Origin of the sequence: Ornithinibacillus halophilus, assembly GCF_900129485.1 — a bacterium.
Classification (GTDB): Bacteria; Bacillota; Bacilli; order Bacillales; family Amphibacillaceae; genus Ornithinibacillus; species Ornithinibacillus halophilus.
This window is the reverse complement of record NZ_FQVW01000010.1, coordinates 1-57,671: the sequence shown is the minus strand read 5'-3', so window position 1 is coordinate 57,671 and position 57,671 is coordinate 1. Positions and strand designations below refer to the sequence as shown.

Genomic DNA, 57,671 nt, shown 5'->3' with positions numbered 1-57,671 from the left:
AACTATGGAAAATGAGTTACGTAAAGCAGTAGAACATAAAGACTTTCATTTATTGTACCAGCCTCAAATTGATTTACGCACCAATGAGATGGTTGGTGTCGAGGCGCTAATTCGTTGGGAAAATGAAGAATTAGGATTCATTTCTCCTGGAGAATTTATTCCGATAGCAGAAGAAATAGGGGTAATTGGCCAACTGACCGAATGGGTATTGGAAACTGCCTGTTTAAAAGGGAAAGAGTGGCAACAACAAGGAATACCCCCATTACGAATTGGTGTCAATATTTCTCCTTATATGATTGGAGAAGAACTAGTCTTAATGGTAGAGAAGACATTAGAGAAAACCGGATTAGAAGCCAAGTATGTGGATTTGGAGATTACGGAGAGTTTTATGCAAGACCCAGATTATGCTATCCATATTTTGAAAAAGTTAAAAGAAATCGGTGTACGGTTATCGATTGATGATTTTGGGACAGGATATTCTTCGTTATCTAATTTGAGAAAATTACCGGTTGACTGTTTAAAAATTGATCGGTCCTTTATCCAAGAAATGCTAGAAGATGAGGGAGTCATCGTAAAAACTATACTTGATATGGCTAACCATCTAAAACTGAGTGTCGTCGCAGAAGGAATTGAAACAGAAGATCAGCTGCAATTCTTGAATACACTACATTGCCAGGTAGGCCAAGGTTATTACTTTAGTCGTCCGGTAGCAGAGGTGCCTGTCACTTCCCGGTTTTTGTCGAAAGGATGACAACAACTCCAAATTAAAGTATACTAATAAATAATTGCATATCTATCGTTTTCTAGGGTTCCGCAATTTGTATTGGTCTGGACCGAGAGAAAACACATAGCATTGCTATGGCACGGAGGGATAAAAGCCCGGGAGATTACTATTGAATAGTATCTCCTGGGCTTTTTACTATTAACTTTTGCTTTGATAACAGAATTGGGGAAGGAGTTTACAATGAATAAGTATTGGATTCAAGTTATAATAGCGGCTGTGTTTGAGGTGTTTTGGGTTATTGGTTTGAAGCATGCATATGACTTTTGGACATGGACTGGAACCGTTATTGCAATCATTATTAGCTTCTACGGCTTGATTATGGCAGGAAAAAAACTACCCGTTGGAACGGTTTATGCTGTTTTTGTTGGACTAGGTACTGCAGGTACGGTCATTTCAGAGATATTATTTTTTGATGAACCATTTAAAATAAGTAAAATTCTCCTTATCTTACTTTTATTAGCAGGTGTGATTGGATTGAAGCTGGTCACGGAAGATGATGTACAGGAAGGGGCTGAGTCGTAATGGCATGGTTTTATTTAGTTTTAGCTGGAATATTTGAAATGTGTGGAGTAGCAATGATAAATAAACTTCATAATGATCGCGATTGGAAATCACTAGTTTTATTGACTCTTGCCTTTGGTGCTAGCTTTCTATTTTTATCCCTTGCAATGGAAACACTCCCAATGGCTACAGCTTATGCTATTTGGACAGGAATTGGAGCATCAGGTGGTGCGATATTAGGAATGGTCCTGTACGGGGAATCGCGTGACTGGAAGCGGCTGTTCTTCATCGCGATGGTATTAAGTGCAGCCGTAGGACTCAAATTAGTTTCATAGTACTTGGTAGAGATGGATGATTTGAAAATTGCAATCAGTGGGGAAAAGAATACCCCCATTGATTGCAGTTTTACTTTAGGATGAAACGGATGATAATAAAGACATAATCATCAACAGCAATAGAAACGAAAATATTCCAATTCTTTCTCGACGCAGGATAGAACTAATAAAAAAGATAATAAAGAAGCCTTTATACAAAATTTCAGCATACATATTATCAAAAATAAACGCGATAGGTAGCGCAATTAACCCTAGTACAATGGAAAAAATTTTTAATCGGGAGAGAATATGGGAGGTCCCTAGTTCCCGAATTTGCCAAAATCCTAATAAATCTGTCGTAGTCAGTTTTTGTTGCTGAAATTCTTCGTTTGAATCTAGCTGTACATACACTGGTTGAAGATAAGGAGCATTCTCATGTAATGATTGCTGCCCCCAGTAAAAGGCTTCGTCATTGATGTACATTGCTTCCATGTTATAAAAAACCTTTTCATTTTTCTCTTCTTGAAAGGATGGAATTAATTCCATATCGGCATCCTTCGCGAATACCACTCGTTGTCCCTCTGTATACCCAAAGTATTTCCTCCAATTTAGGGTTCGGATGTCGCTATCGATAAATTTAAAGATGTTTCTTCTAGTTAAGCGCGCCATACTACTATCAACTGGGATCCATCCTTCTCCTTCAATAAAGTATTCATTCCAAACATGTCCATTCATTTTTCCGTTCGCCCAACTGCCGACAACTGTTCTTGCTGGAATCTGTAACGAACGACATAATGATGTAAATAAAAAGGAAAATTCCCCACAATCACCTTCCATTGTCTTTAAAAAAGGATAGACACCCCGACTTTGTGGTGGATAGACGTATTTAAAATTACTAACAATATAATGAAAAATCGCTCGTGCCTTTTCTACCGTACGTTGTTCAGTCTTCACTATATCTAATGCAAGTTCTCTTATTTCCTTGTTAACTGGTGATAACGTAGTATCCCTAAGATAATACTTCCTTTTCTCTTCAGATAAGGACAATTCCTTGTCTGCTTTATATTCTTGAGCATCATAATTCACATGTAATGTTTGACCTTCTTCTAATTCGAAATAAGCCATTTTTTCATCACTCAACAGCGTGTGAACTTGTTTAGGTTCAATGACATCACTTCTATAGTCCATCGTAGAAGAGGGTAAAATCATCCATAAATTCATTTTTTCACAAATCGTATTATGGTATTTGTAATCTACATTTACGGTTCTATTCACTTATGTTACCCCCTGTTTTTATCTAACTGTATCTCACAATCGTCAACGGAACATTGATTAATTGGAACGATACTTCTTCTACTAGCTATGAAGTTATAAATTTTATCCCCTAGACCTACAATAATTCCTATAAAAAGAAAAGGAGAAAGGAACCATAGTAGAGGAGTCTTTTGAGATATTTGATAAAAACTGTGTACCCCACTGTAAAGGTTATTTTTTTGAATATCAATAGCAATCATTTCTTTCTCTGCTTCATTTGGACTGATACCAATACCCTGTAATACTCCTTGGTCTCTAAAAGATAGAAAATAGACTTTATTAGAAATATCAATTTTCTCTATTCTACTTTTTACTTTTTGACAAAGTGGGCACCATCCATCATATAAAACAACTATGTTAGTCGTTTTTGGAATTAAGTCAGATTGAGGAATAGCAGAAGGTGCAATTTTTTCCTTTTGAAATTTTGCATTGAAGTAATGATATACTCTTCTGTAATCATTATTACTTATTAGAATAGCATCAATTATAATCATAGTTAATGAAAATGGTATAAGCCCCATTACAAAAGCAATCCCTAAATGCATAGGAACTACGCATGCTAATGCAATATATTTGGTTACTCTATTTAAGAGCATAAAAGGAAAGGCTAATTGCATTAGTATTGTAAAATAGGTGATAAAGACAATTAGGAAATCGGATGAATTAACAATGGTGGTTACCCATGGAAGATTAAATTCTTTAACTTGTAAGATATAGTAAATTGCCGTTCCATTTTGCCATACTTCCCCCATTACTTTATAAAGGGACGAATTTAAATATAAGATACAAAGTTGCAAGATAATAGCAAGGACACCAAAGTTATGAATAATATTCACATAAAAATTATCACTATATCTCTTAACTTTGCCCTGGCTTAAATATTTATCTACAGAAAAATAGGCATTTGTTTTTACGAATATTAGGTAAATTAATACGATAATCATAATATTGTCTCCACCATCTAATATGGTCGGATTTTCTTGATGTATGGAAAAAAGAAATATAAAGTTTAGTACGCTAACGATTCTAGTTTTATATCCTAAAGTAAACATAATTGCAATAAGTATACCTAGATGGAATATAATCTCAAAAAATAGATTTGAATTACCAAATTGATATAGGGAGAAGCTTTTAAATAATTGAGAGTACTCCGTATTTGCTAGACTATTGTACCCCCATAACAGGTGACGGTAGCTATAATTAATTGCATATAAATAGAGAATTAATATACCGAAACCTATTCTTAGAATACTAGCACCTATTGTTGCTTTTTTGGTAGAAAATTTATGTATTAAGCTATTCAATTACGACTCCCTCCTCTTAACTCATTAACAGGTTCCCAGTCAAAAGTAAAATATGTTTCTTCTCGTTCATAATTAGAATTTTTACGCTCTGTAAAAGGAACAGGTTGTTCTCTAGAAATTCTTACTCTAATCGACTCTACATTCTCATTTGTATTTTCACTCATTACATAATACCAACCTAAGTTATATAATTTCTGAATTCCATCTTTTTGATATTCAGATAAATCCTTTTCCTCGTTTAGATTTTCCTCGTTTTCGCTTATACCATTACTCAATTTCTTCTGTTCAACTCGGTTAGCCAATTCATCTACATGGGTAGCTTGTAAGTATGCTCCTGACCCTAAACGAACTAACCGATTATATGGAGAAAAACGATTCTTATGGTTGTAATCGTATAGTTGAGATGAAATGTCTACCCAACTTGATTCATTTCCTTGCTCATCTTTAGCTTGGACATAAATATAAACTGTACTGGATAGAGGATCCGGTGCAAATAATTGCCAGTTTTGAAGGAATAAAGGTGTCATATATGTATTAATTGCCGCACTTAAGTTATTTTTAACCGGATTAAATGGTAGAACGTAAATTGCAGTCATAAGAAAATGAAACGTAAAAATTACTGAAATTAGTATGAAAAATAACTTCTTTGTTTTCAAATGAATCGTGTCCTTTCCTATAATCTATATTGGCCTCAATAATTAAATTGAGGCCAATAGTTTTATAGTTTAATTATTTAGATCAAATACAACTTCAGCATCTTCAGGAACTACTTCTTCTGTTGAAAAAGTTCCAGTAATTCTGTTGTACAAGTCAGCACCAGCAGCACCAGTGAATCCAACACCAAATGCACCACCAGCCCATTTAGCTGCTTTTACACCAGCTTGTGCAACTCTCGCCGCGTTTGCAATTGCTACTAATGCTGGTATGTATTCAGGTTTAACAACTTCAGATTCGTCAGCATGTTTAAAGTCGACTCTCTGAACAGGTTGCTCAGTTGTTGCTAAAACTGATGTAGATGAAATTCCAGCAAAAATAGCCGCAACTGCAATGAATAGAATTAATACCTTTTTCTTCAAGAGGGCTCACTCCTTTCTATTAAAATAGTTTCACTGTTGCAATATTGTCAATGTTGTAAAGTAATCGTAACACTTCTTGAAGACTCTTTGTATTGGGAAAGTTAGCTGGAATTCAGCTGGTTAGTCTACTAAAATTCAATGATAATTCTTATTTGGGGAAACTTTCCACATAATCTGCGACGAATCGACAAGAAACAAGATATTTATCTTCATTTAGTAAAAAATCTATTATATTTGGTTGGTAGTATTTTCTAATAATACTAGTACCGGGATATGTAAGGTTATAAGTGAATACTAAAGTGATCTTTTCAGTGTCATTTACAATTCTATTAATTTTAATAGTTTGTAGCGATTTAGGATAAGGTATTGGAGTTTAGGTGCTTACTAGGAATCTCTATTTTTGAAGTAGATGGAGGAAATGTCATAAATTCCATTTTTGTGAATACAAAAATATGCTTGAGGAATACTAGACTCTGATTATTAAATTTAGCTAAGAAAGGAGAGTAAAGAATGGCTAAGAAACGAAAGAAGAAAAATCAGAGTCAACAGCCACAAGCATCAGAATTAACGAATAACGCAGCTGACACAGAATTTGGAGTAGAATTTACTCAGAGCAAAAAAGCAAGAAAACGAGCTGCAAGAGAAAAAAAGAAGCAACAGAATAAGTGAATCTAAGGGACAGTTCACTTCTCCATACTACATAGAAGAAGATGATGAACTGTCCCTTACAGTCCCCTAAAAAGTAAAAAACTGTTGTAATTGTCAGTAATTAGAAACTTTATGGCAATTCGATGCTGATCTTGTAGCAAGACACCGTTTCCCAGCTGTTAATCCTCTTAGTTCAACATCATCTGTTCTTGAGGGAGCCCACCTAGACCAAGAGCATTTTATCATTCAACAAAAAGCCCTAAAAATACTTCGTCGCTACCGAGAACTCCGATCATTAGTAAATGTTAGAGGAATTGAAAGAATCCCAAAACCAGAATTACAAACCTATAAAAGAGGCGAAAGACTCGAGGCATATTTAACACAGCCTTTTTCTGTAGCTGAACCGTTTACCCAAAAATCAGGGCAATCAGTAAGCCTTCAAGACACATTAATAGACGTGCAAAAAATTTTGAACGGAGCAGTCGACGAGAATGAGGTAACAGAAATAGAGAATATTGGGAAACTAGCAAACTAGTAATTCAATATTACCTCTGTAACGCAGGATCCACTTCAATGGTGGATCCTCTTTCCGTTATATTAACAAATATACCTAATTTTCATATGTTCACGGTTCCTGATTCCGTTATTCTCCAATTTAACCTATATTTCTAGCCTATTTGCTTAAATAACGGAACCAGGGACCGACTCCAACCGTTTCATCTATTTTTTAGGGCAAATAACGGAACTACGATTCATCTAATACCCCGACCTCTCTTTAGCGTAACTTTAATTTAGACCATTCCTCCTCAGGTATATCCCTATGCTTATACTCAGTAACACTTATCTCGTCTCCTTTGATTCTGAAGGTTATTGTTTCTTCACCATATGGAGGATTGTGTGCCCCTTCAAACGTTTGGACCTGTACCGTCACGTAAAACACATTGTCCGTCTCCACTTTTTTGATTGCTGTAATCTTTTCTAGCCCCCTGTACCAAAGTTTCGGTTCGTAGTGTTCTTCAATTGCTTTACTAATTGGGTCTACTAATTGTTCAATCAAGATTTCTTTCAAATGTGTTTTTGATACAGGTATTCTGTCTATTTTCTTTCTTTTAATATCAATAATCTCCCACATACCAGTTGGTTTTTTCGTTACATGATAAAGAACATTTGTCCCATCCTTTTTCCAAAGATGCACGTAACCTTTCTTGTCTTTTGTGTAAAAACGTGGCTCATCTAACCACTCCTGCTTGCGCTCAAGAATATGGAAAAACAACTGAGAACGTGGTGTTATTTTTCCACCTGGTTGATTAAATGTACCAATTGTATGTAATTCATAACCGGACAAGTCGATATCAAAATCTTGAGCAACGGCTTGATTTTCTTCTCCATGTACTGTAATAGGAAATAAAAAATAAAAACTTATTAGGATAACGGTTACCCACTTTTTCATAACGATCACCTCGGATTTATCATTCCATTATGATGTTGCTTCTATCCACGAAATAAGTCCAGTATATGTATGACCCTTTACGAGACGGGAGCATTAGGAGGAACATTTTCTATAGCACTAAGCTTTTCTTATTTGAAAATTAAATAATAGACTTTGAAACTTTTAAAGATTGCATTCGTATAGTTAACTACACATTAAAGGAGGATGCTATGAATAGTTTATCAGTTACTGGCAATGAACGAATACGAACCATTGATATTATTAGAGGCTTTGCGTTGTTTGGGATATTTTTAGTGAATATGCCATCATTCCATTCCCCTGAGTTTATGAAAGTCATTCATGGATTCAAGATGGAATATACTGGATTGGATTATTGGGTTGATGCTTTCTTCACCGTATTTGTTGATATGAAGTTCTTTACGATGTTTTCCTTTTTATTTGGTCTAGGGTTTTATATCTTCATAAGCCGTGCAAAGCAAAAAGGAATTGGTGCAAATGGTTTATTCGTTAGAAGAGCATTGGCATTACTATTATTTGGGGTGATCCATTTAATTTCTCTTTGGTTTGGGGACATTCTCCATACATATGCACTTGCAGGGTTATTTTTACTATTTTTCTATCAAAGGAAAATTAAAACGATGCTAATATGGGCCATCAGTTTTATCGTTGTGTATAATGCCTTTATTGGTCTAATGCTATTAATACCGAGTGAAATTTTAACGGAAATAGAAGCTTCATCTCCATCTATAGCAGGGATTATTTCAGAGTACGTATCCGTCTATCAACAAGCTGGGTATGGGGAATGGCTTACATACCGACTTGGAACAGAATTACCACTCATCTTACTGAACCTTGTTCCTGCAATGATTCCCATCTTTGCTATGTTTCTCATTGGGTTAGCTGCAGGGAAAGCTGGTATTTTCCAAAATATAACCGAGCATTTAGCGCTATTTAAAAAAGTTCGCTTAATTACATTTTTAATTAGTCTACCATTTGTAGTTCTATTAGCATTATTTGTTTTAGATATTTTAAACTGGGGTGTAAAACAAACATATGTTACGGAAGTATTAACGAGTGTAAGTAGCATCCCATTATGTTTGTTTTATATTTCAGCCTTGACTGTTTTTCTTCATAATGGAAAATGGCAAAGAATGTTGCGTCCACTTGCCTATACTGGTCAAATGGCACTAACAAACTATTTAATGCAAACTGTCATTTCTCTAACAATATTTGTAGGGTTTGGATATTACGGAGAGGTTAGTTTAGCGATGGGGACTCTCATTTGCGTTGTCATTTTTGCAGGTCAAATAGTTTTTAGTACACTGTGGATGAAACGTTTTCGTTTTGGACCTTTTGAATGGATTTGGAGAACGCTCACTTATTTAAAGATTCAGCCCATGAAGAAACAAGAGATTGCTAATTCGGACACGTTGCATCAATCATTATAGTTGTATCTAAGAAAAAGGGTTCATTCTCAACATCAATTGAGAGAATGGACCCTTATTATTATCTGCTATTCATTTGGTAAAGTTAAGTAGAAAGCGAAATGTCTGATTTACAAAGAATTTACATATTTTTACTTTATTTGTCATTATTATGACCGTATTCCCCATAGTTAATTAGTAAAATAGTGTTATAGATTGACTAGGGGGATAATGATGCTAAGAAAGAAATCTAAAAAAATTTATGATGTAAGTTCTCACAAGGTCGTGTTAGCTGTAAATTTTGATAAAGACTTGAGTAAACAGCTTGAGTTAATGAATTTTTCAAAAGAACATTTACAAGTATCTATTGAATTAAAACTATTGAATTAAAACCTTTAATCGAGAAGAACTCAGAAAAAATTGTTAATAACTTCTATGATCGGATCTTACAGGAATCTTCCCTAAAAGAAATCATTGAAAAGAATAGTTCTTTGGAAAGATTGTCAAAAACTTTGAGAAGACATCTAATTGAGATGTTTGAAGGAACAATTGACGAAGAATATGTAAGGAAACGATTATTCATCGCTAGAAGACACGTGAAAATTAAACTTCCCTCCAAATGGTACATTAATTCCTTCCAAAGTATTCAAACCGATATTAACCATCTTTTATTTAATGAAATTGAGGATAACAAGTTTTTAATGAAAGCCATTGATACAGTTACAAAGATTATTAGTTTAGAAATTCAATTAGTAATACAAGCTTTTGAAGAAGAAACCAAAAGAGTGGAAAAGGAAAAGGAACAGGAAATTCGTAATGAAATCAAATCCCATATTGGGGATACAGCGAATGATTTAGCAGCGATAACACAAGAGACAACAGCTTCCATCGAAGAAATAAGGTCACAAACGGAAGTGATTTCCTCTGAATCTAAAGTAGGAACGAAAAGTATGTTGGAGACGGAGGAATTAGCTGATGAAGGAAGTAAACAGTTAGAGCAGTTACGAATGATGTTGGATACAGTGAAGCAGAGCTGTTTCAGCATTTCACAGAACATGAATGTATTAACGTCATACTCTAGTGAAATCAGAGAAGTGATAACGATTGTACAGACGATTGCAGAACAGACGAACTTACTTGCATTAAATGCTGCCATTGAAGCAGCGAGAGCAGGAGAATCAGGAAAAGGCTTTGCAGTTGTTGCAGATGAGGTTCGAAAACTAGCAAATGAAACGAAGAAGTCAGTAGAAAATATTTCAAGTATTATCGGAAATACCAATGATCAAGTCTTGAAAAATGCCGAAGAGGTTAAAAATACGACTGATTTAATTGAAAAAAGTGAACAAGATTTAAGCAGCATGGAAACAAGCTTTGATGAAATTCTAAATTCTTTAAAGCAAACAAAAGAAACGATGATCGATATAGAGAGTGGCTTAGAAAACATTTTCACTAGTGTAGAAGCCATTACAGAAACAGCTTCTAATGTTTCAGATTCTGCAGTGACACTAAATTCAAGAATGCAGCACTATTAATAGTTGTTCATGATTAAATGGTAACCAAAATTTCGGTTGCCGTTTTTTTTGAATATTATGTTAGTATTGTAGTAAGGGCTTGATAAATCGAGGTGATTTATTGATGAATAAAAAAATACTAACGATTGTCCTTGTCTTAGGAATAATAACACCTATATTTTTATTTAATATAGGTGAAGAAGACAAGCTAGTTATTAGTAATGATTTATTAGATACCTCTAAAATCGATTACATTGAGGTTGTTGGAATAGGACAGGCTCAAACAATTAATATTAGTGATCCAGATTCTATTGAGAAAATAATGAACTTCTTACACCAATTAAATGGACTTGTAATAGAACAAAAAACACCTGCAGATGATTCTATATTGGGGTTGCATCTTGTTCAAAAAGGACATTATCCAAGTTCAATTATTCGTATTAATCAAGATAAAATCTTCTTTCAAGGGCAAGGAAGGGACGTATCTGAAGAAATCGTTGATAATTTAATTGAAATAGTTAAAAGCACATTATAGTACGGAGAATAGTTAGATTCATAATTTTACTCTTACATTTTGTATCTCACCCATCCATAGGCAGATGAATAGGATGAGATTAAAAGAATGTAGGAGTGATTTTTCAATGCCAATTGTAGACGGGAAATCGTTTATTTATACCGTGAAACCTGGTGATACATTATTTAATATAGCTTCCAACATTGGTGGAACTGTTCCACTATTAGTAGAAGCAAATGCGGTATATCCTCCCATAATGGATCTGTATCAAATTTTTCCTGGTCAAGTATTAGTTGTAACGACACCTGGGAAAAAACAAGTAAATCATATTGTTGATATTGGAGAAGCACTATATCAAATTGCTGAGCGTTATTCAACGACCGTTGAGAAGATTTTGGAACTGAATCCACAGATTGAGAATCCAAACGTCATTTTTTACAATCAGGTGCTTCAAATTCCAGCCCAGATTTACTCGGTTGAACCAGGTGATGCTTTTTTCCAAATTGCCGAGCGCTTTGGGGTATCAACCTCAACATTACTTATGGCAAATCAGAACCGCCCCGGCTTATCACCGGATGTTGTTTATCCTGGGTATCAAATCATTATTCCTAATACAAAATAAAAATGGGCAGTCTGAGGGCTGCCCATTATGCTACATTACGTATACGTTTTTTAGAAGGTTCTTGAATAGTTCTAGTTGGTAAACTCCATCCGTATCGGTGTGAAATTCCTCGTAGGGTTAAAGTTATAGCAAACAGTAGATAGAAGTGATATGACTCTGTTAACCAGCCCATTCCTATAATAAAACCAGCAAAAAGTGCCCATAACAAATAAACATCTTGACGCAAGACGATAGGCTTTTTTTGAGCCAATACATCGCGAATAATTCCTCCACCTGCTCCAGTGATGGCAGCAGAAAACATAACGGCAAAGAGGGGTAAGTCGACAGAATGGGCATACATTGCCCCTTGAACGGCAAATGCCGATAGACCGATCGAGTCAAAAATACTCCATTTTTGTAATACATATACTGAATGACTAGGTAATAAAAAGACAATACTTATGGTGATAATAGCAATGATAAATAGTGTTGTTTGTTGCCATAGTTCAATAATTGGTATACCAGTAAAAAGATTTCGAATTGCTCCTCCACCGAATGCGGTAATTAAGCCTAAAACATAGGCACCAACAATATCGTATTTTACTTCCAAGGCCACAATTGCTCCACTCACTGCAAAGGCAATAGTTCCAATCATATTTAATACATCCCAAACCATATACGTCCCCCCCTAATAACTAAGTAAATGTCTCTGTCCTTGTACCTGAGAGTTTTACCTATAAGTAGAAGGTGTACCCCTTGGGTGGATGAAGCGCTCTCCAGAGAAGCGTCCTGCTGTAGTCTTTTTACCTGAGAGATTCATCGGTTACGATTTGCCCCTTCGGTGACGTGAAGTACGTTCTCTCCCACAGCAGTCTTCCGCTAGTATTAGTGTATTCCGTTATCATAATTCGTTTCTTAATTCATTTTACATGTATCAATTATATAGGAGAAGTTTGCACTGTCAATAAAAAAATAATTATTTTTTATCCTGAATGAACTCATTTTTGAAGGTGTTAAAAATAGGGCCTAACGAGCAGTAATACCTTAAACGAGAAGATTTAGAGAAGAGGGTAAGTGGGGGCTGAAAAAAGACCCCCACTAATTAAAGTTTAACTTTATTCTTCATCCCCCGTTTCGCTCTCAAGATCCTCTAAGTCATCTGGAATGATAAGTGTACCAATATCTTCTTGCGTTTCTTGGTCGATCGTATAAATTGTTACCTTATAATCATCTGGGTCAACACCATTAAAAATTTGGTAGTAACCTCCATAGATTCCAAGGCCAAATAAGGCAAAGCCATCTAAACTGTTTTCATATGCTTCCTTTTCCACTTCGACGGTAAACTCTGTAAAGGAATTGTTGGCACTAACTTCTTTTATAGAAGGATAGTCCTCACTTGTCTCCATTTCATCAAGAGCTACATTTATTTCGTCTTTCACCGAATCCAATACTTCTCGGTGAGTTGCTTTTGACATTTTATAGGTAAGTGAGCCATCATCATTTTGGGTGACTTCCTTAACCCCTTTTTCCTTTGCATTAGCAATTACCTCATCAATATCATCACCTTCAAACATGGAAGGTGGTAAAGTTACTTCTACATTTAAGAGGTTTTTGTCTACTTCAAGCTGGCTCTCCTTCTCACTTTTATTACTTTCTTCCAAGTCAGATTGTGTATCGTTACTTTGACATGCTACAAGTAATATTAATATTAGAATGGATAGAAGTTTTTTCATTATTTATCCTCCAGTATATAAAAATGTGTCGTCGCTAGTACTTTTCCCAATACTAAGATAGGAATGCTCGTAATATATTGGTATTTCGTTCATGAATTTAGGCTTGAATATTTCCACTAAAATCCGATAAAACTAAACATACTTTGAACATTGGAGGGAAGTACATGGTAAAAGATTCACATGCACCAAAGAAAAAGAATAATAAAGCTAAAAGACCAGATGAACAAAGACGAAATAAAGGTAGGTCTTCAGCACGAAATACGGATAATTAAAAAAGAGGTCAGCCTCCATTATGATAGGAGGCTGACCTTTTAAGCTAGTGCCACATGTTTTTCTTTTGGTTTTTTATGCAAGGTTTGTTTTATTTTTTTCGATAACATTGGAAGAACCCAACGGTCTAATCCAAGTCTTCCAGCGTTTCTACCAGCAATGACTATAAACACTGTAACGACTGCCATTTGTGCGTCCAACATACCTGATCCACTGAATAAGAAAGATAAATTCATCGTTACTCCCATTAAAGCAGCAAAGTTTGTGAAGATCCCTGTGATTAGGGCAATACCAACCAACAATTCCCCCCACATTACCATGAAGGAGAATAACTCTTGATTAGGAAGAGCAACTGCTTTTAGAAAAGCAGCCCACCAACCTGGAACTGCTGAATTTTCTGATGCCATTTGGATAAATCCACCAGCATCAAAGCCTCCACTTTTTATTTTGGCATAACCTGCCGTAACCCATCGATAACCGATATATATTCTTAATAGTGCCAGTAGACCAGCAACTATTTTATTAGAACGAATAAAATTCATAAACATAATGTTCCAACTCCTTATATGTAGTTTAATGCTCAATGTTTCACATGATGATAAACAACATTGACACAGTAGAAATTATAGCATGATAAATACTAATATAATGTGTAATGTTCATTCGTTCACAAATCAGTAAAGACTTTTTGACATAATTATGAATGTATGGTGCCTTTCACTTCCCGAAAATTGTCGAATCGACAAAAGTCGGGGAGTGACAGGCACCTTTTTCTGCTATACTAAAGAAAATATTGGGAATCCTAGTGAATAGTAATGAATTGGAGGGGCCACAAAAGATGCCGGGAACAAAACGAGTAAACATTAAACAGGGTATTCGAGTGAAAGTAGTACAGAAGCAGCATCAGCGTTCAGGAGAGTTAACGGAAGGCGTTGTTTCAAAGATATTGACTAATTCCAGTAGTCATCCGCATGGTATTAAGGTCATGTTGGAAGATGGTACAGTAGGTAGGGTAAAGGAAATTTTGAAATGAAAATTAGAATCTAACATTGAGACTACGGTCTTGTTTTCAGTAGTAGGAAAGGGTGTATTTACATGGCAAAGCATAAAGGAATTAAGAGGCATGAATCACTAAAACCATTATCTCGTCACCATATGGTTGGGTTGCACGTAGCTTTAAAGTTAAAACGTGCTGGAACAGAGGAAAGTCGATTAACGTTAGAAGAGATTAAAAGGGATGTTGATGACTTTTGGAATCCTAATGGACAAGAACATTTTAGAGAAGAAGAGGAAATTTTATTACCAGCATATGCTGAGTATGCGTCTATCGAACAACCTGAAGTAATCGAAATGCTTCTGGAACACGTCAAGATTCGCTCACAAATCAAACAAATATTAGATGCAGAAGAATTCAATACAAGTAAAATGCAAGCATTAGGAGAATTATTAGAGACTCATATTCGAAAAGAAGAACGAGTTATTTTTCCGATGATTGAAAAAGCCTTGCCAGAAGAGAAATTAATCGAACTTGCACCATATTTGCATTAAATAGGCTCTTAAGCACCTTATAAATAAAACAAATAATGTTATTGAAAATTAACAGAATAATAGTATTATAATGAATAAATAGATACTATAATAGGTGGAAAAGAAAGGGAGCAGGGGTCATGAAATTCCATCAACTACAACTACATAAAGGAAGCATAGAGAGCAATAATCTATCTATGCCCATTACATGGACTGAAGTAGGAAACCAGTCTAACAAGTTAGCCATTGTCCTTCCAAGTTATGAATATACTACGCAAGGACCTTTATTATGGTATTCGAATCAAGTCTTTTTGGAGGCAGGGTTTGATACACTACAATTTCACTATTCTATGAATCAATTTGATGAAGAAAAACTACCAATGATAGTTAACGAGATGATTGCTTCGTTTCTTCAACAAAAACAACAATATGAAGAAATACAGTTTGTTTCGATAGGTGTGGGCTCAACAATTGCTTCCCATTTTCTCCTACATCAAGCTTATCCCAAAGTACAAGCAATTTGGTTTTCTCCTAAGATTCAGCATCCAAGCGTGCATCAAGCTTTGTCACACCGTTCCAATAAGGGACTTGTACTATTTGGAGAAGACGGTGACTTGCTTTATGAAGACGAGGTACACCTACTAGAAGAGAAGGATCATCTAATCATTGCACATGTAACTGGAGCTAATGATCTCCTAGAATCGAACCTCAGTGTGGATGAAAATATAAACATCATTAGATCCTTGATGAAAATTATTGAATCTTTTATTAAAAAAGGAAAAATTGAACTCAATGAGGAAAAATCAAAAATCCGTATTTATTTAAGTATCTATGGTGATGAATTTCCATTAGATGAAATTACTGAAAAACTCGAAATCCAGCCTAGTAAGACATATAAAAAAGGAGAAGAAATCATTCCTCCACATGGACGACCTAATCCATATTATAAAAGGTATTATCAAGAAACTTGTTGGGAATATGATATGGATTATGTAGAATCTATTGACTTAGAAGAACAAATGGATTTGTTTGTCCGTAGATTTTATAGCAAAATATATATCATTAATGAACTACGTGAGAAGTATAATTTGAAATCGCATATTCAGGTTGTTTTAGAAGTAGAAAATGGAGAAATGCCTGTACTCACGTTAAATAAGAAAATCTTAAGTTTCGCACACCTAATTAAGTCTGAATATATCGGATTTGACACTTACGTCATGCCATTTGACGAGAATATACGATTTGAAAGCGATGGAATTAATTTTAAAGGTAGAAAATTATAATGAAACCTAAATGATCTATTCAACAATTATCCAAGATGAATTCTTATTGGTATGAGCAAGTATAATGGAAGTTAACATGGAATAAGTATAATTAACATAATGCACCTAAGAAAAACTTGTTCAATATACGAGGAGGGTACCTATGAAAGTATTTGTAAGAATTATGGAACTCGCGTTAGGACTTATCTTTTTAGGTGCAGGTTTAAATGGATATGTAGTTTTATTCGGATTGGAACCTTTTGCTCCGACTAGCCCGGCAGCCATGGAGTTTCTCGGTGATGGCTATCTTTTAGCTATGGAAAAAGGAGTAGAGATCATAGCAGGGTTACTGTTAATTATTCGCCGATTTGTCCCTTTAGCTTTAGTTTTACTAGCAAGCCTTATTGTAAACATACTAGCCTTTCATCTATTCGTTGACCCAGGTATGTTGGCCTTAGCGCTACTTGTTGTTGGTATAGAAGTAGTATTAGTTTGGTATTATCGTGATAATTTTAAAGGATTGTTAAAGAGTAGAGTAGACGCTGATCGTGTATAATGAGTAGTAAATAGATGTTTAAGAGGGAGTTATTATGGAAAATCATTTAGTTGTAAAAGATGAAATACATATTAATGCTGAACCGGAAAAAGTATGGGAAGTACTCGTTACCCCAAAATACGTTGCCCAATGGGATGAATTACCGGAGGATTATCCAAGTGAAAAGATGACCAAAGGAAGTCAAGTAGTATGGGAAAATCCAAATGGAGGTAAAACCATTACTACCATTATAAAGGCAGAAGAAAAGAAAGAATTAATCATTTCTTTATACTTGTCAAATTGGGAAGTAAAACCAAATGAAGGCGATGTTGCCTATCGATATTTTTTAGAAGAGCATGATGGAGGTACATTGTTACAAATCGAAATAGGTAATTTTTCTCTAATTAAAAATGGCCAAATGTATTATGATGCTGTAGAGTCTAAAAAAGTTATTAAAGATCTTGCAGAAAACCTATAAGAAAGCCCTTAGTGTGTGAGGTACACTAAGGGTTTTCTAATTGAATAAAGTTCCGTGCTTTTTTAACATAAAACATTGTATTAGGGAAAATATAGTACTGCCATCGAAAAGCAACAATGGAGGTGAAGGATGTGGCTAAGAGAAAAGTAGGGGTTGGAATGGGTTCTTCTGATGTAGAAGGGCAAGGAACAACCAATAGGGAAACAGGAAAGAAAAAACTCGATTCATCGAGAAAGAAGAAAAAGCGTACGTAATGAACAGTCTCCGGTCGTTCGTCTTTCCATGAAGCGACCGGATTGTTCATACTGACACGTATCATACCTGAATATCTACATTTCCCCCGGATAGTACGCAGACGACATTTTTACCCGTAATCCCCAATTTTTTATTCATAGCGGCAGCAACAGTGACGGCACTTGACGGCTCAATAAGCTGCTTCATTCGTTCCAGTACAAAGTTTTGAGCTACTTTAATTTCTTCTTCAGAAACTAGTACTAAGTCATCCAAGTATTGTTGCAAGATTGGAAATGTCATATCACCTGGCTGACTCGTTCTTAAACCATCAGCAATGGTGGAAGTCCTAGTTATAGAAGTGATTTTCTTGTTTTGTAAAGAGAGGTACGTATCATTGGCCGTCTCGGGTTCAACTCCAATAATTTTTACTTTAGGCTTGGTTTGTTTGATCGCTACTAAAATACCGGATAATAGTCCACCACCAATCGGCACAACTACTACATCCACATCTTCTAACTGTTCCAATATTTCTAACCCAATTGTCCCTTGTCCAGCCATAATAAAAGGGTCATCATAAGGTGGAATAAACGTACCATTATGCTGAACTGCCAATTCTTTCGCTTTTGGCAGTCTTTCAGCTGAGGTAGTCCCACATTTTTCTATGGATCCTCCATATGCTTTAATAGCATTTACTTTGCTTTCTTTTGCGTCAACAGGGACAACGATTGTTGAAGGTATTCCTAATTGCTTTGCAATGTATGCAACAGCTTGTCCATGATTTCCACTAGATGCTGCAGTAACATAGGTTGCTCCTTCTCGAACAGCTTGCTTCACTTTATTGGTGGCACCTCGGATTTTAAAAGAACCAGTTTTTTGCAAATGCTCTGCTTTACAATACATTTGGTTTTCAGAGATTGTACTAAGCTGGGATGAGTGTAAGATTGGAGTCTCATGAACAACTTCCTTAATAATCTCGCGTGCTTGAAGTACATCATGAACAATAATCATGGTTTCACCACCTTATTTATCCTTTGTTGTGTTAAGAATAACAGAAATAGTGTCATATGAACAAAATAAAAGTAGACCTAATCTTATCATAGGTCTACTTTTTACAAAATCCTTATATAATCATCTTAATGTACCTGAAAAATACGCATGTGCTTTAATATTATTAGTTATTTCTATAATGATGGCATTACGGCCTGATATATCGATTGTAAGTGTTTCTGTTTCTTGAGCAGGGATTGTAATGCTGTCGACATGACCAAAATAATCACTAACTTCAACGTCCATGTCCTTGCTATCGCTAGTACCAACCGATAAAATATCAATCACTAATTCTTTATATTCTCCATTTGTGTTAATCTCAATGGCACCACCACTAGAAAATGTTCGCGTCCCAAACTCGACATAATATCCTGCACCTAGGTTCTCACCCTCAAAAGTATAACTATTTCTAGGTTCAATTAGTAAACTTCCACTACTATTACTAACTTCTGCGTTTTCAAACATGTCAATTGGTTCAGCGAGTAAGCCGAAGTTAATCGTATTTTGTGAACGATCATATCGAATTGGAGCATAGCCTATCATTTCAACTACCCTTTGTGGAATATATAAATTCCCCTCATACTCGAGAAAGTGATAATCTTCCTCAGCACCTGTAGCCATCCAATAATCATCGTGATCGTAACGCCAATACTCATTTACTTCGACAATGGCAGAGGAATGGTCAGTATGTATTGTCTCATGTTGGTAGTCACTTTCTCCTTCTAACACTTCGGCAAACAAGTTATCTGCATCATATTGTATATTAATTCCTAATAAATCCGATGTAATCTGATGAGAGACGTAAAGTCGTTGGTCATGTTCTAAAAACAAATGTTCATCTGGATTGTAGTTATCCCAACTTTCAGCATCGTACTGAACTTGCTCAATATCAAGCACACGTAAATCCAACCCTGGAAGTTCTTCTTCTTCTTCAGTAGAATTGTCAGCGCTATTTTGTTCATCATTTACTTCTTCATTTTCTGTAGAATTCGTATTGTGATTAGACTGGTTCTCTTCATTCGAATCCTCACCATCTGAACAAGCAACAAGTAATATTGCTAATAGGAACAAAACGACTACTGACAATAGTGAGTAAGGTTTCCTTATCATATGTTTATTTCCTCCTGTTTTTTTGTACAGTTACCATATATATGACGAACAAAAGATTTAATGACGATTTATTTCGACAACTGTGTAATTTTAGGTCGTTAATACTATCTGCTGTGTCTATTTTAAAAGAATTTTTTCTGGTTCTTTTTTACCAAGGTAGAAAATAGGAATTATGGTATATTGACCATTTGTTCCATTCAATTCAACCTATAGTTAAGAAATGGAGCCAAGGAGGAAGGTAGGATTGAAGAAGATAATTTTTGTACTATTATTTTTTAGTTTATGTTTGGCTGCTTGTAGTAATGAGGAACCTGAAAATGAACTAGAGCCAGATGATAATAATTCAGTTGCTGAGGTTGAGGATAACGACGACCAAAATCAAATTGAAAATGATCACCAAGAGAAAGAAGAGGAAAGATTCTCGATTGCGAGTCTTTCTATAGTTGATCCTTCTAGAGAAGGAATGATTAATCAAGTTGGTGGACAATTATTAGAGGGCATTACATTAGAGCAAGAAATAGAAATGGATGCGAAGCAATTCGTTTCCGAGCATACAGATGAATTAACTGAGTACTTACAATTAGTTACATCTGAAACCCAAAATCCGATTGATATAGAAAAGGCAATTGTGCATTTTTTAGGTTCACCTAATTACACCGAAGCAATTGAATCGGCTTTGGCCTATGATCCAGATTTTCCAGAGCCTGATTTACCAGGTGCAAAAGTAGTAGAAGGAGAGGAAGAGGGAGAACAAGCAGAAAAGGGGAAAGCAATTCTCCTATTGGATGCTAGTTCCAGTATGCTATTATCTGTTGATGGCAGAGTGAAAATGGATATTGCCAAGGAGGCTGTTCAACAGTTTGCCGATGTGATTGGTCAAGATAATGATATATCATTAGTTGTTTACGGACATAAAGGTTCGGAATCTGGGGCGGATAAACAACTATCTTGTGAGACAATCGAAGAAATTTATCCTTTAGGTGCTTATGAACAAGGTAGTTTTGAAGAATCACTAGCCAGTTTTGAAAGTAAAGGTTGGACACCTTTAGCTGGCGCGATTGAAAAAGCGACAGAGATGAGCCAGGATACAGAGGGAGCTATTACGTTATACATTGTTAGTGATGGCGTTGAGACTTGTGATGGAAATCCAGTTCTAGCTGCCGAATCGTTTGTAAAAGAAAATGAGCATCGAAAAGTAAATATCATCGGTTTTAATGTCAATCAAGACGCTGAAGAACAATTGAAAGATGTTTCAGAAGCAGGAAACGGCGAGTATTATTCTGCAGATGATGCAGATGAACTAAAGGAAACGATTGAATATGAGTGGCTCCCATCGCGTGCTGAGTTAGCTTGGGCACATACAAAAGCACCTGGTCCATGGGAGATTTTAAGAAAATATGAAGAATATGATGAAGACCACGACAAAATTAGAGCATTAGTGAAAAAGGAAGATGAAAGGTATGATCAAGCCTTAATCATATTGAGAGATGAAGAAATGGTCCCGAGAGAAGTGAGGGATGAATTAAGGGATTTACTATCAGGAAATTACACGAAGCGCTTTGATGAACTCAGAGATTTACGTTCACAAAAAATTGACGAAATCAATGCTATATCTGATGAAATTAAGGAAAGAGTCAATGAGTGGAAGGAAGAAATGTCAAGAAGAAAAGATGAACGAGGAGATGCCTTTTAGGTAATGAGAGTCTAGGCCATACGACAGACTAAATCATAGTTTGTCGTATGGTTTTCATTATTCAAAAAATCATGGTACGTTACATATATAGAATTGGTAGTTGGGAGATAATATGATGATACTTGATATAGATAGCCAGTATATTAAAAGGATAAGTCTAAAGAAAGATTTAATCCCTTCTTATAATACATTTCCATTTTCTTTACCGGTTATAAAACAGTTAACGAGTTTGGATTTACACCCTAATGTCACGTATATCGTTGGAGAAAATGGAATGGGAAAATCGACCTTGCTTGAAGGAATTGCTGTTGCATTAGGCTTTAACCCAGAAGGTGGTACGTTTAATTTTAACTTTTCAAGTTATGATTCTCATTCCATTTTAGATCAATACCTTACAATCGCAAGAGGCGTACTTCGGCCAAAGGATAGTTTTTTCTTTCGTTCTGAGACATTTTATAATGTAGCGACAAATATAGAAGAAATGGATCGTGAGCCAGGTCGATCAGGGAAAATAATCGATTCCTTTGGTGGGAGGTCGTTACATGAACAGTCTCATGGAGAATCTTTTTTTGCAGCATTTAATGAACGTTTTAGAGGAGAAGGGTTATATATCTTAGATGAACCTGAAGCAGCGTTATCTCCTATACGACAATTATCTATGCTAGCAAGAATTAATGATCTAGTTCAACAAGAATCACAGTTTATCATATCCACTCATTCCCCTATTTTGATGGCATTCCCACAAGCAAAAATTGTGGAACTAACAGAGGATGGAATGCAAGAAGTCAGATTAGAAGATACTAATCATTATCAGATATTTAAACAATTTTTCGAGGATCGAGATCGACTTTTACATCATTTACTTCAGTAGAATCGCTCTATTTTCGGTTTGAAATATCAGAACAGTTGAACTTCACCATCTATCAACAATAATTACTTACAAGCGTTTTCAAATTATGTTACTATACTTACGTAAACGTTTACGCTTTACTTAGAGGAGTAAAAGATATGACTATTACAATTAAGGACGTTGCTAAGAAGGCTAATGTTTCAATTGCAACGGTTTCCCGGATTCTAAATGATAAGCCGGGTTATTCTGAAGAAACGAAGAAAAAAGTGATGCAAGTCATAGAGGAATTAGGCTATCATCCGAATGGAATTGCTCGTGGGCTAATTAGTAAACGTAGTCATACCATCGGTGTATTGGTGCCTAAACTATCGAGCATGCTTATGACGGAGTTTGTCAGTGGGATTGAAAACATTACCCATCAGAATGGGTCAAGCGCAATCATTTGTCATACGGAATCCAATGGTAAAAAAACGATGCAATATTTACAATTACTTAAGGAAAAGCAAATTGATGGGATTATTTTTGCGAGTGAACTATTAACAGAAGATTACTATCAATTTGTGAAAAAAATGGAAATTCCAATTGTATTGTTGTCAACGATTTCTTATGATCATCCAGTCCCGTATGTAAGAGTGGATGACCAACATGCTGCCTATTCTGCAACGGATTATTTAATAAAAAATGGTCATAAAAATATAGGCATGATTGGTGGAAACAAAGAAGATATGGTTGCTGGTCAGCCTAGAATCGATGGATATTTACAAGCAATGGAAAAACATAATCTCTCTTGTACAGATAAGCAAATTGTCTCTGGACATGGGTTTGGTTTTGAAGATGGTGTGGATGGATTTAGGAAGCTAATCGAACAGTTCCCTGAAGTGACAGCTGTATTTGCAGCAAGTGATGAAATAGCATTAGGAGTCATATCTGTAGCTTATCAAATGGGGATCAAAGTTCCAGAACAATTATCGATCATAGGATATGATAATTTAAGTTTGGCTGAAATGAGTATTCCACCACTAACTACTGTTGCCCAACCCCTAAAACAAATGGGAGAAAAGGCAACTGAAATGGTATTTGATATCATCAATAACAATAAAACAGTAGAAAGTCGTATTTTCCCACATGCAATTGTAGAAAGAGATAGTGTTAGGAAAATTTGAAGAGAGTAATATTTCTTCTTATGCTTTTTACGTAAACGTTTACGTTGTTTAGAGTATGCATATGATATTTTTAAACAACCAATATAATAAGAGATATAAAAAATGGAGGTATTATACGATGAATAAATTTACAAAAGGATTAGCAGCAATAACATTAGGTTCTGCGTTACTTCTTGCCGGTTGTGGAGGAGATGATAGTGGTTCTAAAGATGGAAAAGTTACATTAGAACTTTTCTCTAATAAGTCGGAAAGCATTGATACTTATAAAGGTCTAATTGAAGAATTTGAAAGTCAAAACCCAGATATTAATATAAAGTTAGAAGCTCCACCAGAAGCGGAAACAGTGCTAAAAACTCGCTTAACAAAAGATGACTTACCTGACATTATGTCAATTGGCGGTAACGCAACATTTGGTGAGTTAGCTAGAGCAGGTGTATTTCATGATTTCACGGATTCTGATGCGTTAAGTAACGTACAATCTTCTTATGTAGATATGCTTGGACAATTAGTTGGACCAGAAAATGATGGAGTATATGCACTTCCATATGCAACAAATGCCAACACAGTTATTTACAATAAGCAAAAAGTAGAAGAATTAAATATTGATATTCCAACAAATTGGGATGAATTTATCGCAGCTTTAGAAACAGCACAAGGAGCTGGTGAAATTCCTCTATACTTCACGCTTCAAGAAGCATGGACAGCAATGCCGATTTGGAATGGTGTTGCAGGAAACCTAGTAGCAGATGACTTTGCTGAAAGAAAAAATAACAACGAAGCTTCTTTCCAAGAAGAATATGATGAAGTTGCTGATAAGATGTTGGAATTAATGGAGTATGGACAAGGAGATAACTTTAGTGTTGGATATGGTGACGGTAATAATGCATTTGCAAATGGAGAGGGTGTTTTCTATATCCAAGGGAACTGGGCGATCCCAGAAATTTTAAAAGCGAACCCTGATGTCGAACTAGGAACTTTTGCTCTTCCATCACATAATCAAACAGAAGAAAACAATCTTGTTTCAGGTGTTGATGTTGCTCTTACTGTAAGTGAAACAACTCCGCATAAAGAAGAAGCATTGACATTTATTGAATTCTTGATTAGTCAAGAGACAGCACAACAATATATTGATGAACAAAAAGCGTTCTCAGCAGTTGAAGGCGTATTCCAAGAAGACCCAGTATTTGAAGGAATCCGTGTTAATTTTGAAGAAGGTACGTTAACAAGCTTCGTTGACCACTACTACCCAGCTGGGATGGGAGCAGAGAACTTAGTTCAAGACTTCTTAATTAAAAAAGATAAAGAAGCTGCACTACAAACATTAGATTCCGAATGGGATAAAGTAATTAATAGATAATGTAAATAGGGGCTTCTCATTGTAGATGCCCCTACTTATTTCTAAAGGAGAGAGTTTCGTCATGGTGAAAAGAAAGCATACTTTTCTGATAATGGTTATTCCTGCTTTTCTTCTGTTTTTCACCTTTCATACATATCCAACGTTACAAGGGATATTTTATAGTTTTACGGACTATAAAGGGTATGGAATTTGGGATTTCGTAGGATTAAAAAATTATCTTAATGTATTTCAAGATAGCCGTGCTTTAAGTGCATACGGCTTTACATTTCAATTTGCAATCGTATCAACAGTTCTTGTTAACATCATTAGTTTGTTGATTGCAATTGGTCTTAATTCCAATATCAAACTACGTAAAACACTAAGAGCAACCTACTTTTTACCTTATATTTTAAGTGTGTTGATTGTAGGTTACATCTTCAAATTTGCATTTACTCATCTTTTACCCCAATTGGGACAAGCGCTTAATATTGAATTCCTATCAACCAATATTTTAGGAAATCCAGATATGGCGTGGTTAGGAATTGTGTTCGTTGCTGTATGGCAATCAGCAGCATTTAATACACTATTATACTTAGCGGGACTTTCTACAATCGATGATCAAGTTTATGAGGCTGCTAATATTGATGGTGCAGGTTCTTGGGCAAAATTCTGGAAAATAACATTCCCATTAGTTGCTCCGTTCTTTACTATTAACATGGTTGTTGCTATGAAGAACTTCTTAATGGCATTCGACCAAATTGTTGCATTAACTGGTGGTGGACCTGGACAAGTAACTGAATCCATTTCCTTATTAATTTACCGTGGTGGATTCCAAGGTGGAGAATTCGCCTATCAATCAGCGAACGCAGTAATTTATTTCATCGTAATTGTTGCAATATCCATTATTCAATTACGTGTACTTGAACGAAGAGAGGTGAAATAACGATGATAGGAAGTCGAACGAATTGGAAGGTTACAATCTTATTGATTTTAGGGGCAATCTTTATTTTATTCCCTTTGTATTTAACGATTACAATCGCATTTAAAACACCACAAGAGATGGCAGGGAATCTGTTAGCACTACCACAATCTTGGTCATTCCAAAATTTCATTGATGCGATTGAAATGACAAATTTCTTTCAGGCGTTAGGAAATAGTGTGTTTGTAACGATCTTTACAGTGGCTTTAGTTTTAATCAGTCATTCTTTAGTGGCTTATGCCATTGCTAGAAACTTACACAAAAAATTCTATAAGTTCCTGTATCTTTATTTCATTAGTGCGATGTTCATTCCATTTCCTATCATCATGTTACCACTAGTTAAACAAACGGCAACATGGGGAATGGACAATTTAGTCGGCCTAGTCATTTTAAACGCTGTGATGCAATTAGCATTTAACGTATTTATTTACGTTGGATTCGTAAAGACAGTACCAAAAGAATTAGAGGAAGCAGCAATTATTGACGGTGCTAGCACATGGCAAGTGTTCTGGAAAGTAATCTTTCCTCTAATGAAGCCAATGCATGCAACTGTTGCAATTCTTACAGCACTAGCAGCTTGGAATGACTTCATGCTGCCGCTAGTTATATTAAGTGATTCGAGTCAATATACACTGCCACTCGTTCAATATGCATTCCAAGGACAATTTAGTACAGACTATAACCTTGCCTTTGCATCTTACTTAATGGCAATGTTACCAATGATTATCATCTATATCTTCGCTCAAAAATGGATTATCGGTGGAGTAATGAGAGGCTCGATTAAATAATAGCAGTATAAAACGTAGAGAAACACACGTAGGTTCGATTTTTTCGGGGGGACGATGTGTTTCTTTAGCAAAATGGGAGGAAATACAGTATGACACATAAAGCATGGTGGAAAGAAAGTATTGTATATCAAATTTATCCAAGAAGCTTCAATGATAGTAACGGAGATGGAATTGGTGATATTAAAGGGATTACTGAAAAACTAGATTATTTAAAAAATCTAGGTATTAATGTGATTTGGTTATCGCCAGTATATAAATCACCAAATGACGATAATGGCTATGATATTGCTGATTATAAAGCAATCATGGATGAATTCGGTACGATGGAAGACTGGGAAGAACTATTAGAAGAAATGCATAAGCGTGATTTAAAGCTTATCATGGACCTTGTTGTTAACCATTCATCCGATGAACACGAATGGTTCAAAGAATCAAGAAAATCAAAAGATAATCCATATCGCGACTACTACATATGGAGACCAGGTAAAGATGGGAAAGAACCAAATAACTGGGAATCTACATTTAGTGGGCCTGCTTGGGAATATGATGAAAATACAGATGAATACTTTTTACATATTTTCAGTAGAAAGCAACCAGATTTAAACTGGGAAAATCCGAAGCTTCGTCAAGAAATCTATGACATGATGAAGTGGTGGTTAGATAAAGGCGTTGATGGTTTCCGAATGGATGTTATCAACTTTATCTCGAAGGTTCCTGGTTTACCTGATGCACCGAATCCAGAGGGTAAGAAATATGTTGGTGGCGGAAAGTATTTCATGAATGGACCACGAATTCATGAGTTTTTACGTGAAATGAATGAAGAAGTGATATCCAATTATGACGTGATGACAGTTGGTGAAATGCCGGGTGTTGATGTCGAAGAGGCGAAGAAATACACTGACCCAGAGCGTAAAGAGCTTCAAATGGTATTCCAATTCGAACATATGGATCTAGACTCTGGACCGAACGGAAAATGGGATTTAAAACCTTTAGATTTAAGAGATTTAAAAGCAAGTATTACTAGATGGCAAAAAGGCCTGCAAGGTGTCGGCTGGAATAGTCTATATTTAAATAACCATGACCAACCAAGAATGGTGTCTCGTTTTGGAAATGATAAGGAATATCGTGTGGAAACTGCGAAAATGTTAGGTACTTTCTTGCACATGTTGCAAGGTACACCATACGTTTTCCAAGGTGAAGAAATCGGTATGACGAACATCAAGTTTGATTCTATTGATGAATATAAAGATATTGAAATTCTAAATATGTATAAAGAAAAAGTAATTGAAGGTAATGAAGATCCGGATAAAGTGATGGAATCCATCTATGTGAAAGGGCGCGATAATGCGCGTACACCAGTTCAATGGGATGCGACAGAAAATGCTGGTTTCACTACTGGAGAACCTTGGATTAAAGTCAATCCAAATTATAAAGAAGTGAATGCAGAGCAAGCAGTTAATGATGAAAATTCAATTTATCACTATTATCGCGAGTTAATTCAACTTCGTAAAACACATCCAATCATCGTATATGGTGATTATGACCTTATCCTAGATGAACATGAACAAATCTACGCGTATACACGTACGTATGAAGGAGAAAAGTTACTTGTGTTAACGAACTTCAGTGAAGAAGAAGTGAAGTTTGACCTTCCTTCTGATGTATCATTTGAAGCAGATGAGTTGCTAATCAGTAACTATCCTCAAAATGGTGGAGTAGAAGATTATAATTCATTTACATTAAAACCATATGAAGCAAGAGTATACAAAGGAAAATAATCACTAAATAAAGGTCTCAGCTAGCTTTTAAGAACAGACTAGCTGAGACTCCTATTTACTAAGAAAGGTTTGAGATTGATGACTAATCCAAAAGCATTTATTTTTGACTTGGATGGAGTAATTACCGATACTGCAGAATTCCATTATCAAGCGTGGAAACAACTAGCTGAGGAGTTAGGGATACATATAGATCGAGAATTTAATGAACAGTTAAAAGGTATTAGTCGTATGGATTCATTGGATCGAATTCTAGCACTTGACTCTAGTTACCAATCATTAGCAGCAGAGGAAAAAGAAGGATTAGCAACCAAGAAAAATGAGCATTACAAACAACTAATGCAAGCCATCACTCCAGAACATATTTTGCCAGGTATCAAGGACTTTCTTGATACGATTAAATCGAACAAAATCGAAATTGCACTTGCCTCCGCTAGTAAAAATGCTCCAATGATTTTAGAACAACTCCAATTATCGGATTACTTCCGATATATTGTAGATCCAGCAAAGCTTTCTAATGGAAAACCAGATCCTGAGATTTTTACAACTGCAGCTGATTTCTTATCCGTTGACTATTCAGAGTGTATAGGGGTTGAAGATGCTGCATCTGGTGTACAAGCCATTAACGCTGCATCTATGTTTTCAGTAGGAGTAGGAGATAAAGAAGTGTTAGCTGCTGCTGATATGGTAGTAGAAGATACAACAGGATTAGATTTTAATAAAATTATCGAAGCGTTTCGTCAAGCTAGAAATTAGGAGTGTCGTTTATGACGTGGAAAATAACGAAATCACAATTAGATAATGAGCAATTATTAATTAATGAAAGTCTTTTGTCTTTAGGAAATGGATATTTAGGCGTGAGAGGTAATTTTGAAGAAGGTTATAATGAGGAATTCAAATCGATCCGAGGAACATACATTAATGCATTTCACGATGAAACGGAAATATCCTATGGTGAAAAACTTCACGCTTTTCCTGATAAACAACAAAAACTCGTCAATGTAATAGATGCCCAGACGGTGGAAATCTATATTGATGGGGAACGATTTAGTTTATTTGATGGAGAAGTGGTGAACTTTGAACGTCACTTACATATGGATAAAGGCTTTGCTGAACGTATCATTCATTGGAAGTCAAAAACTGGTAAGGAAGCAAAACTTCATTTTAGAAGATTAATTTCTTTTGTACGTAGGGAAGTCCTAGCAATTGATGTGAAGGTGGAACCACTTCAAGAGTCAGAAGTAAAAATTGTTTCCACAGTTAATGGGGATGTTACGAACTTTGTGGATAAAAATGATCCGAGGGTTGCATCTGGTCATGCAAAGCGTCTACATGTCATTGATGCTAGAAGTGAAGAAAAGACTAGTATTGTTAAAAACCAAACGTACGCAACAGAACTTAAAGTAGCGTGTGCTTCGAAAACTACGGTAGATGCCGATCATACGTATGAGAGTCATGTAAACGATGGTTTGGTATCAGAAACCTATTTGATAAATGGTGATGCACTTCAATTTACGAAATTAAATGTGTACACTGACTCATTGAGGCATGGAGAAGATGTGACGAAAGCAGGTCTTTCTATACTGAATGAACTTAAGGCAATGAGTTTTGATTCATTATTAGAAGAACAACAGCAGTATTTAAATAATTTCTGGGCTACATCTGATATTGTGATTGATGGAGACCAGGAATTACAAGAGGGAATACGTTTTAATTTATTCCATCTACTACAGTCTGTCGGGAAGGATCCAAGAAGTAATATTGCAGCAAAAGGACTTTCAGGAGAAGGTTATGAAGGGCATTATTTCTGGGATACCGAAATTTATATTTTCCCTGTATTCTTAATGACAAATCCCGAGATTGCAAAGAATTTACTGTTACATCGCTATTCCATCTTAGATAGTGCTAGACAACGTGCCCGTGAAATGGGACATACAAAAGGGGCACTATTCCCATGGCGAACGATTACTGGGCAAGAAAGTTCGGCATACTTCCCAGCTGGTACGGCTCAATATCATATTAGTGCCGATATTGCTTATAGTTATATCCAATATTATTTGACTACTAAAGATGAGCAATTTTTAAAGGACTACATGGCTGAAGTACTCTTTGAGACTGCTCGTTTATGGGTGGATACAGGACATTTTATGGACGGTCAATTTAGAATTGATGATGTCACTGGACCAGATGAATATACTTGTGTCGTTAATAATAATTACTATACGAATGTCATGGCTAAACATAATTTACTATGGGCAGCTAAAGTATATCGTAAGTTGAACGAATCAGGTGGACTTGAATCATTGTCAGAGAAAATTGGATTAACAACTGAGGAAGTGGATGAGTGGGAAAAAGCTGGAGAACAGATGTATTTACCATATGATGAAAACCATTTAATCCACGCTCAAGATGATAGCTTTTTACAAAAGAAACGTTGGGATTTAGAGAACACACCAAAAGAGGAATTTCCATTACTATTAAATTATCATCCTTTAACGTTGTACCGATATCAAGTATGTAAACAGGCTGATACCGTTTTGGCTAACTTCTTATTGGAAGATGAATCTGATCTGGATACGATTAAGAAGTCGTATGATTACTATGAGAGTATCACTACTCATGATTCTTCCTTATCCTATTGTGTGTTTAGTATTATGGCTTCCAAAATTGGATATCAAGAAAAAGCATATGATTACTTTAATAAAACGGCTCGATTAGATATAGATAATACACACGGTAATACAAGAGATGGTCTTCATATGGCGAATATGGGTGGTACATGGATGGCGATTGTCTATGGTTTTGCTGGATTACGCGTAAAAGAAAGTGGACTATATCTCGATCCAAAACTTCCGAAAGAATGGAAATCACTACAATTCCATTTAAACTACCAAGATCGATTGATTAAAATTCATTTAGAAGAAAATAATGTGAGCTACCAGCTAATAGAAGGAGATTCTCTGGAGATTAAGCATAGTGGAGAATCATTGCTATTAGAAAAAGGCAAAGAAGTAAGAAATGAAATCTCTATATGAATGTAACATATTTACTATCGCTACAGAAATACACTTCGCTTTCCGCGGGCGGCTGGTGAGCCTCCTCGGACTAACGTCCTGTGGGGTCTCACCTATGCCTTTCTTCCCGCAGGAGTCTACGTGTATTTCCTCCGCTGGTTTTAGTATATATAACTTTTTATTTTTAAAAATAGACGAAGTGGTTACAGTATATGTACCATACTTTTCTCCTGAAAAATCCGAACCTATTCTTATTGTAGAATGGTTCGGATTTCTGCTTAGAAAACAAATATATTACATAAATTCCCCTACTCTAAAATGAAAATGTATGGTTTCCAATCACTGTGGATACCGTTCTACTTTTTAGGTAAGGGCTAGATGTTTTATCTGGGTTATAGAAAAACAGTGCTCCGTTTGTTGGATCCTCTCCATTTATTGCACGTTGGGCTGCTTCAAAATGTTGCGCATTCGGTTGTGCTGAATGGATGACACCAGTTTCTGCCGGTGTAAATTGATAATATCCATAACTTTTCTCAAATAATACTTCCTTAACATCATTTGGAAACAACGGGCTGTTTACTCGGTTCATAATAACAGCACCAATGGCAATCTGCCCCTCAAGTGATTCTCCTCTACCTTCACTGTAAATCATTTTGGCAAGCCACTCGACATCTTCTTGATTGACCACAGATTGTTCCTTTGTTTGGTATGATGGTGTAGGGGCTGCTGTTGTTCCTGATGGGATTGTTAAAGTTTGTCCAATTTGTAAGATATTCGAAGACAAATTATTCGCTTGCTTAATGGCATTCACCGTAGTTCCATTTTGTGTAGCAATACTATACAAGGTGTCTCCAGCAGCAACTTGGTGTGTTGTTTTTGCTTGAACAGGTGCAGTGCTACTTCCAGAAGGAATCGTTAAAGTTTGTCCAATTTGTAAGATATTTGAAGACAAATTATTCGCTTGTTTAATTGCATTCACTGTAGTTCCATTTTGTGTAGCAATACTGTACAAGGTGTCTCCAGCAGCAACTTGGTGTGCTGTTTTTGCTTGAACAGGTGCAGTGCTACTTCCAGAAGGGATCGTTAAAGTTTGCCCAATTTGTAAGACATTCGAAGACAAATTATTAGCCTGTTTAATAGCATCGACTGTAGTGCCATTTTGATTGGCGATACTATACAATGTATCCCCTGAGACAACTTGATGAGTTATTGTTATTGGTGTAGTAATGCTCCCAGTAGAAATCATTAAGGTTTGTCCAATTTGTAAAACATTCGAAGATAAATTATTTAACTGTTTAATGGCATCTACTGTAGTGCCATTTTGTTTAGCGATACTATAAAGGGTATCACCAGCAGAAACTGTATAGGAGGTAGAAACAGTTTGTGAGGTGCTAGGCTCAATTTCAGCTGCTGATACTTCATATGTTGTTATTGTTCCTATACCTAAAGTTGTTAAAAGCATGGCACCAGCCATAATTTTTACAGACTTTACTTTTAATGAAGGAAATTTTCGTTTGACAAAATTAACGGCTTTTTTTTCTAATGTAGATTCATCGACCTTGGGTATAGTTCCAAGTTCATCCGAAAACTCCGTAAGATTCTCATCCATATATAGCACGACTTCAATACCATTTGCAGTTTCATTTATTTTGTAATGAATAAAAGGTTCCACCTATTTTCACCTTCCTTATATCCTTTACAATCCCCTTATCGTCCTTTTTTACGATGACAATTCATACCATATCGAACATGTATAAATAGCCTATATTCTTGAAAAATAATGAAAGGACTTTGTATGAATAGGTAGTATTCACAAACACTACTTTCATCGATTAGAATAGGTGGTTTGGAACATGATACTCAGGTTTGGATATGTCTCAACTGCATTGTCCTTATGGGAAGCGTCACCTTCAAGAACAATGACATTCACGAATTGGAAAAAAAAAGATCACGATGCTAGAAAAGAAAAGCTTTACTATCTGACGGAACAAAATTTATTAAATACCATTCGGATGCTTCATTACAATATTGCTCATGGCATTGAATTGTACCGGATGTCTTCTTCTATTGCACCACTCGCTACACACCCAGAAGTGAAATGGGACTATGTTTCTCCGTTTAAAGAACTTTATCAAGAGATTGGAACGCTTGTGAATAAACATAATTTGCGTGTAAGTTTTCATCCGAACCAATTCACATTATTTACTAGTCCACAGGAGCATGTGACAACCAACGCTATCATTGATATGACATACCACTACAACATGCTAGAAGCGATGAGGTTACAAGAGGACGCTAATTTAAATATCCATGTTGGAGGAGCGTACGGAAATAAGGAAGAGGCAATCCATCGATTTGATGAGAACTTTGTAAAAATGAGTAAAGAGATACGGTTGCAAACAACATTGGAGAATGATGATAAGACCTATACAGCCATCGAAACACTTGAAGTATGTGAACGTCATGATGTCCCAATTGTATTTGATTATCACCATCATTGGGCAAATCCAGGGGAAGAGGCGTTTGAGGAGTTATTACCTAGAATCTTTGCAACATGGGATAGAACAGGAAAAGTTCCAAAATTTCACTTGTCTTCGCCTAAATCGGAGAAATTAATACGTGCCCATGCAGATTATGTAGATTTGGACTTTGCTTTGCCGTTTATAAAAGCTCTAAAGAATTACGGGAAATCAGCAGACATTATGATTGAAGCAAAAGCAAAAGATAAAGCAGCCCTGAAGCTTGTGGAGGAGATAGGAAAAGTACGAGGCTTTAAGCGCATTAAAGGGGGAGCAATTGAAATGAAATAAGGGCAGGATTAATACCTGCCCTGCTCAACCTCTTACTAGTGGAAGGGTACAACATCTAAACGAACCACCTGATTTTACAATTTCAGAAATATCGACTTCGATAATCTCAAAACCTTTTTTACGCATTTGTTTATTTACCGTTTCATTCATTGGTAAACTAAGAACTTTGCCACTTCCAATACTTAAAACATTCGTAGCAAGGGCATGCTGTTCTTCGTAAGGTACTTCAATTAAGTCATATCTTGATGACAAAAATTGTATGTCTTCATTTGATAATGCTTCTGAGTAAATTATTGCAACTTCTGGTGAGAGAACATTAAAAACACAATCTAAATGTAGAAATTTATCTTTGAATGGAATCATTTTTACATGGAATTGGCCGGTTAAAATTTGCTTTAAGTGCTCAATAGCAGCTTCATTAGTACGGCTACTCAATCCAATAAATATGGTATCTTGATCAATGATGACATCTCCACCTTCAATGTGTTCTCCAATTAAGTTATAGTAAGAAATTTGGTTCTCATGTAACCAATATTTAAGAATGTGTTCTTCTCCCTTACGTACACCTTGAGCCATCTCTGCAATATAAATCGTTGGCCCAAGTGTAAAACCAATGTCACGAGTGTAGGTCTGTTCCGGGTAATGTTTATCTGGAGAGAGCATAATCGTTTCTATTTCGTATTTATTTAACGTATCAACAAATTCACGATGCTGTTTTACTGCAAGTTCTACATGTTCCTTGACATGTTTATATTGTAGTTCTGGATCATGTAGAACTTGCCGATTAATTAAATATTGTGGTTCACAAAGGATCACTTTTTTAAGAATATCATACTCACTTTTGCAATATACTTTTGGTGGTTGCATGCCTAATGAACCTCCTTGTGCTATTCATAACCATTAGAATGCACAATAGAAAGAAAAATTAATCTGCACCATGCTTGTGACCCTTTTTCCGTTTAAAGATTCTCATAGTAATAAAACCAAGTATTGCTATGATTATTAAAACAGGTAAATTTCCTACTATAAAAATAAATAGACTTGAAAAGAAAGTTATAATCGAGTTGATGCTTTTTAAAAACTGTTGTTTTGTTTTGTCCCAAGTGTTTAAGTCACCGTCATTTATTGATGTTAGACTAACATTATTTTCTTGAATACGAATCGTTACCGTTGCCAAATCTGTTCGATTATCTAAATACTTCATCCTTCCTAATATCTCTTCAATTTCCCCTTGTACCTTTGCTAGATCATTTGAAATAGTAAGTAAGTCTTCCGTTTTCTCTGCTTCTTCCATGAATGAAAGTAGTCTTTCCTCCACAACGCGCTTTGATTTCAGACGAGATTCTAGATCGACATATTCTTCTGTGACGTCTTGACCAGATGTGGAACTTTCTAATACGTTATAACTGCCATCCTCTACAATTTGAATAAATTTTTGAAAGTGATCCTGAGGGATGCGAACAGTCATGGAGCCACTTGTCATTTCATTTTCATCGTTTCGGTTCGTATTGGATTCTACGACATAGCCACCATAATCGGTTACTTGGTTTTGAATTTGATTTATAGACTGTTGATAATCTTTTACGACGATATCCAAATAAGCGGTATAGATAATTTTCCTATCGCTTTGTTTGTCATCAGGTAAAGAATGGTCTTCTTCAGCAGCTTCACCATCTTCATCATCTGATCCGCCAGAATGATCGTAGCCATAACCTTCTCCTTCTTCACCCCTATCATAATCTGCAGCAGAATTATTAGCTGATTCTTCCTTTGATTCATTACTGCAAGCGACTGCAAAAATAGCAATACTAAGGCCAAGCAGGAATAATAAGACTTTTTTCATTTTTGACACCCTCTTTTTATCTTTAGATATTAGACGATTAGAATAGCAGTAATGTTCCCATAACTAGCAGGATTTTTTTGTTCGTGTTAAATTTAAATGGTAATGAACGTACGTGGTTTTAAGAAGGAGGGGACGTCAAGTGCATCTAAAATTAAGTCAAATAGCAATTAAAGAACGATGTGGGGCAGTCTCCTTTAAACGTGGGGATGCTTTTTATCGTAATGGAAAAGTATCGTTTGAGGAAATTTCTACTGACTCTGTTCAGGCAATTGTTCAAGGAGTCGAGGACTTTCATATTAATATTGAGAAAAATAGGAAGGGTTTTTCAGCAACCTGCAGCTGTCCATCACTTTCTTCATTTAGTAAAGACTGTCAGCATATCGCTGCTGTGTTAATCGCTCTTCAAGAAGAACAAATTGTGGAACCTGCATCCATTGAAACATCTGACGGGGAATTATCAAGTGATTTGTTGACGTTGTTTGATTCATCACCAATTCCATCTAGTGGTCCACAAATGCATTTTGAAAATAGATCCGTTATGCAAGTGAAATTTTTCTGTAAAGTAATTACAATAGATCATGATAATTTTATGTTTGCAATTGAACTTATGGTGAATTCTAAGCGTATTGAAGATGTTCGGGGATTTTTAGAGGATGTAAAAGAAGGTAGGAACCATTTGGATTATGATCCAAAACGGCATTTTTTTGATGAGAAGTCAGATGCAGTCATTCGGCAATTAATACATGTCATGGAAGATGAAAAAGTATATTATCGTGCCATGCCATCAAAAGCTAAATACCAATCTAATAAAGCTACTTTACCGATACCCTCCTCAGCTTGGAAGCAAATAGAGCCTTTATTATTACATGCCTCACATGTAATTTTACAATATGGAACGAAAACGTATTATGAATTTAACGTATCGGATGGGGATTTGCCTTTAACCTTTATATTTGCAGGTTCAGAGGAAAAGGGATTTCGGTTGGTCATTGAAGGGTTACAAGAAATGATTCTCCTAAAGGACTATGACACCGTCCTAAGTGCAGGGAAAATAGTTGCCGTAAAAAGAGGGGAAGCAGACCGTCTTTATGAGTTAAAACGAATGTTGAAACGTACGGGTACGAATGAAATACCGATCCCGATGAATCAATTAAAATATTACATGGAAAAGCTATTGCCTTCTTTAAGGAAATTGGGAGAAGTACATTTGTCTGGAGAAATTTCTGCTCAATTACAGAAAACACCACTCAAAGCTAATTTATTTTTAGATCGTGTGAAAAATCGTTTATTAGCAGGTTTAGAGTTCCAGTATAATAATGTCACCATTAATCCACTTGATCACCGACAGCCGAAAGTTGGATCAATGATCATTCGCGATATGGAAAAAGAAGATGAAATACTACAGATGATGGAACAAAGTCAATTTAACCAAACAGAAAGTGGTTATTACCTTCAAAATGAAGAGTTAGAATATAATTTCTTACACCATGAGTTGCCGAAATTGCAAAAAATGGTTCAAGTATATGCAACGTCAGCCGTCAGAATGCGAATTTTACCTAAAACAACAATCCCGAAAATTAAAATCAGGCATTATAAGGAGCGCACTCACTGGCTTGAGTTTACTTTTAAAATTGATGGGATTCCAGAACAAGAAATCAAAGACGTTTTAGCTGCCTTAGAAGAAAAGCGCAAATATTATCGATTACGAGATGGTGCTTTATTATCCCTAGAAACGAGGGAAATGGAGGAAATCAAGCGCTTCATGCAGGCTGTACCAATTCAAGATGATGAATGGGAAAAACAATTTGAAGTCCCAGTTATTGAAGGTCTTCGATTACTTAATACGTTAGAAAATACGGATGCTATCACTATCGAAGCATCTTTTCGAGAGTTTTTAGAAAGCATCCAACAACCAGAACGGCTACCATTCGAAGTACCTAGCCAATTAGATAATGTGTTGAGGAATTATCAAAAGCATGGCTATAAATGGTTAAAAGCACTAGCAAGTTACGGATTTGGTGGAATTTTGGCAGATGATATGGGGTTAGGGAAAACGATTCAAAGCATTGCCTTTATTTTATCGGAACTTCCATTAATCCGTGAAAAGGGACGACCTGCATTAATCGTATGTCCATCTTCGGTTACGTATAACTGGCAGAGTGAATTAATGAAATTCGCACCTGATCTACAAGCACTGATTTTGGATGGAAGCAAGGCCGAACGAATACAATTACAACAAGAACTTGAAACCATTGATGTGATTATTACTAGTTACCCGCTGTTACGTAGTGATATTCGATGGTATGAGAATCAGGAGTATCATGTTGTGTTTTTCGATGAAGCACAGATGTTCAAAAACCCGTTAACACAAACAGCTCGTACGGTGAAAAAAATAAATGCTATTCACCGTTTTGCATTAACTGGAACACCGATGGAAAATGCATTAGAAGAATTGTGGTCCATTTTTCATGTCGTTTTCCCTGAGTTATTTTTAGGTTTACGGGAATATAGTGAACTAACGAATAAGCAAATAGCCCGAAGAATTCGTCCCTTCATGTTACGTAGAATCAAAGAAGACGTACTTGATGAATTGCCAGAGAAAATAGAAGTGCTTGATGCAACAGAGCTACTACCTGAGCAGAAAAAGCTCTATGCCAGCTATTTAGCAAAACTAAGACACAAGACTTTGCGCCATTTGGACCGGGATACAATTAGAAAAAATCGCATAAAAATACTAGCTGGTATAACCAGATTACGCCAAATTTGTTGTCATCCTGCATTATTTGTTGATGGGTATGATGGAACCTCAGGCAAATTTGAGCAGTTAATGAAGATTATCCATGAATCAAACCAGGCAGGCCGGCGATTGTTAATTTTTTCTCAATTTACAAAGATGCTTCAATTAATTGGCCAAGCACTTGCAGAGGAAGGAATCGCTTATTTTTACCTAGATGGTCAGACTCCTTCCAATGAAAGAGTGGAGCTATGTAATCGATATAACAGTGGCGAACGAGATATTCTTTTAATTTCCTTAAAAGCAGGGGGAACTGGATTGAATCTTACGGGTGCGGATACGGTAATCTTTTATGATAGTTGGTGGAATCCAGCTGTAGAAGAACAAGCTGCCGACAGAGCCCATCGAATTGGGCAAAAGAAGACTGTACAAGTCATCAAGCTTGTTGCTAAAGGGACGATTGAAGAGAAAATGAATGAGTTACAAGATAAGAAAAAACACCTCATTGAGCAAGTAATCGATCCAAAAGATGAGCGACTTAGCACACTGACGGAAGAAGATATACAAGACCTACTGAGTTAGTTATTGAATAAGTATTGAATCCACCGAGCGAGACTGGTGGATTTTTTTATTCTTTAGCCATGAGAAAAACTGTCTTTTATGGTAATTAATTATCCGTTTTTCATTTTTACCACGGTACATCTTAATTAATAAGAAAATGTATTAATTGTCCCCCCAAGGAGGTTTTCTTAGATGAGAAGGATTTATCTTTCGGTAACTGCAAGTGCTGTTATATTAACTGCATGTACAACACAACAAGATGATGCTACACCGCAAGATCCAGTAATCCCTCAACAAGAACAAATCGATCAAAATAATAACAATAATAATGGACAATTAAATCTTCAGCGTATTAATCAAACGCAGAATCAAAATTTAAATCGAGACCAAAGAGGAACTGCAATTGATGCTGATGAACATTTTCTTGATGATATAAGTAAGTTCTATGATAATGATAAGTTCGAAAACGATAAGATCCAGTTGTTTATTGATGGAATGCACTTTCATACAAAACCGTCTGCATTTATAGATGGAGATGAGGTATATATTCCTCTGTCTTTCGTCTCAACTCACTTGGAAGCTGGAGTGCGATATGATAAAGGTTCCAACCAGGTTGGTATTCAACGAGGCGGTACTGATATCGAATTATTTATCGATGATGATACCGCGACAGTTAATGGGGAAGGAATGGAGACACCTTCTTTCATTCAAAGAGATGGATCGATTTTTGTCCCAATCTGTTTTGTAGCTGAGGCCCTTGGTTATATAGTGGAGAAGAATATTGAAGATGAAGAGGTAAAAATTGAAACACATCGCCCAGAAATGGAAACTTTTAGTTTTTCTGCAATCGATATTGAAGATATGGACCAGTCACAAGAGGACAGTATTCCCGTTCAATCGATGAACAAGGAAACGTACACTGTTCAAGCAGGAGATAGTCTTTTTTCGATTGCCAAAAAATATAATACAACAGTTGACCGAATTAAGGAAATAAATGAACTTACTAGTAATGTTTTAATTACTGGACAAGTATTGATTGTTCACACTAGACCAAGTTCATATACGGTGACTTCAGGTGATACGTTGTTCAGTATCTCAAAAAAATTTGATTTAACAGTAGATCAATTACAACGCTACAATCAATTAACAAATGCTCTAATTACACCGGGTCAAACGTTATCGTTAACACAACCAAGTTCTTATACAGTGAAGGCTGGCGATACGTTATACAGTATTGCTAAAAGCTTTAACACTACAGTAGAGAACTTGAAGAATTGGAACGACATAATTGAGCCAATTCAAATTGGTCAATCGCTTGTTGTTTCAAAAGGTGGAGTACCAAATACACCTAAAGCCGAATCTCCTGCACCTTCGAAAGCTCATACTGTACAAGCAGGAGATACGTTGTATTCCATTGCAAAAAAATATAATACAACGGTTGACCAGATGAAACGTTTGAACAATTTGGCTAGTAATGTAATAAGTATTGGCCAACAATTAACGGTAACAGGTGAGGGGAAAACTGAAAATAAGGCACCTGCTCCTGAAAGTCAAACAACGTATACTGTTAAGGCAGGAGATAGTCTATATTCGATTGCCAACCGATTTAGCACATCAGTGGATAACATTAAAAACTGGAATAACTTAACTAGTAATACAATTAAAGTCGGTCAAAAATTAAATGTTTCGGGTGAGAGTAAAGCCGAAACTAAACAACCTGAACCTGAAAAACAACCACCATCTCAATCCAAAGCAACCAACTATACAGTAGTTCGAGGGGACACGTTGTTAGGAATTGCTAGACGTTTTGATACAACGGTTGATGAAATAAAACGATTAAATGGATTAAGACATGATGACCTTCAAATTGGACGGACATTAATTGTTTCTGGTTCAGAAGGTACTTCGGATTCGAAACAACAGCAAGTGACAGTTAGTTTTGAAACACACACGGTAAAATCAGGGGATAATTTATGGAAGTTGAGTATCGATTATGGGATTCCAATGCTTGAATTAGCTAAGGAAAATAACCTTTCAGTAAATAGCTCTCTGTCAATTGGTCAAAAAATAATGATCCCTGTATATCATGTACCAGTAAAAGACACAGTTAGCCCGAATCATGGGGAATTATTAGATTGGTGGACTGAGGCCAGGTATGTGTTTCCTGTTGGTACAGTAGCTACAGTACGAGATGTAAAAACAGGTCGTACGTTTAAAGTGAAGCATACAACTGGGGGAAATCATGCTGATTCAGAACCATTAACAGCAACCGATGCCAAAATTATGAAGGATGTTTGGGGTGGAAGCTATAGCTGGACACCACGAGCTATAATTATTTCTGTGAATGGAAGAAAATTAGCAGCCGCGATGCATTCTTATCCACACAGTATTTCAGATATAAAGGATAATAATTACAACGGACACTTCTGTATCCACTTTTTAAATAGTACAAGGCATAAAGATGGTTTAATTCAAGAAAGTATGCAGAAACAAATACAGATTTCTGCAGGCGTTCAATAAAAAGAAAGGCACTCGGAGCTTGTGATATCGTCGATGCCTGTAGCGAAGGCGTCAGTAAGTCTAAGGTAAACGAGAGGTGGTCTCGGTGCCCGTAGCGAAGGCAATAGCAAGTCTAAGGTAAACGAGAAGTGTCATCGATGCCCGTAGCGAAGACAATAGCAAGTCTAAGGTAATCGAAAGATGGTCTCGATGCCCGAAGCGAAGTCGGCAGCAAGTCTAAGGTAAACGAGAGGTGGTCTCGCTGCCCATAGCGAAAGTAATAGCTAGTGTGGACATCTCTGAAAGTTAGACTTTAAAAGCCTCCATTCCAGAAGTTTGGTTTGGAGGCTTTTTGTTGTGGGTGAAATTACAGCAGGAAAGTTATTTGCGCTGTTGGGAAAGTTCAAGAAGTTTTTCATCATGTTGGGCAATTTTGCTAAGAATGAAATTGGTAGTTTTTTGATTATCCATAATATCCATGCGCATTCCATTAACTTTATTGTCTAATTGATCAAAACGTTTTTCAAGTCGCTCAAATCGTATGTTAATCTGTTCGAATTTTTTGTCGATCTGTTCGAACCGTTTGTCTATTTGCTCAAACTTCTCATTCATATGGTTCTCTAGACGTTCGAACCTTGCACTGACTTGTTGTATATGGTCTTTTAGAACATTTAAAATTTCATTTAGAATTGTTTTTTGTTCCACGATTTTCACCTCCTTACCTAATATTATAGGCCATTTTTCGACATTTGAACAGTTGAACTTTTAAGGGTTTTCCAGCCATAAGAAAGCTTCATTTGTATGAGAAGGATATAATAAGCCGAATATGAAAAACTAATGGTTAATCGACAAAATTCGGGAGGTGACAGTCACCAATGAGTGATCATTTTACCCAGAAAAATATCTACTGTTTTTTCGTAGTCCAACATGAGATAATGGAAAAATGAATATTTTTTAAATAGTAGGTATTAAATGGGGGAACAACTATGAAAGCAAAAGCTATCTTTATTTTAGTGATGCTTATTTTTGGTAGTATCGGATTATTTGTAAAAAACATCGATCTTTCTTCTAGTGAAATCGCTCTTTTTAGAGGTGCAATAGGAAGTGTATTCTTACTAGCCTCGCTCTTTTTTGTGAAACAGAAATTTGACATCAAGGCTACCAAACGTAACCTTTTTATCCTTCTATTGTCTGGTTCAGCTTTAGGGTTTAACTGGATTTTCTTGTTTGAATCATACCAATATACGACTATATCAAACGCCACCCTTAGTTACTATTTTGCACCTGTTTTTGTGATGGTTTTGGCACCATTCTTATTAAAGGAAATTTGGACGTGGAAAAAGGGCTTAAGCATTGTTATTGCCGTAGTTGGTTTGTTTTTAGTTGTCCAACCAGATACAGGAGTGATTACGGAGTCCTATAATCATCCAGTTGGAATCGGTTATGGGTTATTGGCAGCTACATTTTATGCTGGCGTTATATTAATGAATAAATTTATTAAAGGTCTATCTGACTTTGAGACAACAGTCATGCAATTATCTATTGCTTCTATCATATTGCTTCCATATGTATGGATGACAGAAAGTATGGACTACTCTGGCCTGGATACGAAATCATTACTATTAATCATCATTCTTGGGGTAATCCATACTGGGGTAGCGTATCTATTATACTTTTCAGCTATGAAAAAACTAAAAGGACAAACGATTGGAGTGTTTAGCTATATTGATCCAATCTCTGCGGTCATTATGGCAGCCATTATATTGAATGAGAGTATGAGTATGTTACAAATTGTTGGGGGCATTTGTATTTTAGGTTCAACTCTATTGAGTGAAATTACAAGTGATAAAAAGAGAAATTGATATACCGCGGAATTATTGAAAAAAGAAGAGAATCCTCCATTACATTCAGAGGTGTCTAGCTCCGAGCGCCTGCTACTAGCGAAGGAACTAAATAAGTGGGTGCGCTATAATTTTCTAAATAGACAATCATTTACAATTATCGAATGATTATTTATAATGTTACTTACATGAAAAATTGAAATAATTTTGTAATCTTACATAGATAGTGGACAAGATTTCTAGAAGGGGAACTAAAGATGAATAAATCAATGATGGTACATGAATTCAAAATGATGCTTCGGAGCAAGAAAAATATATTATTTATCATTGCATTAATAAGTTTAATTTTAAGTTATTGTTTTTTGGTTCTACCAACAAAAGAGACACCAGATTCATTTGATCCGGAAGTCACTAAACATGAACTTGACAACCTTGAAGCTGTTCGACAAGGGATGATAGATAGAGGTGGAACAGGATTTAATAATATGGCAGGGTATGCCCCATACGCTGAAAATGCCTATCAGCAAAAATTAAAATCTAGATTAGTAACTGCCTTTGAAGACAAAAACTTTTCGCGTTTCATTGAGTTACGGATGAAAGGCAATGTATTTAATGAGATGAGAGTGTCTAGGGATTGGATGTTAATTGCCAATGCTCCTTTTCCTGCCCATGATCAGGGGCGAGAGAATAGCTTAAGAAATCTACGCTACCAAGATTATTTAGAGTCTGAAGATGTTCCGATTACATATGAACTAATTGAACAGAAAACAGCTATACAAACAATCGTGAACTTTCTTTTAGGAACAACAGCATTTATGGTGATTTTATGTGCTATTTACTTTAGTAGTGACATGATTTCAAAGGATAGACAGTATCGTTCGGTGTTACAAGGTGCTCCAATTGGATGGTACCGAATGATTAATACAAAGTCATTTGTAGCATTTTCATATACACTTTTTGTCCTACTTGGGTTACTTATTTTAACAGTGATTATTATTTCAATCCAAAATGGGTTTGGCTCACTTAAACTGTCTGTTCCAATTACGATTCCAAGTACACAGCCAGATGACTACTTTGGATACCGATTCAATGAGTATGACACAATGCCAATGACTAAGTTTCTTTTATTGGCATTTGGAATTATAGCAATTCTTGTGTTCCTTTTTGTGCGATTGAATGCAATTTTAAGTCTTCTGTTTAAAAATTCATGGCTCGTATTAATGATTAGTTCGGTTATTTTATTCTCAGAACGAATCTATTATTCTAGAACACTAACAGAGCTTTTTGGTATTGAGATTAGCAATCTACCTCAAACTTACTTTGATTTTGGAAGGGTCATTTCTGGTGAAAAGTACTATTTAGTTCATTTAGAGTCGATTACGTATGAAAAGGGAATTCTTGTACTATTAGCAACAATACTAGTAGTAGAAATAGTTCTATTTATTGTGTCAAGGATTGTCAATAAACGTCGTTTTTATCAGGGTGCTTAATTCCATTTAATTGATAAGAAAGTAGTTTCTTATCCTCACAGAAAGGAAAGTCGATATGTTTTGGAGATATACTCTATTTGAAGCAAAATTATTAATAAAGAACCGAAAGATTTGGTTTATTACTGCCTTTCTATTACTCTTTTATCTGTTATTTTTTATGTATAACCAACAGGAACAACCACCTTCACTAGCAGACCAAAAGAGGCAAGATGTTGGAATGGTGTATGCTGCGTTTGATCATCTTGATTTGCTACGGCATGATTTGCCTGAAGTAGCTGAGGTGTATGATTATGTGACACAAATCTCATCATTAGTCGGGATGCAGGTATGGAATATAGGACGTGGCAGTGATAGTGAGCAATATATTGAAGATGGATTGAAAGCGAACGAATTACGGCTGAAGGTTCACGAATTAGGAAATGAAGGGATTCCGGAACACTTAATCGTACCAAGAGAAGAAATTTTAAAAGAGAATGCTCTACTTCATTATATTAGAGACAATGAATTGCCAATTGAGTCTGATTCCTTTGCGACCAACCATTTCATAACGAAGGCATTAAACGCGATGACTGGCATCTTATTCCTTGTTGTCTTTCTAATTGCAGGAAATGAACTATTAGTATTTGAACAGAGACATAGAACGGTAATGAAAGGTTTCCCTTTGTCGTTTATGAAACGGATAATAAGTAAAGTGTTAACCTATTTTGTCTTTCTCTACTCATTATTATTGGTAGGTTTTTATATAGGGACGATTTATGCTGATAAAAAGCTAAATGCTGGTGAGTTTGAATTCCCAGTCCTCATTTATAAAGATGGAGGGTTTATAGCAGTATCTACAGGAGAATATCTATTAAATGTATTTTTAGGACTTGCCCTAGTTGCAATCGTCATCTTACTTTTATCAATCTTACTAAATATGCTGTTTAAAAATGCATTTGCCAATGTACTAATTGGAATTGGAATCTTCTTGTTACCTGATTTAATGATGGCAGCAGGAATTAATGCAACGTTTCTAGACCCAATTAAATCTATTGATATCGCAAATGTTTTGTCTGGTGACCTTGCTGTTCAACTAGGTAATGACGCGATTGATTACGGATATGCAATGATGTCACTAGGAATTATAGCTGTACTTTTAGTTGGTGTGATTTTTGCCATTAATAAATTTCAGTACCAACGAACACCAAAACATTCACCATTGGAGAAAGCTTTTTAGTAGGAAAAAAATATAATAGAAATGAGGATTGACATGCTGAAACTAGAGAATATCTCTGTGAAATATAAAGATAAAGTTGTACTAGATAATTTATCCTTGTCAGCTGAAAGTGGGGAAATCATTGGTTTAGTTGCCCCAAACGGAACAGGTAAAACAACGTTATTTAATGTAATCGCCAATTTTATTAAACCGAATAGCGGGAAGGTTACTTTCAATGGGAGCCTTCAATACAAAACAGAGAAAAATGAACTAACCATTCATAAATCATTAGCAACCTTTCCTGAACAAAGTGATTTATTTGAAGAGTTGTCTGGTGTAGATCATATGAAGTTATATGCAAATATGTGGAATGGGTCTTCTAAAAACGTCCAAGAGATTTATCAGCAATTGCAGATGGAAAGCTATGTGAAGAAGAAGGTTAAAACATATTCCTTGGGGATGCGCCAACGTCTATGCTTTGCCATGATTGCTGCTGCAGATACACCTATTATGCTTATGGACGAAGTGATGAATGGTCTCGATGTCGCGAATGTTTCGTTGATTTCGAATCAATTGATGCAAATGAAAAAAGACGGCAAATTGATTTTTGTAGCATCGCATTTACTAGAAAATCTAGACCTTTATGCAGATAGAGTTCTGTACTTAAAAGGTGGAAATATTGTACATGAACAGAAGTTGAACGAAGAAGACAAAGAATATATTAAAGTAGAATTGTCACCTGAACAATATGAGAATCTGACCGAAAATTATACGTTACCAAAAGATCACCTGTATATTGCTAAACGTCTATGTTGCATCCCAATTGCATTAATGGGGTCATCAGACCAGCAAGAATGGATTGAATTGTTATCAGGATTCAAAGCGAAAGAAATTACAATTGGGCCACTTGGAACAGTTGAATATTATGAGAAATATTATCATGAAAGTTGAACTTAACTAGGAGGGGAAAATTATGAAACGAATTGGATTTCTAATCGTTTTTACAAGTTTATTCGTTTTAATTGGCTGTCAACAACCCTCGGAAAAGGTATTACGGTACGACGAGAATAAAGAAATCATTGGCGAAGAAAAAGATGAAATTATCGGGGAAGTCAGTGATACGATTTATGAATCGATTGATCGCAGCAATTCGAATTCAGAAGAGATATTTCTAGAACATCTTGATGCAAATGGTGCTGAAGTAGTACCTCCAGAAGGCAGATACATGATAAGTGGAGGTCAATCTGGAAGAATTCTTGTCTATGACGAAAATGATGTATTGATGTTTGAAGCCGTTCGTGATGACTTTCAAGGTGTGGGTGGCATAACCATCGATTTAAATGGCTCCCATAAAGTATATGTGGATGGTGTTGAATTTGCACATATCATGCCAGTACCTACTCAAATCTCTAACGAACTTACTACTGGTATTTGGGAAGTAGGTACTGATATCGAGGCAGGTACCTATGAGGTCTCTACTGAATTTGGGTTTGGTGATATACAATTGTTTGAGGAAGGAGAATCACCGAGATTATATGAAATCCTAGGTGGTTCATCTGATAGTACAATTGAGCTTGACTTAAAAGAAGGACAAAAAGTAAAAATAAATGGGGTATCGGCCCTAACGTTTGAACCTAGAACATAAAAACAAGCAATTCCGTTGTTTTGGAGCATCCAGAATGACGGGATTTTTTTGTGGATGAGGGGGATGGGGATGGGGCGAGAGGCAAGAGGCGAGAGGCGGACATTTGGTTCGTTATTTTATAAATATTGATGCTTTATGGAATCTTAAGGACATCGAGTACGTTATTCTAATAGAATGCTAGTGAAAAAGAGTCTTTTTATTGGAATAATGGAAAATTTGTCCAAAACAATTGGAAAATACATATTTACAAATGAATAACGGAAAAAATGTCCAATCAGATTCCTGTATCCCTAGGTATAATTCGTGAAACTTATGTTAAAATGATAGAATGCACGTGAACACCAACTAGGAGTGAAACGAGATTGAACAAAAAAGACATTGCTAATATTCGTAAACAATTTAAAGTAAATAATGACTTATTAAAAATCCATGAAATCTTTAATGTGTATATTATGAAAGAGTCAAGTGATATTTATCATCATCAGAGTATGCCTTTTGAAATGCTTGAGGAAGAACAACAAGAATTATTTATGGCTAATTTTAAAAAAGTACTTACCGGTCAACTGGATGAAAAATTATTTGAGCTTAAGTTTCAACGAGATGTAGAAGACAGCAGCCAACTTATCCTTCATCAAGGACTTTTAAGCAATGACCGTGATGAGTGGAATAGCCATATGTTGCGATTAGTGGAAAAAATGCTGAAAGATAAGCAATATGAAATGGATATTGTTGTAACCTTTATTCGTGGAGAGTATATGAAACCGAAAAAACGTGGTGGGGACTCGGATGAAAGTGATCGGGACACGGTATACTCTAATTCGTTTATCTTATGTAGCATGAATAAAACGCAAGATCCAAAGAAGGAATTGCTATTTGACTACGTACAAAAGGAATTTAAATACAATATCGTCGTTGATCCGATAATTAATTTAAAAGCACCTATTTCTGGATTTCTATTTCCATGCATTACTGATAATGCAGCAGATGTGAACCGAGTTCTATATTCATCTGGAAAAGCGTATGAATTGAATTATCATTTTATTGAAGAAGTGTTAAATGCTGAGGAAACAATGACAGCACAGGATGATAAAGTGGTGTTTGAGGAAATCGTTAAGAAGGTTGCTGGCGACCAGATTAATACATCTACACTTTCCAATGTTTATGACGAGATTCATCGTTCAATTGAGGAAAGCCAGGAAGAAGAACAAGAGATACCAAGATTAGATTATAAAGATGTTGAAAAAGTATTAACGCATAGTGGAGTTAAGAATGTAGAAACGGAAAAAGTAGAAGAGGCCTTTAAGACTGTAATAGATGATGAAAAGTATGAGTTAAAAGCAAGTAATATCGTACCAAAATACACATCAAAATCAATTAAAATTCAAACTAAGGTGGCAGATATTAAAGTTAGCCCTCAAGACTTACGATTTGTCCGCCAAGTTCATTTTGATGGAAAGCTATGTTTGATGATTGAAGTGGAAGAGAATACGATGATTGAAGGATTTGAAATGATACCAGAAGCCCTATTTCAAAAAGCTAAAGAAGAAGAATAAAATGTAAAGGACAGGTTGCCAATCTGTCCTTTTTTCGATAGTCTATTCTGAATATTTTATGTTAAAATTAGATAGAAGTGAAAGGGGCGGAATGAAATAAAAGCGTACAATATTCGGTATTTTTTATACATATTAGCCATTCTAATGTTTCTTACATTGATCATTATTCCTTTAATCTCAGATTTTACTAGTAGTTCAGATCTAGTAAAAGGACTTATTATTTTACCAGGTTTAATGATTATCGTAGGTAAGATAATAGCTATCGGAGAAAAGAAGAAGCAAAACAAAAAATATGCAGGAGATGTTGGGATTATTTTAGGATTAACCATTGCCGGATTGCTGTATCTTTTTTCGTAACTAGAAAATAGGAGGATTTTAATGTCATTCGATTTTTTTTATGATGTTCCGACAAGAATAACCTCAAATGTGGAAATAGATATACTAAATAAAGATAGAAAAGTAGAATACCAAATTCAAAAATACCATCGAAATATTTGGCAGAAGCTATTAGCCTTACATTTTACCACTTGGTTTATTAATGTATCGCTCAAAGACATGAATGAAACTAAACTTGAAGTAGCTGAGGATATTGGGGTTGCAAAACGAAAATGGAAATTAAATGGTTTGTCGGAGCTCCAAGGGGTAATTTTAACAGATACGAGCAAATTTAAAATGTCTGAGAAAAAACTAGAATTTAGTTATCAAGGAAAACAGTACCTAATTTCCAAACAGACCAGTTCAAAGCAAACATCTTTTTATGAGGGAACGGATCTTATCGTTGTGATGGAGGAAAATAGCAAAACACCACCAAGAACAAATTATATAACTCTAGAAAAAGAAAGTTGTCTTCCAATCCCTACTATACTAACGATGCTACACCTATTTGAAATTGGGGTTTAAGGGAAGTTCGATTTTTGAAAAAAGCTATAGATTTGCAATAGCAATACCGATAGTACATAGACACCTAAATACGCACCTGTAATTAAGAAAAGTGGGTTGAGAAATAATCCATGGATGTTGGTCATAAATACAGTTCCATCTTTTATAATGTCATAGATAGCGATGGAGGCAATGTTACCGAAAATAAGTGTTGAAAGAAGTGCTAGTATATTAAATACTACTTTCATAGAATCCCATTTGCTTTGAGATATAACCATCAGTATGGGAATGAGAATGCTTCCTAAAATTAATAGTAGTTTCATTTGTCTCACCTCGGTTACCATTATTCTCAAAACGTGACAAGATTAAACCCATCACCCATCAATCTAGAAAAACATGAAGGATTAGGAGAGATAACATATGTGGATAAGAAGTCAAAATAGAAAAGAATTAGTTAATTGCATTTCATATACAGTACGTAAAAATATAGGAGGAAAGAATGAGGCTCTTGTAGGTACTGTTGATAATGGTTTTTGGGGAAGGAAAGAAATCATCTTAGGAATGTATGATACAACAGAGATTGCAATAGCGGAATTAACAAAAATTCAAGAGGCTTTGATCGAGAAGGTAGAACTATATGAAATGAATTAGCTTTGAAAACCGGAGGCAAAAGAATGGGAATTAAATAGAATCTCCAATTAGTGGACAGGGAAGAGGCTGGGATAAAAGTGTTTTAGATACATAAAAAACTGAATAACGATAATTTGATGTAATATTTGAAAATAGTTGCGAGTTTTTAGTGGTGGTGCGATTTCTACCGCTACGGAAAATACACTTCGCTTTCCGCGGGCGGCTGGTGAGCCTCCTCGGACTTTCGTCCTGTGGGGTCTCACCTATGCCTTTTCTCCCGCAGGAGTCTACGTGTATTTCCTACGCTAGTCTGTCTTTAAACGCTCGTTTTTAGAGTGCGTATAATTGGTTGGTTCCCAGTATCTTCAAAAACTAATCGATTTCTAGTTCTCTTACTTCACCGGTAATGGCATCGATGGTAATTTCTGCTTCGCCTTTATCTGTCTTTAACTCAATTTCATATTCAAAGCGACCGTCATCCTCATCAAATTCGATTTCTACTACCTTACCTTCAACTTGTTTCAGAGCAATTTCAATCGCTTCTTCAGATGTAATCATATCTTGTGTGGAGTGGGTATAATCATCATTTATATCGTCGGTTTCTACTCCTAACACTTCACCAGTATATGCATCTACATAAACGTCATATTCTGCAGCTTTATTTTCAATCTCCACTTCATAATAGGAATAGCCATCATCATATTCTAATTCAATTGAATCAATACGACCATCATGTTCAGATAATGCAATTTCTTTTGCTTCGGATGCAGTAAGTATTTGCTTTGTTGTGTTTTTTTCTCCATTTACTTCAATATTTTCTTTTTTTACTAAACTACTTTCAGCACCATCGATTGAAGTAGCCATAATTGTAGCTCCACCACCTAATAAGATTCCTATCGTCACAACACTCGTTAGTATTTTCCTATTCATATTATTCCTCCTCTTAATTTCTATATCTACACTATATCCGGTTAAGATTAGAGGATAGCGATAGGAAGATTAGAATTTGATTAGAGTTATATGATAAAATTAATCATAATTTGGGACTTTTTTTAATTGTATTCGTCTTTAATAAGACTAAACACTAGGGGGATTGAGATTAAAATGCTTTACTTCATAATAGCTGTTCTTATTTTGACATCGATTATAAACAGGTACATACAGAAAAAATATAATATTATTCCTGATGGTGTTGCATTCAGGCCAGTTAATAACATGCATAAATGGGGAGAACGGGTCATACTTTTAGTTGGACTTATTTTAGCAATTATTTTGTATATGATTTCTTATGTTGAATACTATATAATCTTTGGTTACTTATTGATCCTTTTAGGTTTTCGAGCCTTTATGGAATATAAATATGACCGGGAAGAAAAGGAATATTTATTGACCACAACGTCCGTAGGGGGAATTGGGCTACTTCTCATCATTTCTCTGTTTATCGTATTTCAAACAACAACATTCTCAGAAACGATAGAAGATGACCAAATGCTAAACCTTGACTCCATCGAATCCGTTGAAATTTATAATAATCAAAGTAATGAAGATGCAAAAGAATTATGGAATCAAGAAATCGTAAAACGTGAGGCTGTTATTGAAAATCAGCAGATGATCAATCAAATTGTTGATGAATTGTCTTCCATCGAGCTAAGGAAACGAATGATAAATAAAGGCGATCAAGATAATTTCTATCGCTTATATTTTAGAAGTACGTTTTATAGTAGTATGGTTGTATATGATACGTACCTAACAATTGATGGCAATGCTTATAAAGTTGTTGGAAACAATGATTTTTATGATTTACTGGAAGAAGCAGATTTCGATTGGAACAAGCCAGGTGAAAAAGAAGAATAAAAAACAAAAGTGTGCACTAGTGGTTAATCATACTACCAGTGCACAAATATATTTTTATGATCGATTCCGGCGATGCCTTTCTTTTCCGCCCTTCATTTCATTTAATTCTTCTTTATTTTTGTTTTTCTTCTTTTTGCCTTTATTAGTACTCAAGAATATCCCTCCTTTTTCAATTAGTTTGAGCCAATTAAAAGAATTAATGTATTGTGCTAAAGAACCTGTCTATGCTTCAAGTGAAAAAGAAAACCTGAGCCATTAAGCTCAGATTTCCATCCAATTTAAAACAGTATTAAAGCTAAAGCTGTTGTCATAATTAACCCAATGACGACAGGGATAAAGCTTTTTCGAACGAGGTCGATGACAGATATTTTTGCAAAACCAGCGATAGCGATAATAGGTGACCATGCTACAAGTGTTCCTCCACCTACCCAAATAGCGCCGATTTGGCCAATGGAAGCAAGGGTTGTTGCATCCATACCAGTAGAAGTAGCTAGTGCTTCCGATAACGAACCGATTAATGGAAGGGCAGAAAAGCCTGAGCCATCAAGACCAGATATCATTCCTAATATTAGTACACCAAATGCTGTGAAAAAGGTGTTATTCGGAATGTATGCCTGACTTTCTTGAACTAAATCAAACAGGAAAGAAGGGGTTGAATCAGGGTCCGTTCCAAAAATTTGCCCTGCTAATTCACCACTTCCAATAAAGAAAAATGCTGCTACAGGAATTACTAACCCCATTACTTTAAAAGCGAACACAAAGCCATTGACGATATGATCGCTAACTTCTTGCAATGTTTTTTTATAATCACGAAATAGGGACATGACAATAATTAATAAAATTGCTGTACCACCGACCAGTGAGGAACCTGCACCATCTTCTATCGACGGGATGAAATCGGAGAATGTTGCGATTACGACGTACGTTACAATCAGTAAAAAGATGGTTGGAACAAATACAGCAAAAATAGAACTATATTTCCCTTTTTTCACCTCTTGGTCATCAGCACTGATCTTCAAATCATCTCCACCACTATTTTCCCAGTCTATAAGGTTTTGCTTAGATGGCTTTTTAATTGATTTTCGTACCATGAAATATGCAATTGTTAGCGAAACAGCTCCAGCAATTAACGATAGGATTAATGTTTGCTGGCCAATGGCACTCGCTTCTAATGCGGTACTACTTGAAGCTGTTAATTCTGGTGCAACTTTTAAAATAAAATCAGAAGACAATGCCATACCATGACCAGCTAGTGAAATGGCGATGGCTGTACCGATTGGAGGCAGGCCTGCTCGAATGGCAACTGGGATTAGTAATGCACCGATAAGTGGTGCAGCAGGTGCTGGCCAAAAGAATAGGGATAAAAAGTATGTGACTATGACTAGCACCCAAAAGGATAAAGTACCGTTTTTCATGACTTTTTGAAATGGTTGAACCATTTGTTCATCGGCACCAATTGACTGAATAGAACGTAATAAGGCAGTCATTACGGCAATAATTAGGAAGATGTTAAATAGCTCAGTTGCAGCTGTTAAGTTGGCATTAAATATCGAATGAACTCCATCTAGGAAAGATCCTGTATAGGTCCAGGCTACAAAGAAACTCATAATAATTGCTGGGACAACGACATTTTGTCTGAATAACATCGTTAATATAATGAGCAATGTCCCTGCTAAATACAACCAGTGTGCGAATGTTAATTCCATCATCTACTATCTCCTTTACTATAGGATTAATAGCAATCCTGGTTAACTATCTTATGAAAGAGGTGGGCAGGTGTGAAAATTGGCGATTTTTGTAAATGATATTGAAGTGCAATATCAAAAGTAGATAAATGTGGTAAAATAAACATAAATGAAAGGTTTTTGAATTTTCACAAGTCTATAATGAAATGGAGGAGTCGTTGTGGTGTTTGAATATAAGAAATATGATGGGCTAGGGTTAGCTGAATTAATTAGAAACAAAGAGGTAACTCCTAAAGAAGTTCGTGTAATGGCGTTACAGGAAATGGAGCAAAAAAATGGAGAACTCAACGCAGTAATCCACCAATTTGGTAAGCAACCTGATGAACAACTCGCAAATGGAATATTTACGGGTGTACCGATGTTAACAAAAAATATTTCTCAAGAATCCAAAGGACATCCAATGACTAGCGGCTCAAAAGTTTTAGCTGATTATATTGCCAAAGAAGATAGTGAATTTGTTCGCCAAGTAAAACGTACAGGCGTTTCGATTATTGGGCAAACAAACGTACCAGAATTTGCTTTGTTGGGCGTAACGGAACCAGTACATAATGGACCGACAAGGAATCCATGGAATACGGAATATACACCAGGTGGTTCCAGTGGTGGATCGGCAGCAGCAGTAGCAGCAGGGATTGTTCCTATTGCAGGAGCTAATGATGGTGGTGGATCGATTCGTATTCCTGGCGCTTTTTGTGGTTTATTCGGATTAAAACCAACACGTGGTCGTGCTCCAGTAGGTCCTGATAGAGGTCGCGTTTGGCAAGGAGCAAGTGTTGACCATATTTTAAGTAGATCTGTCAGGGATAGTGCAGCGATGCTTGATCAATATCAACATGACAGAGCAAATGCTTTTATGGCACCTCCATTTGATGGTTCATATTTAGAAGCAAGTAGAACTCCTATGAAAAAGTCTTTGAAAATTGCCTTTACAACTACTTCTCCAATTGGAACGGAAGTAGATGCTGAATGTAAAGATGCCGTGATGAATACAGTGAAGTTATTAGAAAGTCTGGGCCATAACATTGTAGAAAAGGAAGCACCAGTTGATGGTAAAAGAATTGCCAATAGTTACATGATGCTCTACTTTGCTGAAGTAGCCACTACCTTATCTGCAATTGAAGATATGATTGGACGTAAGGTTACATTCAAAGATGTGGAACCTACCACATGGATTCTTGGCTTACTTGGTAAAGCAGTGAATGCAGAAGAGTTTTTAACTAGTTTAAAATATTGGGATGAAGCAGCGATACAAATGGAGAATTTCCATGATGAGTATGATTTCTATATCACACCTACGACAGCTTTTCCGCCATCAAAAATAGGTGAACTTGATCCAACTCAATTTGAAAAACGACTAATTCGAACAATCGGTGGACTAGGGTTAGGTGGAACGTTGAAGAAAACAGGCTTTGTTGACCAGCTTGCGAATAAAAGCTTAGAGCGTACTCCATTTACACAACTGGCGAATTTAACCGGCCAGCCTGCAATGACACTACCGATGCATTTAACAAAAGATGGGCTTCCAGTTGGAGTTCAAGTAATAGCAAGGCGTGGTCGTGAAGATCTTCTTTTACAACTAGCTGGGCAATTAGAAGAAACAGATCTATGGATTGATGTAACGAAAAATCCAACCTATTAGATGATGAGGTGACATCATGTGGAACTTAACAAAAGAAGCAAAAATACGATTTCAACAATGTAACTTGCTTCCTATACCTGAAACAGATGAGGAATGGGAAGCTGTAATTCGGGATGCTGAGGAAGAAGGGGAAGACATCAAGCAACGTTTAAAGGAAGAATTAGAGGAAGTGAAGGAAGAATTGTTGCAGGTCTTACCTGAAAAATTTATACCTAATGTTCTAGATGGCACTTTAAATCAACCAACTTTACCAAAAGCAATTCGTTCAGATTACTTAAACTGGGTTCGAGAGGCAAGTGAGGAATTCGAAAACATACTAGATTTAGCACATAAACAAACAGAGGATGCCGTGGCTGAATTACCAAAAGCAGTAAAAGAGGTTTTTGAAGATAGTCTACATGACTCTACTATTCAAAGAATTACCTGGGAAGATGATGTGCTACATCTTTATATTAATACCGATGGTGGATTTTCAACTAAGGCAATCATCCATTTAATATTTATAAATGTATTAACTGAAATGACTGACTCACCACTTGAGGTTGGCCAATGGTTTATTTACGATGAATTACAAAAGACACGAGAAGGATTTGCTTTTCGTGTGTTGTTTGAATCACCAGAAGCCGAATGGACCATTACAATGAAGAAGATGGATGCTGTCTATTATTATCGTCCGAGCCTGTATACAAAGCTTAGGGATGAAGACAAATTAGAGGAAATATCAGTAAATCAATATGTTAGCCAGTTGGACACAGAACCTAATTATTGGTTAATCACTCCAGATGTGACATGTCCTATTCGATCATTTGAAAATGGTATTTCTCTTGAGAATGGAGAAATAAATTTTGATTCAGATGAAATTGAGGTTGTTGTTGAAGGTGAACGTTTTACTTATGGTTTAGAAACCTACGAACCGATTTCCTTCATTTACTCGGATGTTTATGAAGACCCATACGCTTCCTTTAATGAGGCATTACCTATAGACGAATTAGAAGAAGCAGCACTAGGAGACGACTTAGAGCTGCAAGTCCGAGCATGGAATACGATGTATGAGAATCCTACTGAACTAGCAGATGTCATTAACCCTGTTTTGCTGAAAGCAGAGATAACAGAAGAAAATGAAATGGCGATGGGGGTTTATATAAATCATTTTTACAATGAGGGAATCTTGCAAGATGATGTGGTGGAAAAGTATTGTAGATTTATAGAAATGTAGAGAACTGGTGGGTAGCCCTCAGTTCTTTTTTGGTGAAATAATGGTGTGGAATATATCTCTTGAAGGTTGAGGGGGAGAGGGGATGCGCTCCACGTTGGGAGGAATTCGCTCCATGTTGGTAGAGACTCGCTCCACGGACTATGGTATTTGCTCGCCGTTGGTAGAAACTCGCTCCCTGGTCAATGGAATTCGCTCGCCACAGGGTGAAACTCGCTCCCCGATAAAGAGGATATGCTCGACACAGGGAGGAACTCGCTCCCCGATAAAGAGGATATGCTCGACACAGGGAGGAACTCGCTCCC

The 57,671-nt window shown here is 35.9% G+C and carries 56 protein-coding genes, 1 pseudogene and 3 riboswitches (1 of these 60 running past the window's edge); of the genes and pseudogenes, 40 read left to right on the top strand and 17 right to left on the bottom strand.

Translation table 11 applies throughout. The features are described 5' to 3' along the window. The 3 genes from BUB12_RS06495 to BUB12_RS06485 form a co-directional block, all read left to right on the top strand. Positions 1 to 751: the final stretch of a sensor domain-containing protein gene (locus BUB12_RS06495; protein ID WP_159431551.1), read on the top strand. Its footprint begins 1,331 nt before the window's first position; 751 of the gene's 2,082 nt are visible here — the last part of the coding sequence; its start codon lies off the left edge, out of view; the stop codon is at positions 749 to 751. Between the two features lie 41 nt (positions 752 to 792). After that, positions 793 to 888: riboswitch (guanidine-I (ykkC/yxkD leader) on the top strand. Between the two features lie 76 nt (positions 889 to 964). After that, complete coding sequence (locus BUB12_RS06490; RefSeq protein ID WP_072889269.1) at positions 965 to 1,306, top strand: DMT family transporter; 342 nt, start codon at positions 965 to 967, stop codon at positions 1,304 to 1,306. Then, positions 1,306 to 1,620, top strand: coding sequence for a DMT family transporter (locus tag BUB12_RS06485; protein WP_072889266.1), 315 nt, complete (start codon positions 1,306 to 1,308; stop codon positions 1,618 to 1,620). The genes BUB12_RS06490 and BUB12_RS06485 overlap by 1 nt, the downstream gene beginning before the upstream one ends. A gap of 75 nt (positions 1,621 to 1,695) precedes the next feature. On the opposite strand, the gene BUB12_RS06480 is transcribed toward BUB12_RS06485, so the two are convergent. From BUB12_RS06480 to BUB12_RS06465, 4 genes are all read right to left on the bottom strand, one after another. Continuing rightward, positions 1,696 to 2,874, bottom strand: a complete 1,179-nt coding sequence (locus BUB12_RS06480; protein ID WP_072889264.1) for a transglutaminase-like domain-containing protein — start codon at positions 2,872 to 2,874, stop codon at positions 1,696 to 1,698. Between the two features lie 5 nt (positions 2,875 to 2,879). After that, entirely contained in the window at positions 2,880 to 4,217 is a 1,338-nt protein-coding gene (locus BUB12_RS06475; protein ID WP_072889262.1) for a DCC1-like thiol-disulfide oxidoreductase family protein, read from the bottom strand. Beyond that, on the bottom strand, positions 4,214 to 4,873 hold the full coding sequence (locus BUB12_RS06470; RefSeq protein WP_234982595.1) for a DUF5819 family protein: 660 nt from the start codon (positions 4,871 to 4,873) through the stop codon (positions 4,214 to 4,216). The genes BUB12_RS06475 and BUB12_RS06470 overlap by 4 nt, the downstream gene beginning before the upstream one ends. Positions 4,874 to 4,942: 69 nt before the next feature. Continuing rightward, positions 4,943 to 5,293 (bottom strand): hypothetical protein, encoded by a 351-nt coding sequence (locus tag BUB12_RS06465; protein ID WP_072889258.1) that lies wholly within the window; start codon positions 5,291 to 5,293, stop codon positions 4,943 to 4,945. Between the two features lie 510 nt (positions 5,294 to 5,803). On the opposite strand from BUB12_RS06465, the gene BUB12_RS17625 reads away from it, so the two are divergent. Then, positions 5,804 to 5,962 carry a hypothetical protein gene (locus BUB12_RS17625; protein ID WP_159431550.1) on the top strand — a complete coding sequence of 53 codons (159 nt, stop codon included), beginning with the start codon at positions 5,804 to 5,806 and terminating at the stop codon, positions 5,960 to 5,962. Positions 5,963 to 6,062: 100 nt separating this feature from the next. Continuing rightward, positions 6,063 to 6,476, top strand: a pseudogene (locus BUB12_RS17990) (ATP synthase beta subunit C-terminal domain-containing protein); the annotation flags it as partial. A gap of 240 nt (positions 6,477 to 6,716) precedes the next feature. Here the strand turns inward: BUB12_RS17990 and BUB12_RS06455 are convergent. Continuing rightward, on the bottom strand, positions 6,717 to 7,391 hold the full coding sequence (locus BUB12_RS06455) for a DUF3888 domain-containing protein (protein ID WP_072889256.1): 675 nt from the start codon (positions 7,389 to 7,391) through the stop codon (positions 6,717 to 6,719). A gap of 209 nt (positions 7,392 to 7,600) precedes the next feature. Between BUB12_RS06455 and BUB12_RS06450 the strand changes: the two genes are divergently transcribed. From BUB12_RS06450 to BUB12_RS06435, 5 genes are all read left to right on the top strand, one after another. After that, positions 7,601 to 8,839: a DUF418 domain-containing protein gene (locus BUB12_RS06450; protein ID WP_072889254.1), complete on the top strand. Its 1,239-nt coding sequence runs from the start codon at positions 7,601 to 7,603 to the stop codon at positions 8,837 to 8,839. 210 nt (positions 8,840 to 9,049) lie between these two features. Beyond that, positions 9,050 to 9,205: a hypothetical protein gene (locus BUB12_RS17620; RefSeq protein ID WP_159431549.1), complete on the top strand. Its 156-nt coding sequence runs from the start codon at positions 9,050 to 9,052 to the stop codon at positions 9,203 to 9,205. Continuing rightward, positions 9,187 to 10,347, top strand: a complete 1,161-nt coding sequence (locus BUB12_RS06445; protein WP_327196137.1) for a globin-coupled sensor protein — start codon at positions 9,187 to 9,189, stop codon at positions 10,345 to 10,347. The genes BUB12_RS17620 and BUB12_RS06445 overlap by 19 nt, the downstream gene beginning before the upstream one ends. Before the next feature lie 100 nt (positions 10,348 to 10,447). Next, positions 10,448 to 10,861: a hypothetical protein gene (locus BUB12_RS06440; protein WP_234982593.1), complete on the top strand. Its 414-nt coding sequence runs from the start codon at positions 10,448 to 10,450 to the stop codon at positions 10,859 to 10,861. 106 nt (positions 10,862 to 10,967) lie between these two features. After that, complete coding sequence (locus BUB12_RS06435; RefSeq protein WP_072889248.1) at positions 10,968 to 11,462, top strand: LysM peptidoglycan-binding domain-containing protein; 495 nt, start codon at positions 10,968 to 10,970, stop codon at positions 11,460 to 11,462. Between the two features lie 25 nt (positions 11,463 to 11,487). On the opposite strand, the gene BUB12_RS06430 is transcribed toward BUB12_RS06435, so the two are convergent. The 3 genes from BUB12_RS06430 to BUB12_RS06420 form a co-directional block, all read right to left on the bottom strand. Then, a complete protein-coding gene (locus tag BUB12_RS06430; RefSeq protein WP_072889246.1) occupies positions 11,488 to 12,117 on the bottom strand; it encodes a trimeric intracellular cation channel family protein in 630 nt (209 codons plus the stop codon). A 30-nt stretch (positions 12,118 to 12,147) separates the two neighbouring features. Continuing rightward, a riboswitch (glycine riboswitch) is annotated at positions 12,148 to 12,224 on the bottom strand. Between the two features lie 2 nt (positions 12,225 to 12,226). Next, positions 12,227 to 12,317: riboswitch (glycine riboswitch) on the bottom strand. Positions 12,318 to 12,556: 239 nt separating this feature from the next. Further along, positions 12,557 to 13,174, bottom strand: a complete 618-nt coding sequence (locus BUB12_RS06425) for a hypothetical protein (RefSeq protein WP_072889244.1) — start codon at positions 13,172 to 13,174, stop codon at positions 12,557 to 12,559. 311 nt (positions 13,175 to 13,485) lie between these two features. After that, positions 13,486 to 13,992, bottom strand: coding sequence for a DoxX family protein (locus BUB12_RS06420; RefSeq protein WP_072889242.1), 507 nt, complete (start codon positions 13,990 to 13,992; stop codon positions 13,486 to 13,488). Between the two features lie 290 nt (positions 13,993 to 14,282). On the opposite strand from BUB12_RS06420, the gene BUB12_RS06415 reads away from it, so the two are divergent. The 6 genes from BUB12_RS06415 (at position 14,283) to BUB12_RS17515 (ending at position 17,500) form a co-directional block, all read left to right on the top strand. After that, positions 14,283 to 14,477 carry a YwbE family protein gene (locus BUB12_RS06415; protein ID WP_072889240.1) on the top strand — a complete coding sequence of 65 codons (195 nt, stop codon included), beginning with the start codon at positions 14,283 to 14,285 and terminating at the stop codon, positions 14,475 to 14,477. Positions 14,478 to 14,539: 62 nt separating this feature from the next. Then, complete coding sequence (locus tag BUB12_RS06410) at positions 14,540 to 14,992, top strand: hemerythrin domain-containing protein (protein WP_234982592.1); 453 nt, start codon at positions 14,540 to 14,542, stop codon at positions 14,990 to 14,992. A gap of 119 nt (positions 14,993 to 15,111) precedes the next feature. Then, entirely contained in the window at positions 15,112 to 16,254 is a 1,143-nt protein-coding gene (locus BUB12_RS17450) for a DUF4279 domain-containing protein (RefSeq protein WP_084063240.1), read from the top strand. 142 nt (positions 16,255 to 16,396) lie between these two features. Next, positions 16,397 to 16,789 (top strand): hypothetical protein, encoded by a 393-nt coding sequence (locus BUB12_RS06400; RefSeq protein WP_072889238.1) that lies wholly within the window; start codon positions 16,397 to 16,399, stop codon positions 16,787 to 16,789. Between the two features lie 34 nt (positions 16,790 to 16,823). Beyond that, positions 16,824 to 17,246, top strand: a complete 423-nt coding sequence (locus BUB12_RS06395) for an SRPBCC family protein (protein WP_072889236.1) — start codon at positions 16,824 to 16,826, stop codon at positions 17,244 to 17,246. 131 nt (positions 17,247 to 17,377) lie between these two features. Continuing rightward, a complete protein-coding gene (locus BUB12_RS17515) occupies positions 17,378 to 17,500 on the top strand; it encodes a YuzL family protein (RefSeq protein ID WP_407668439.1) in 123 nt (40 codons plus the stop codon). 61 nt (positions 17,501 to 17,561) lie between these two features. On the opposite strand, the gene BUB12_RS06390 is transcribed toward BUB12_RS17515, so the two are convergent. Together BUB12_RS06390 and BUB12_RS06385 are read right to left on the bottom strand one after the other, a co-directional pair. Further along, positions 17,562 to 18,488 carry a threonine ammonia-lyase gene (locus BUB12_RS06390; RefSeq protein ID WP_072889234.1) on the bottom strand — a complete coding sequence of 309 codons (927 nt, stop codon included), beginning with the start codon at positions 18,486 to 18,488 and terminating at the stop codon, positions 17,562 to 17,564. Positions 18,489 to 18,608: 120 nt separating this feature from the next. After that, positions 18,609 to 19,637: a hypothetical protein gene (locus BUB12_RS06385; protein ID WP_072889232.1), complete on the bottom strand. Its 1,029-nt coding sequence runs from the start codon at positions 19,635 to 19,637 to the stop codon at positions 18,609 to 18,611. A gap of 244 nt (positions 19,638 to 19,881) precedes the next feature. Between BUB12_RS06385 and BUB12_RS06380 the strand changes: the two genes are divergently transcribed. From BUB12_RS06380 to BUB12_RS06340, 9 genes are all read left to right on the top strand, one after another. Then, positions 19,882 to 21,330, top strand: a complete 1,449-nt coding sequence (locus tag BUB12_RS06380; RefSeq protein ID WP_072889230.1) for a vWA domain-containing protein — start codon at positions 19,882 to 19,884, stop codon at positions 21,328 to 21,330. Positions 21,331 to 21,445: 115 nt separating this feature from the next. Beyond that, positions 21,446 to 22,201: an AAA family ATPase gene (locus BUB12_RS06375; protein WP_072889228.1), complete on the top strand. Its 756-nt coding sequence runs from the start codon at positions 21,446 to 21,448 to the stop codon at positions 22,199 to 22,201. Positions 22,202 to 22,338: 137 nt separating this feature from the next. Further along, positions 22,339 to 23,343 (top strand): LacI family DNA-binding transcriptional regulator, encoded by a 1,005-nt coding sequence (locus BUB12_RS06370; protein WP_072889227.1) that lies wholly within the window; start codon positions 22,339 to 22,341, stop codon positions 23,341 to 23,343. Positions 23,344 to 23,461: 118 nt separating this feature from the next. After that, a complete protein-coding gene (locus BUB12_RS06365; protein WP_072889225.1) occupies positions 23,462 to 24,700 on the top strand; it encodes an ABC transporter substrate-binding protein in 1,239 nt (412 codons plus the stop codon). A 61-nt stretch (positions 24,701 to 24,761) separates the two neighbouring features. After that, complete coding sequence (locus BUB12_RS06360; protein ID WP_200801029.1) at positions 24,762 to 25,622, top strand: carbohydrate ABC transporter permease; 861 nt, start codon at positions 24,762 to 24,764, stop codon at positions 25,620 to 25,622. Between the two features lie 2 nt (positions 25,623 to 25,624). After that, positions 25,625 to 26,446, top strand: a complete 822-nt coding sequence (locus BUB12_RS06355; protein ID WP_200801028.1) for a carbohydrate ABC transporter permease — start codon at positions 25,625 to 25,627, stop codon at positions 26,444 to 26,446. An 89-nt stretch (positions 26,447 to 26,535) separates the two neighbouring features. Then, positions 26,536 to 28,224 (top strand): glycoside hydrolase family 13 protein, encoded by a 1,689-nt coding sequence (locus BUB12_RS06350; protein WP_072889223.1) that lies wholly within the window; start codon positions 26,536 to 26,538, stop codon positions 28,222 to 28,224. Positions 28,225 to 28,302: 78 nt separating this feature from the next. Further along, complete coding sequence (gene pgmB / locus BUB12_RS06345) at positions 28,303 to 28,977, top strand: beta-phosphoglucomutase (protein ID WP_072889221.1); 675 nt, start codon at positions 28,303 to 28,305, stop codon at positions 28,975 to 28,977. Positions 28,978 to 28,988: 11 nt separating this feature from the next. Then, positions 28,989 to 31,256, top strand: coding sequence for a glycoside hydrolase family 65 protein (locus tag BUB12_RS06340; RefSeq protein WP_072889219.1), 2,268 nt, complete (start codon positions 28,989 to 28,991; stop codon positions 31,254 to 31,256). A 292-nt stretch (positions 31,257 to 31,548) separates the two neighbouring features. On the opposite strand, the gene BUB12_RS06330 is transcribed toward BUB12_RS06340, so the two are convergent. Continuing rightward, complete coding sequence (locus tag BUB12_RS06330) at positions 31,549 to 32,907, bottom strand: LysM peptidoglycan-binding domain-containing protein (RefSeq protein WP_072889215.1); 1,359 nt, start codon at positions 32,905 to 32,907, stop codon at positions 31,549 to 31,551. Between the two features lie 181 nt (positions 32,908 to 33,088). Here BUB12_RS06330 and uvsE point away from each other — a divergent pair, with 181 nt between their 5' ends. Next, positions 33,089 to 34,045 carry a UV DNA damage repair endonuclease UvsE gene (gene uvsE, locus BUB12_RS06325; RefSeq protein ID WP_072889213.1) on the top strand — a complete coding sequence of 319 codons (957 nt, stop codon included), beginning with the start codon at positions 33,089 to 33,091 and terminating at the stop codon, positions 34,043 to 34,045. Between the two features lie 24 nt (positions 34,046 to 34,069). Here uvsE and BUB12_RS06320 read toward each other — a convergent pair whose 3' ends face one another. Both BUB12_RS06320 and BUB12_RS06315 read right to left on the bottom strand, forming a co-directional pair. Further along, positions 34,070 to 34,912: a dimethylarginine dimethylaminohydrolase family protein gene (locus BUB12_RS06320; protein ID WP_072889211.1), complete on the bottom strand. Its 843-nt coding sequence runs from the start codon at positions 34,910 to 34,912 to the stop codon at positions 34,070 to 34,072. A gap of 58 nt (positions 34,913 to 34,970) precedes the next feature. After that, a complete protein-coding gene (locus BUB12_RS06315) occupies positions 34,971 to 35,888 on the bottom strand; it encodes a DUF4349 domain-containing protein (RefSeq protein ID WP_072889209.1) in 918 nt (305 codons plus the stop codon). Positions 35,889 to 36,027: 139 nt separating this feature from the next. Here BUB12_RS06315 and BUB12_RS06310 point away from each other — a divergent pair, with 139 nt between their 5' ends. Beyond that, positions 36,028 to 39,204: a DEAD/DEAH box helicase gene (locus tag BUB12_RS06310; protein ID WP_072889207.1), complete on the top strand. Its 3,177-nt coding sequence runs from the start codon at positions 36,028 to 36,030 to the stop codon at positions 39,202 to 39,204. A gap of 171 nt (positions 39,205 to 39,375) precedes the next feature. Continuing rightward, positions 39,376 to 41,703 carry a LysM peptidoglycan-binding domain-containing protein gene (locus BUB12_RS17445; RefSeq protein WP_084063238.1) on the top strand — a complete coding sequence of 776 codons (2,328 nt, stop codon included), beginning with the start codon at positions 39,376 to 39,378 and terminating at the stop codon, positions 41,701 to 41,703. Between the two features lie 360 nt (positions 41,704 to 42,063). Here BUB12_RS17445 and BUB12_RS06270 read toward each other — a convergent pair whose 3' ends face one another. Further along, positions 42,064 to 42,387 (bottom strand): coiled-coil domain-containing protein, encoded by a 324-nt coding sequence (locus BUB12_RS06270; protein ID WP_072889205.1) that lies wholly within the window; start codon positions 42,385 to 42,387, stop codon positions 42,064 to 42,066. Between the two features lie 281 nt (positions 42,388 to 42,668). Here BUB12_RS06270 and BUB12_RS06265 point away from each other — a divergent pair, with 281 nt between their 5' ends. The 8 genes from BUB12_RS06265 to BUB12_RS06230 all read left to right on the top strand — a co-directional run bounded on the left by BUB12_RS06265 (position 42,669) and on the right by BUB12_RS06230 (position 50,306). Next, positions 42,669 to 43,544, top strand: a complete 876-nt coding sequence (locus tag BUB12_RS06265) for a DMT family transporter (RefSeq protein ID WP_072889203.1) — start codon at positions 42,669 to 42,671, stop codon at positions 43,542 to 43,544. Between the two features lie 236 nt (positions 43,545 to 43,780). Beyond that, on the top strand, positions 43,781 to 45,013 hold the full coding sequence (locus BUB12_RS06260) for a hypothetical protein (RefSeq protein ID WP_072889202.1): 1,233 nt from the start codon (positions 43,781 to 43,783) through the stop codon (positions 45,011 to 45,013). 55 nt (positions 45,014 to 45,068) lie between these two features. After that, positions 45,069 to 46,229, top strand: coding sequence for an ABC transporter permease subunit (locus tag BUB12_RS06255; protein WP_072889200.1), 1,161 nt, complete (start codon positions 45,069 to 45,071; stop codon positions 46,227 to 46,229). A 33-nt stretch (positions 46,230 to 46,262) separates the two neighbouring features. Beyond that, positions 46,263 to 47,159, top strand: a complete 897-nt coding sequence (locus BUB12_RS06250; RefSeq protein WP_072889198.1) for an ABC transporter ATP-binding protein — start codon at positions 46,263 to 46,265, stop codon at positions 47,157 to 47,159. A gap of 22 nt (positions 47,160 to 47,181) precedes the next feature. Next, the gene (locus BUB12_RS06245; protein WP_072889196.1) at positions 47,182 to 47,853 is read left to right on the top strand and encodes a hypothetical protein; all 672 of its coding nucleotides are present in this window, start codon (positions 47,182 to 47,184) and stop codon (positions 47,851 to 47,853) included. A 362-nt stretch (positions 47,854 to 48,215) separates the two neighbouring features. Then, positions 48,216 to 49,406 carry a DUF4317 domain-containing protein gene (locus tag BUB12_RS06240; protein ID WP_072889194.1) on the top strand — a complete coding sequence of 397 codons (1,191 nt, stop codon included), beginning with the start codon at positions 48,216 to 48,218 and terminating at the stop codon, positions 49,404 to 49,406. Between the two features lie 144 nt (positions 49,407 to 49,550). Further along, positions 49,551 to 49,763, top strand: a complete 213-nt coding sequence (locus BUB12_RS06235; RefSeq protein WP_072889192.1) for a hypothetical protein — start codon at positions 49,551 to 49,553, stop codon at positions 49,761 to 49,763. 21 nt (positions 49,764 to 49,784) lie between these two features. Next, on the top strand, positions 49,785 to 50,306 hold the full coding sequence (locus BUB12_RS06230; protein ID WP_072889190.1) for a tubby C-terminal domain-like protein: 522 nt from the start codon (positions 49,785 to 49,787) through the stop codon (positions 50,304 to 50,306). Here BUB12_RS06230 and BUB12_RS06225 read toward each other — a convergent pair. Further along, positions 50,303 to 50,608, bottom strand: coding sequence for a transposase (locus BUB12_RS06225; protein ID WP_072889187.1), 306 nt, complete (start codon positions 50,606 to 50,608; stop codon positions 50,303 to 50,305). The genes BUB12_RS06230 and BUB12_RS06225 overlap by 4 nt on opposite strands. A 97-nt stretch (positions 50,609 to 50,705) precedes the next feature. On the opposite strand from BUB12_RS06225, the gene BUB12_RS06220 reads away from it, so the two are divergent. Beyond that, entirely contained in the window at positions 50,706 to 50,936 is a 231-nt protein-coding gene (locus BUB12_RS06220) for a hypothetical protein (protein WP_072889185.1), read from the top strand. 351 nt (positions 50,937 to 51,287) lie between these two features. On the opposite strand, the gene BUB12_RS06215 is transcribed toward BUB12_RS06220, so the two are convergent. Beyond that, the gene (locus BUB12_RS06215; RefSeq protein ID WP_072889182.1) at positions 51,288 to 51,845 is read right to left on the bottom strand and encodes a PepSY domain-containing protein; all 558 of its coding nucleotides are present in this window, start codon (positions 51,843 to 51,845) and stop codon (positions 51,288 to 51,290) included. 174 nt (positions 51,846 to 52,019) lie between these two features. Between BUB12_RS06215 and BUB12_RS06210 the strand changes: the two genes are divergently transcribed. Beyond that, positions 52,020 to 52,769: a DUF4181 domain-containing protein gene (locus BUB12_RS06210; protein ID WP_072889179.1), complete on the top strand. Its 750-nt coding sequence runs from the start codon at positions 52,020 to 52,022 to the stop codon at positions 52,767 to 52,769. 278 nt (positions 52,770 to 53,047) lie between these two features. Here the strand turns inward: BUB12_RS06210 and BUB12_RS06205 are convergent, their stop codons facing one another. Continuing rightward, on the bottom strand, positions 53,048 to 54,475 hold the full coding sequence (locus tag BUB12_RS06205) for a hypothetical protein (protein ID WP_084063245.1): 1,428 nt from the start codon (positions 54,473 to 54,475) through the stop codon (positions 53,048 to 53,050). Between the two features lie 202 nt (positions 54,476 to 54,677). Between BUB12_RS06205 and BUB12_RS06200 the strand changes: the two genes are divergently transcribed. Both BUB12_RS06200 and BUB12_RS06195 read left to right on the top strand, forming a co-directional pair. Continuing rightward, the gene (locus BUB12_RS06200; RefSeq protein ID WP_072889297.1) at positions 54,678 to 56,153 is read left to right on the top strand and encodes an amidase; all 1,476 of its coding nucleotides are present in this window, start codon (positions 54,678 to 54,680) and stop codon (positions 56,151 to 56,153) included. A gap of 16 nt (positions 56,154 to 56,169) precedes the next feature. Beyond that, positions 56,170 to 57,369, top strand: coding sequence for a DUF4085 family protein (locus BUB12_RS06195; RefSeq protein WP_072889172.1), 1,200 nt, complete (start codon positions 56,170 to 56,172; stop codon positions 57,367 to 57,369). The last annotated feature ends 302 nt before the right edge of the window (positions 57,370 to 57,671 follow it).

Coding starts and splice junctions, on each gene's coding strand:
- BUB12_RS06490 (WP_072889269.1), top strand. CDS start 965: ATGAATAAGTATTGGATTCAAGTTATAATAGCGGCTGTGTTTGAGGTG.
- BUB12_RS06485 (WP_072889266.1), top strand. CDS start 1,306: ATGGCATGGTTTTATTTAGTTTTAGCTGGAATATTTGAAATGTGTGGA.
- BUB12_RS17625 (WP_159431550.1), top strand. CDS start 5,804: ATGGCTAAGAAACGAAAGAAGAAAAATCAGAGTCAACAGCCACAAGCA.
- BUB12_RS06455 (WP_072889256.1), bottom strand. CDS start 7,391: ATGAAAAAGTGGGTAACCGTTATCCTAATAAGTTTTTATTTTTTATTT.
- BUB12_RS06450 (WP_072889254.1), top strand. CDS start 7,601: ATGAATAGTTTATCAGTTACTGGCAATGAACGAATACGAACCATTGAT.
- BUB12_RS17620 (WP_159431549.1), top strand. CDS start 9,050: ATGCTAAGAAAGAAATCTAAAAAAATTTATGATGTAAGTTCTCACAAG.
- BUB12_RS06435 (WP_072889248.1), top strand. CDS start 10,968: ATGCCAATTGTAGACGGGAAATCGTTTATTTATACCGTGAAACCTGGT.
- BUB12_RS06430 (WP_072889246.1), bottom strand. CDS start 12,117: ATGGTTTGGGATGTATTAAATATGATTGGAACTATTGCCTTTGCAGTG.
- BUB12_RS06425 (WP_072889244.1), bottom strand. CDS start 13,174: ATGAAAAAACTTCTATCCATTCTAATATTAATATTACTTGTAGCATGT.
- BUB12_RS06420 (WP_072889242.1), bottom strand. CDS start 13,992: ATGTTTATGAATTTTATTCGTTCTAATAAAATAGTTGCTGGTCTACTG.
- BUB12_RS06415 (WP_072889240.1), top strand. CDS start 14,283: ATGCCGGGAACAAAACGAGTAAACATTAAACAGGGTATTCGAGTGAAA.
- BUB12_RS06410 (WP_234982592.1), top strand. CDS start 14,540: ATGGCAAAGCATAAAGGAATTAAGAGGCATGAATCACTAAAACCATTA.
- BUB12_RS17450 (WP_084063240.1), top strand. CDS start 15,112: ATGAAATTCCATCAACTACAACTACATAAAGGAAGCATAGAGAGCAAT.
- BUB12_RS06400 (WP_072889238.1), top strand. CDS start 16,397: ATGAAAGTATTTGTAAGAATTATGGAACTCGCGTTAGGACTTATCTTT.
- BUB12_RS06395 (WP_072889236.1), top strand. CDS start 16,824: ATGGAAAATCATTTAGTTGTAAAAGATGAAATACATATTAATGCTGAA.
- BUB12_RS06390 (WP_072889234.1), bottom strand. CDS start 18,488: ATGATTATTGTTCATGATGTACTTCAAGCACGCGAGATTATTAAGGAA.
- BUB12_RS06385 (WP_072889232.1), bottom strand. CDS start 19,637: ATGATAAGGAAACCTTACTCACTATTGTCAGTAGTCGTTTTGTTCCTA.
- BUB12_RS06375 (WP_072889228.1), top strand. CDS start 21,446: ATGATACTTGATATAGATAGCCAGTATATTAAAAGGATAAGTCTAAAG.
- BUB12_RS06370 (WP_072889227.1), top strand. CDS start 22,339: ATGACTATTACAATTAAGGACGTTGCTAAGAAGGCTAATGTTTCAATT.
- BUB12_RS06365 (WP_072889225.1), top strand. CDS start 23,462: ATGAATAAATTTACAAAAGGATTAGCAGCAATAACATTAGGTTCTGCG.
- BUB12_RS06360 (WP_200801029.1), top strand. CDS start 24,762: ATGGTGAAAAGAAAGCATACTTTTCTGATAATGGTTATTCCTGCTTTT.
- BUB12_RS06355 (WP_200801028.1), top strand. CDS start 25,625: ATGATAGGAAGTCGAACGAATTGGAAGGTTACAATCTTATTGATTTTA.
- BUB12_RS06350 (WP_072889223.1), top strand. CDS start 26,536: ATGACACATAAAGCATGGTGGAAAGAAAGTATTGTATATCAAATTTAT.
- pgmB (WP_072889221.1), top strand. CDS start 28,303: ATGACTAATCCAAAAGCATTTATTTTTGACTTGGATGGAGTAATTACC.
- BUB12_RS06340 (WP_072889219.1), top strand. CDS start 28,989: ATGACGTGGAAAATAACGAAATCACAATTAGATAATGAGCAATTATTA.
- uvsE (WP_072889213.1), top strand. CDS start 33,089: ATGATACTCAGGTTTGGATATGTCTCAACTGCATTGTCCTTATGGGAA.
- BUB12_RS06320 (WP_072889211.1), bottom strand. CDS start 34,912: ATGCAACCACCAAAAGTATATTGCAAAAGTGAGTATGATATTCTTAAA.
- BUB12_RS06315 (WP_072889209.1), bottom strand. CDS start 35,888: ATGAAAAAAGTCTTATTATTCCTGCTTGGCCTTAGTATTGCTATTTTT.
- BUB12_RS17445 (WP_084063238.1), top strand. CDS start 39,376: ATGAGAAGGATTTATCTTTCGGTAACTGCAAGTGCTGTTATATTAACT.
- BUB12_RS06265 (WP_072889203.1), top strand. CDS start 42,669: ATGAAAGCAAAAGCTATCTTTATTTTAGTGATGCTTATTTTTGGTAGT.
- BUB12_RS06260 (WP_072889202.1), top strand. CDS start 43,781: ATGAATAAATCAATGATGGTACATGAATTCAAAATGATGCTTCGGAGC.
- BUB12_RS06255 (WP_072889200.1), top strand. CDS start 45,069: ATGTTTTGGAGATATACTCTATTTGAAGCAAAATTATTAATAAAGAAC.
- BUB12_RS06250 (WP_072889198.1), top strand. CDS start 46,263: ATGCTGAAACTAGAGAATATCTCTGTGAAATATAAAGATAAAGTTGTA.
- BUB12_RS06245 (WP_072889196.1), top strand. CDS start 47,182: ATGAAACGAATTGGATTTCTAATCGTTTTTACAAGTTTATTCGTTTTA.
- BUB12_RS06235 (WP_072889192.1), top strand. CDS start 49,551: ATGTTTCTTACATTGATCATTATTCCTTTAATCTCAGATTTTACTAGT.
- BUB12_RS06230 (WP_072889190.1), top strand. CDS start 49,785: ATGTCATTCGATTTTTTTTATGATGTTCCGACAAGAATAACCTCAAAT.
- BUB12_RS06225 (WP_072889187.1), bottom strand. CDS start 50,608: ATGAAACTACTATTAATTTTAGGAAGCATTCTCATTCCCATACTGATG.
- BUB12_RS06220 (WP_072889185.1), top strand. CDS start 50,706: ATGTGGATAAGAAGTCAAAATAGAAAAGAATTAGTTAATTGCATTTCA.
- BUB12_RS06215 (WP_072889182.1), bottom strand. CDS start 51,845: ATGAATAGGAAAATACTAACGAGTGTTGTGACGATAGGAATCTTATTA.
- BUB12_RS06210 (WP_072889179.1), top strand. CDS start 52,020: ATGCTTTACTTCATAATAGCTGTTCTTATTTTGACATCGATTATAAAC.
- BUB12_RS06205 (WP_084063245.1), bottom strand. CDS start 54,475: ATGGAATTAACATTCGCACACTGGTTGTATTTAGCAGGGACATTGCTC.
- BUB12_RS06195 (WP_072889172.1), top strand. CDS start 56,170: ATGTGGAACTTAACAAAAGAAGCAAAAATACGATTTCAACAATGTAAC.